The organism is Caballeronia eucalypticola, from assembly GCF_047608185.1.
In the GTDB taxonomy this organism is placed as follows: Bacteria; Pseudomonadota; Gammaproteobacteria; order Burkholderiales; family Burkholderiaceae; genus Caballeronia.
Window position 1 is genome coordinate 1 of sequence record NZ_JBLKRU010000005.1, and the last position, 56,009, is coordinate 56,009.

Sequence of the window (56,009 nt, forward strand, 5' to 3'; positions counted from 1 at the left end):
GTAGCCCAAGGCGTCGTGCGCGGAAGAACGCGTTTACTTTCAATGACGTAGCGCTGCGCTTGTAAACTTTCAGCGGATCGCGTTTACTCTTGCTTTTTGAGTGGACGCATTGGTCACCGAATCGACGCCCTGGACCCAGACGGAATTCAAACAGCTCGAGCTCGGCGATGCGCGCCTGAACAAGCGAGCGAGGCTTTTGATGGAAAGAATGGCGGCCGACCCGATGGCCAGCGTGCCCAAGGCATGCCAGGGCTGGGGCGAGACGATGGCGGCGTACCGCTTCTTCGACAACGACAAGGTCGAATGGCATGCAATTTTGGAGCCGCATTGGCAGCAGACGCAGGAGCGCATGCAGGCCCATCGTGTCGTGCTCTGCGTGCAGGACACATCAGAGCTGGATTTCAATGGACAAGGCGCGATCGGACTCGGGCCGCTGAGCTATGAAGCCCAGCGGGGCATGTATCTGCACCCGACCTACGCGGTTACGCCGCAGCGCGAGCCGTTGGGCATTCTGGATGCGTGGATGTGGGCGCGGGAGAAGAAGGACGAATCCGGCAAGCGTGGCGGACTCAAGGAGAGTGTGCGCTGGATCGAGGGCTATGAGCGCATTGCCGAAATGGCGCCGAGCCTGCCCTCCACGCGTTTGGTGTATGTGGCCGACCGCGAAGCGGATCTGATGTCGCTGATGTTGCGAGCGCAGGAGCTGGGCACGCCGGCCGACTGGCTGGTACGAGCCGCTCATAATCGCTGCCTGCCGGAGGGAGACAAGCTGTGGGAGCGCACGAGCCGTGGGGAAGCTGTCGGGCAAATCGCCTTCACGATGGCTTCGCGCCATGGCGTCAAAGCACGCACGGTGCGCCAGCATCTGTGGGTGCAACGCGTGGAGTTGCCCGCGGGCAAAGGCAAGTGCATCGCTGCGACGTGCCTGGTCGCGCGCGAGTTCGAGGCTCCTGCGGGCGTTAAGCCGATCGAATGGCGTCTGTTGACCAATCGCACGGCCAGCACGGTGGAGGAGGCAGTCGAACTGATCGATTGGTATCGAGCGCGCTGGGAAGTGGAAATCTTGTTCAACATCCTGAAGAACGCGTGCCGTGTCGAGGCGCTTCAGTTGGGCACGATCGAACGGCTCGAGCGCGCGTTAGCGCTGTTTCTGGTGGTGGCTTGGCGTGTGGCTTATTTGATGCGGCTCGGACGAACCTGCCCGGATCTGGACGCGCACCTGTTCTTCGATCCCGATGAAATTCGCTCCGCCTACCTGCTCACGAAAACCCGAGCGCCGGCCCAACCGAAGCTCAACGAAGTATTGCGACTGATCGCGCGCCTGGGAGGTTTCCTTGGCCGCAAGGGCGATGGCGAACCCGGAGCAAAGACCATCTGGCTCGGCCTCCGAGAAGTTCATGTCGCTGCAAAAACATTGCGCCTCTTACGCGACGACGATGGTGACGACACTTCTGTATAAGGGAATGGGCTTAAGCCGGCTTACAAATGGTCGACAGTAATAATTTGAGTAATGTTCCGCGTTTAAACGTGTTCGGTTCGATCCTGACCGGCCGGATGAAATAATGACGTCATACAATCCGGGATGCGATGTTTGTATCGATTCTTCTCTTTTACTCTCCTAACTCCTCGCCCGTGTCTGAATCCGCTCCGCAATCCGCTTCTTCTTCCGCCTCCACGCCACATCCCGAATCCAGATCACCCTTGCCTTTCCGCAACGCACTTCTTGCGATGCTCGGCATTGGCCTCGTCAATATGCTGGTGGCACTTGACCAGACCGTGGTCAGTACGGCGCTGCCGTCCATCGTCGCGGAATTGCATGGTTTCGAGTATTACGCGTGGATTGCGAGCGCGTATTTGCTGGCGTCGGTGGTGACCGTTCCGGTCTTCGGCCGGCTTGGCGATTATTTCGGCCGCAAGAAATTCGTGATTGCCGCAGTGGTCACGTTCACAGCGGCTTCGGTGCTATGCGGCGTCGCCAACGACATGCTGTTCCTCGTGATCGCGCGCGGCTTGCAGGGCGTGGGCGGCGGAATGATGGTCGGCACGGCGTTCGCGTCGATTCCCGATCTCTTTCCCGATCCGCGTTTGCGGGTGCGCTGGCAGGTGGTGATGGCGGCGTCGTACGGGATCGGGACCGCAGCGGGGCCGTCGCTCGGCGGCTGGATGAGCGAGCACTGGGGCTGGCGCTCGACCTTCCTGATCAACCTGCCGGTGGGGATTGCCGCGTTTTATTTCATCTGGGCGCATTTGCCGAATTTCCATCGGCCGCGCGAGGGGGCGGTGAAGATCGACTGGCCGGGCGCGGTGCTGGTTGCCTTGGTGCTCGGCGGCTTGCAGGCATTCATTGAAGCTGTGCCGAAGAGCGGCCTCACTACGGGGAACGTGGTATTGGCGGCGTGCGTGGCGATCGGCGCCGTGGCGTTATTGATATGCGAGCGTCGCGCGACTCATCCGATCATTCCACTCGACCTCTTCAAGGACCCGCAGCTTGTCACGTTATTCACGTTGTCGATGCTGTCGGGTTTCGTGATGTTTTCGCTGATCTTTTTCGCGCCGCTTTTGCTGCAGGGCGGTTTTGGTTTATCGCCTCAGCAAGCCGGATTACTGGCTACGCCAATTGCGATGTTTATTGCCATCGGCAGTTTTATCAATACGCGCATTGTGATTCATTTGCGCAAGCCGACGTTCATCTTGTCGATAGGATTCACGTTGCTGTTATTCGCGTGTATTGCGCTGGCTTTCGCCGATGCTTTCACGCCGCATATCTGGATCGAAATTCCGATGGCGGGCATTGGTATTGGCCTGGGTTTCGTGCTGAATAACCTCAACGTATTCGGGCAGGAAATTGCCGGGCGTGAGCGCTTCGGCATTACCACGGCGTTGCTTCAATCCACTCGAATGGTCGGCGGGATGCTTGGGACGAGCGTGGTGGCGGTGATCGTGCAGCATCATTATCGGGACGTGATTACGCGCACGCTGCGGGTGCTCGGCGAGCCGGTAAGTACGGCGTGGCTGCCACGATTTGCCGATCCGCGAATTCTCATCGATTCCGTGTTGCGTGCGAAGTTGCTGGCGGATCTGGCGCCGGCCGGGCTGGATGGGCCGGCGATGATCGAGAGCGCCCGCGAGGTGCTCGTCCAGTCGATACACATTGGTATCGCGCTGACTGCGGTGGCGGCGTTATCGGCGGTGCTGATGGTGCGGAGGGTGTCGCACATTACGTTTCGGAAGGGGTAGGGGTGGGTTTTACCTCTCGGACGACCCCGGAAAGGCGACTGCAATCGCCGTATAGACATGTCGAAACCTTTTGACAAAGCGTATAGACTTGTCTCAACGTTCACAGGAGGTTGGCATCATGGCCAAAACAGCGACGCTCACGATCCAGCAGTGGGGAAACAGCCTGGCTGTCCGTATTCCCGCCGCCATCGCACGCTCTGCGCATTTCGAGGTTGGTCAGGAAGTCGAGGTGACAACTGACGAGGTCGGCGTGACGGTGAAGCCGGTGGGTCCCCGCAAGCTCACGCTTGCGGAGAAGCTGGCGAAGTTCGATCCCGCAACGCATAGCGGTGAGGTAATGGCCACGAGCCGCATGGGTGTAGAGGCGTTTTGATGGTAGTTGCTTTGTGGGCGCCGGATCGGCGCGACATTATCTGGATTGACTGCAACCCTCAGGTCGATCGCGAGATGAAGGATATGCACCCTATGCTGGTCCTGTCACCGAAGCCATTCAACGAACGGACCGGGATCGTTATCGGACTTCCGATGACAACAGCCGCGTTCAACGACACCAATCCGTTTGCAATCAAGTTCCAGGGGCCGAAAAACGTTACAAGCTACGTGCTTGGACATCAGCCCAAGTCTTTTGATTGGCGGGCGCGGGGAGCGAAGGCCCATCCGTGGAAGCGAGCACCCGATGAGGTGTTTGCAGCTGCATGCGAGCAGTTGAACCAGATTATCGCGATTTGCGACTAGGAAAAGATGAAGCATCGCGAGGCGGCACACGCTCTGCTGACACGTTGCACAGAGCGGTTGAACCGACCATTACTCGTTTTCTGGCTGGGATCGCGGGGTGGACCGGAAGGGACCGCACAAACCCCCGAGTTTCGTCCAGCCCCACACCCACTTCAATGCGCGCCCGCCGCCGCCCCACCGCCGCCACCCTTCGCCCGCTTCGTAATCCAGATAAGCGGAATAATCAGGATGAAGATAACGGCGGAAGCAAAAAAGATATCGTTCAGTCCCATCATCGCGGCTTGGGTATTCACCGTGTAATCGAATAAACCGCGCGCCTGAGCTTCGTTGACATGCAATACCCCCTGCGACGTCTGTATCGACTGCATGAACAACGGGTTATTCACGTTCGCCTGTTCCGTCAGACGTTCGTGATGAAGCGCAATGCGATTGGTCCACGCATTGCCGCACAGCGACGTTCCGACCGCGCCACAAAAAACCCGTGCGAAATTCGATAAACCCGCAGCAGCGGGAATCTTCGACGGCGGCAGTCCCGACAAGATAATCGACGTCAACGGCACGAAGAACAACGCCATCGGAATCCCTTGCAACAGGGTAGGCAGGACCAGATGCCAGGTATCTATCTCGATCACATACTTCGAGCGCATATAAAACACGATTGCGAAACCGATAAACGCCATCGTCGCGACAACACGCGCATCGGTGCGAGGCAAAACGCGGCCCATGACCGGCGCGAGAATCACCGCGAAAATGCCGAGTGGCGCGGTTACCAGCCCCGCATCGACGGAACGGTAATTGAGGTATTGCTGCATCCATTGCGGCAATAACACCAGATTGCCGAAGAACACGCCGTAAGCCACGGAAATGGCGACGGTGCCGCCAAAGAAATTGCGTCCCGCGAAAAGGCGTAAATCCACGACCGGATTCTTCTCGGTCAATTCCCAGACCACGAAGAATGCAAACGCAATCAGCGCAATGATGCCGAGCCAGACGATCACCGGCGATGAAAACCAGTCGAGGTCGCGGCCTTTATCGAGCATGATTTGCAGCGATGCCACCCACGCAATCAGCAGCATGAGTCCAACCGTGTCTATTGGCGCTTTACGCGTGGCCGATTCGCGCGACTTGTAAATAAACCAGGTCACGCTGGCTGCAAAAAGTCCCACTGGAATGTTGATATAGAAAATCCACGACCAGCTATAGCTGTCGGTAATCCAGCCGCCTAACGCCGGTCCGGCGATTGGTCCGACAACGGCGGTCATCGCCCAAAGGGAAAGCGCCATCGACGCTTTCTCCTTAGGATACGAACCCAGCAAGATAGCCTGCGACAGCGGAATCAGCGGCCCGGCAACGGCGCCCTGCAACACGCGCGCGGCGAGCAAAATCGGCAACGTGGGTGCGAGCCCGCAAAGCCAGGAAGAAATCACGAACAACAAAATCGCGCCGACAAACAGCTTGATCTGCCCAATCCGCTGGGTCAGCCAGCCGGTCAGCGGAATCGACACCGCGTTGGCCGCGGCGAATACGGTCACGACCCACGTGCCTTCATCGACGGAAACGCCGAGATTGCCGGAAATAGTCGGGATAGCGACGTTCGCGATCGATGAATCGAGCACGTTCATGAACGTGGCAAGCGCCACGGCAATGGTCGCAAGAACCAGTTGGCCACCTTTCAACGGCGGCGGCGGGGAGGGCGCGGGCGATGCGGCGGGCGCAGTGCTCATGGGATATCCGGAGAAAGCGGCCGCGCCGTGAAACGCGGCGGCCGATTGTGCCAACAACGAAGGCCGCAGTGTGCCAGCGTTCAAAAAACCTCGCTGATCAGGCTGCGGCCTTCATCCGGCCATCAAGCTTGCATCGACTTCGGATATCCCTTGTTTAAAACCACTTTATTTAGCAGAGACGTCGATATCGCCAAGATACTTCTTCGCGAACTTCGCGATTGTCCCATCCGCCTTGAGCTTTGCAATCGCCTTGTTCAGGCGCTGCTTCAACGCGTCATCGTCCTTGCGGATGCCATATGCAATGCCGCTGCCGAGGATCTTGTCGTCGCTGACCGAGCCGCCGGCAAAGCTGTATCCCGCGCCGTCCGGCTTGGACAAGAAGGCCGATTGTCCGGATGCGGCGAGCACAAGCGTACCGTCGAGGCGGCCAGCTTTCAGGTCCGTATAAACCTGGTTCTGATCCTGGTACGGCACGACATTCACGCCCGCGTTCGCCCAATGCGCCTTGGCGAAACTTTCCTGGATCGAACCCTGCAATACGCCAATGTTCTTGCCCTTCAGCGATGCCGCCGTCGGCTCAAGCCCGCTGCCCGTCTTCGCGATCAGTTGCGTGGGCACGCGATACACGACCGTCGTGAAGTCGATAGCCTGGCGGCGTTGATCGGTCGCGTTCATCGCAGAGTTGATTGCATCGAATTTGCGGCCCTGGAGAGCCGGGATCAAGCCGTCGAACGAGGTCTCGACCCACACGCATTTCATCTTCGCCGCGACGCATACCGCATTGCCGACATCGATATCCAGCCCCTGCAGTTCTCCGGACGACGCCTTCGATTCAAACGGCGGATATTGCGCTTCCACGCCGTATCGCAAGGTATCGGACTCGGCCGCGTACACGGCAGCGCTGCACAACGATGAGGCCAGCAGCAGGGCGGCCGACAGAACGCGAGCGGTGTTTTTCATGGAGCGTTTCCCTATGGATGGAAGTTGGATGTTGTTATTGAAAGCAACCATTAAACTGCGCACAAGCGCCGTGCGCCTTCGCGCAGCGTGTCGTCGTCCTTGGCGAAGCTGAGACGGATGATGCGGTTGTCCGTGCCGTCTGTGTAGAACGCCGACAACGGAATGGTCGCGACGCGGGTTTCGCGGATCAGGCGCAGCACGAAGTCGCTGTCCGATTCATCGGAGAACGCGCCGAAGCGCGCCAGCATGAAGAAGCTGCCGGCGCTTGGCAAGAGTTCGAAGCGTGAACCGCCAAGCGCCTCGGCGAGCAGGTCGCGTTTCTTTTGATAGAACTCGCCGAGCCCGAGATAGCTCGATGCGTCTCCGAGTGCTTCGGCGAATGCAATCTGCATGGGGGTATCGGCGGAGAAGGTCATGAACTGATGGACCTTGCGGATCTCGTTGGTCAGTTCAGCCGGGGCGAGCGTGAAGCCGACACGCCAACCTGTCACGTGATACGACTTGCCGAACGACGACACGATCACGCTGCGCTCGGCCAACGCCGGATAACGCGCCATGCTGTGGTGAATGGCGCCGTCGAACACCACGTGTTCATACACCTCATCCGACAACACGATGATCTTCGAATCGCGCGTCAACGCCGTGAGGCGATTGACATCTTCCGCAGTGAACGCGCTGCCGGACGGATTGTGAGGCGAGTTGATAATGATCATCCGCGTGCGCGGCGTGATGGCCGCCGCTACCTCGTCCCAGTCGATATGAAAATCGACCGGCGAAAGTTTGATCGGGATGGGCGTTGCACCCTGCAACTGCACGATGGGACCGTAGCTATCGAATGACGGTTCGAAGTAGATGACTTCGTCGCCGGGATGCACGAGCGCGCTGATCGTGGCGTACAAGCCTTCGCTTGCGCTTGCAACCACGGTGATTTCGCTGCCCGGGTCGTAGGTGCCGCCATACAGCTGCTGCGTTTTCAGCGCGATGGCTTCGCGCAACGCGAGCACGCCGGACATGGGCGCGTACTGGTTATGCCCGGCGCGCATGGCTCGCGCCGCATTATCCACGAGCTTCGGATCACACGCGAAATTCGGTGCGCCTTGCGAGAGATTCAGCGCCTGATGTTCCTCGGCGAGCTGGCCGATCACGGTAAAGATGGTTGTGCCGACATTCGGCAGCTTCGACGCGGGGGTCCAGGCACTTTTCACGACGGTTGTCTCCTGACGGCGCAATTCAAGGTTCCATTGTCATTCGACAGCAGCAATAAAGCGTGGACAATCGAAAGTTTGTCATACTAGCCATGAACCCCGCTCATGGCTTACGAGATCCGACAATGAAACCGCTGCCCTCTCTCGATGTGCTCAAAACCTTTGCGGTCGTGGCGCAGCGACTGAATTTCACCCGCGCCGCCGACGTTTTGAACATCACGCAAGGCGCTGTCAGCCGGCAGATTTCCGGGCTGGAGGCGCATCTGGGTTATGCATTGTTCGTGCGCCAGCCGCGCGGTCTCGCGCTGACGCCGAACGGCGCAATGCTTCTCGCACCGTTGCAGCAGGCGCTGGCGCAGATTACCGAGGCGCTGGAGCGTAGCGGGGCGCAGTCGGGCACGTTGCGGGTGAAATGTCCCACGTGCGCAATGCGCTGGATTTTGCCGCGTGTGATCCGTTTGCAAAATGAACGGCCGGAACTTGTGATTGAAGTCACGGCGGCGGTATCGCACGGGGTGGAGTTCAATGCAGAGCAGTTCGATGCCGCCATTGTGTTCGGGCAGCCGACGTTAAAGGGCGTGAGTTCGCATCATCTATTCGATGAAGTGCTGACGCCGGTGTGTGCGCCGGGCTTGTGGAAAAAGCCGCAGGGCGGCGCTGCAACCGCTACGCCCGATGATCTGGCCGACCAGACCCTGCTGCATCCCACGCGGGACCGGCGCGACTGGCTCAGATGGCTGGAAGCCTATGGATATAAGGGATTGCCGTCGGCGAAAGCGCAGCATTTCGATACGCTCGATCTCGCCATTTCATCGGCCATGCAGGGTTTGGGCGTGACGATCGGGGATTTATCGCTGATCGAAGAGGACTTGCTGGCGCAACGGATCATTACGCCGTTTTCGCTGTGCGTGGCCAGCGGGGCTTCGTATTACCTGATCTATCCGGAGCGGCCGGCGCCTTCGCCGGTCCTGCAGGAATTTGCCCAATGGCTCGAGGAAGAGGCTGCGGTGACGCGGGTAAATCTTCAGGCTTACATGAACAGGTGAGATTCTTTCGCGCTCGAGGGCGGGACTTTAAAGCAGCGGCCCCGTCCCCGAGCGTCCGTTGATTCCTACGTTCCGCTCTTTGTCACGATCGGCACCCAGGCGCCGCCCTTGACCTGATACATCGTCGACGAAGCGTTCTTCAACGCGCCGTTATTGTCGAAGGCGATCGTGCCCGTAATGCCCGGGAACGAAATAGCCTTCAGCGCTGGACGGTACACCTTCGGATCGATGGAATTAGCCTTCTGCATGGCATTGATCGCGGCCCACGCAGCGTCATAACCGAACGGCGCATACGAGAGGATCGCCACCCCGAAATGCTTCTGGAATTTCTCGGCGAACGCCTTGCCCTGCGGCAGCTTTTCAAGCGGGCTGCCATATTCCCACGCCATCGCGCCATCGGCTGCATCGCCGGCGAGCTTCAGGAAATCCGCGTCCATCACGCCGCCGCCGCCCACGAACTGCGCGGTCATACCGAGCTGCCTCATCCGTTTCGCCACCGCCGCCGCTTGCCGGTCGAGGCCGCCAAAGAAGATCAGGTCGGTGCCCGCGCCCTTTAGCGCGGTGAGCTGCGCGCTGAAATCGACGGTCTGGTTGTCACTGTACTGACGCGCGATGATCGAGCCGCCCGCCGCCTTCACCGCTTTCTCGAACTCATCGGCTTCACCCTGGCCGAAGGCCGTCCGGTCGTCGATGATCGAAATCTTCTTCGCTTTCGTTACCGTCACCGCATACGTCCCGGCGGTCCCGGCGTTCTGGGCGTCGCTGGAAATGACGGTGAAGACGTTGTCGAAGCCGCGCTGCGTGATGGTCGGATTCGTTGCCGCAGGATCGATCACGGGAATGCCGGCGTTCTGGTAGACCTGCGACGCCGGAATTGTCGTGCCCGAATTGAAGTGGCCGACAACCACGGCCACGCCGCCATCGACCAGTTTTTGTGCCGCCTGCACGCCGATCCGCGGGTCGGCCTGGTCGTCTTCAGCCTGAATGACGAAGTTGGCCGTCTTGCCGCCAATCTGGATCTTCTTCGCGTTCGCTTCATCCAGCGCCAGTTGCACGCCGTTTTGCAGGTCCTTCCCGTAACCCGCGTTTGCGCCCGTCAGCGGGGCGGCAAAGCCGACCTTGACGTCGAATGTGTCGGCAGCGGCGGATAACGGCAATGCACCCAAGGTGGCGGCAGCGCACGCAAGAATCCAGGCAAGCGGTTTGATATGTGTTCGAAGATGCACTTTTATTCTCCTTCGGGGTTGGACAGGTCCGGCGAGCAAGGCGGTCAGGTTTTGCTTTCGCGTTTTGGTTTTATCTACACATTTTCAACTCCGGGTTTCAACTCGGTTTTTCCCACTGTCCCGATACACGACTGCACCATGGCGGGCACGCTTGGAGCAAGACGGGACTTGCCCGCGTGTGTTGCCATTATCGTGTGGACGAAAAAGGGAGTTAAGCCGGTTGAGCTCGTCGAACTAATTCGCTGGCGACCAGCAGCAGATGCAATTTAGGAAGCCAAATTAGCGGCGTCTTGGCAGTTCGTCGCATCGGCAATGCGGATTTCAGCATAGCGGGTTCAAGCGGATTGCCGAAGCTCGCCAAGCTGGCGCTGGCGTCGGCGTTGATCTACTCCGGCAATACCCTGATGCGGACGTTCAACTATCCGGTTCGACCCTGAAGATTGCGGCACAAGATGAATCGAACGGGAGCAGCGGCCATTCATATCTCATCCTTTATTCATATATATCAAAGACATTACTAAACGGTTTCGAATAGAGGAGTTATGAAGCCGTAAGAAATGGCTTCTTGTAAGGTAGATTTCACCTCTCTGTAATTATAATGAGAATCGTTCTCATTTATATTGACGTTCAAACTTGGCGTGGGTACGATTCGCTTCGCTGGTGCCTTCTGGATGGTGGCCCGGAGGACGTCACTTATGGCGCGTGTCGTAAGAACGTCTTTAGAACAATCAACACGACGCGTTAGCAGCCGTCGCAACAAGAAAGAGGATTTCGATGCAACCCGTCCAGCTCGCTCCGCGCGAATCGCGCGCTGAATCGCGACGCGATTCACGCCCCGACGCGACCCTGCGCGCTGCCCACAAGCGCTTTAGCGCACCTCGCCGTAGTGCGCCCTTCAGCCTTCGCCGGGTGGTGCTCGGTACCAGCGTGGCGCTGTTCGCGCTGGCTTCATCGGCAGCATTCGCCGCGGGCGCGCCTGCCAACCCGGACGCAACCCCTTCAGACGCGCCCGAAGCCGACTTGAACATCCAGGCGCAACAGGCGGGTCAATGGACCGGTGTCTGGTCACGCTCAACCCTGCTTGGCGACATGGGCGGCATCCGCTCATTCCTCGGCCAGTACGGCGTGACTTTGCAAGCGACGGAAGTATCGGAATATCTGGACAACACGCGCGGCGGCCTGAAAACCGGCGGCACGTATGACGGGCTGACCACCGTCACCCTCGGCCTCGATACACAAAAAGCCTTCGGCCTGCCCGGCGGAACGTTCAACGCGAGCGCGCTGCAAATTCATGGCCGTAACCTGAGCGAGTTCAACCTCGGCACGCTGAATACCGCGAGCGGGATTGAAGCGCAGGACACCACCCGGCTGTGGGAGCTTTGGTATCAGCAGTCGTTCCTGAACAAGCGCGTGGACGTGAAGGTCGGCCAGCAAAGTATTGACCAGGAGTTCATGGTCAGCAGCTACGCGGCCACGTTCGTGAACACCATGTTCGGCTGGCCGGGATTGCCGTCGTATGACATGCCTTCGGGTGGACCGGCGTATCCGCTGTCCGGACTCGGCGTGCGCGTACGCGGCCAGATCACGCCCTCATTGACCGCGCTCGCAGGCGTGTTCGACGCAGATCCGCTCGGCAACAACCCGAACAATCTCAGCGGAACGAACTTCAACCTGCATAACGGCGCGATGTATATCGGCGAATTGCAGTACTCGATCAATCAGCCGTCAGACGGCGAAATGGTCGGCGTTCCGCAATCCGGTTTGCCCGGTACGTACAAGATTGGCTTTTGGTACAACAACGAACGCTTCGCTGACCAGAACATTGACAACACCGGCCTGTCGCTCGCCAATCCGCTGAGCAGCGGCACGCCGCAAAACCATAACGGCAACTACAGTTTCTACGCTGTCGCGGATCAGATGATCTGGCGTCCGGACCCTGACGAACCCCGCAGCATTGGCGTGTTTGCGCGCGTGATGGGCGCGCCGGGTGATCGCAACCTGGTGAGCTTCAGCGCCAACGCGGGCATTGTGATGAAAGCCCCGTTCGCCGGCCGTGACAACGACAGCGTGGGCATTGGCCTCGCCTACATCAAGGTCGGCAACCACGTGCATGACCTCGATATCGCCGCGGCAGCCGCAAGCGGCGGCCCATACGGAATTCGTACGCAGGAAACCGCGGTGGAGGCGACCTATCAGTACCAGGTCAACCCGTGGTGGGTCATGCAGGGTGATCTGCAATACACCTTCAACGCGGGCGCGGGCCAGAATCCCAACGATCCCACGCAGCCGTTGCGCAACACGTTCGTCGTCGGCGTGCGCACTACCATCACTTTCTGATCGGCGTGATCTTGAACGCACGCACCCGAGGCTTTTGTATGAAACAACTTATCAAATCCAGAGCGCTTTCGGTCACGCTGTCGACCGTTGCATCGGCTGCGTTGCTGGTGGGCGGCCTTGTCAGCAGCGTGGCGCACGCAGCGCCAATCGGCTTCCTCGAGACACTGCACAAGCACACCACGCTCATCAATACCGTGCCGTCCAACGGCGACCAGAACCCGTATGCAATCGTGGTCGCGCCGGTGTCGTCGGGGACGGTCAAGCAGGGCGACGTACTGGTAGGCAACTTCAATAACGCCGCCAACCTGCAGGGCACCGGCAGCACGATCATCAACTATCATCCCGACACCAAAGAGATGACGGTGTTCGCCACCGTGCCGCGCGACCTGAAGAATTGCCCGGGCGGTATCGGACTTTCCACCGCGATGACCATGCTGAAGTCGGGCTGGGTGATCGTCGGCAGCACGCCAAGCAACGACGGCACGACCGGCACCAAGGGCGCGGGCTGCCTGATCGTGCTGGACAACCAGGGCAAGGTCGCGTCGACTATCGTGAGTGCGAACATCAACGACCCGTGGGGCAACATGGCGGTCGTCGATAACGGCGATCACGCCACGCTGTTCGTGAGTAACGCGGGCTTCGGAGTGGGCGGTGCGGACGGCAATCCGCCGGTCTTCAAGCAGGCAACCATTCTTCGCCTCGACCTGGATATCCCGGAAGGCAAGGTGCCCGTCGTCAAGCAGGAAACGGTGATCGCCAGCGGATTTGGCGCTCAGGCCGACAAGGGCGTGTTCCTCGTTGGACCCACTGGCCTGGCGTTATCGCCGGATCAGAAGCTGCTGTATGCATCCGATGCCATTGGCAACCGCGTGACGGAAATTGACGACCCCATGACGCGCGATACCAGCGCGGGTGTCGGTCGCCAGTTGACCGCCGATGGTTTCCTGCATCGGCCGCTCGCGATGGTGACGGCGCCCAACGGGCACTTGCTGGTGACGAACGCGTTGAACGGCCAGGTTGTGGAGATCGATCCGGCGACGGGCAAGCAACTGTATGCACGCTGGATCGATACCGACAAGGCGCAATCGCCGCCGGGCAATGGCGACTTGTTCGGTATCGCGATGACGCCGGAAGGCGACGGTTTCTACTACGTACAGGACGATGTCAACACGCTGGTCCTGGCGAAGTAAGTGCGTGAAGTAGATACATAAAGTAAGCAAAGCGAAGTAATCAGCACAGCAGGACGACATCATGGCAAACGATCAAGATCCACCGCGCCGGCGCTTTTTGAAAGCAGGCGTTGCCGCAGGCGCGGCGCTGGGCGCAGGTTCAGTCGCGCACGCTGCGGCCAAGGCGCAATTCAAGCAACCTATCGACCCAATGCTCGTGGTCGAGCCGTTTTTCGGCGAGCACCAGGCGGGTATCGTGACGCCGCAGCAGAGCCACACGTACGTGGCGTCGCTCGATCTCACGACCGACAAACGCGACGACGTCATCGGCCTTCTGAAAACGTGGACGGACGCGGCCGCGCGCATGTCGCGCGGCGACACGGCCAAGCCGTTGCCCACCGACGACAAAGCCGCACCCGATTCCGGCGATATCCTCGGCCTCGGGGCAGCGGGCCTCACGATCACGTTCGGTTTCGGCCCGGGGCTTTTCACGCACGACGGCAAGGACCGCTACGGTCTGGAGAAACACCGGCCTGCCGCGCTCGTCGACTTGCCGCGTTTCAACGGCGACCAGTTGCTGCCGCAGAAAACCGGCGGCGACATCCTGATTCAAGCCTGCGCCAACGACGCACAAGTCGCGTTCCATGCAGTGCGTCAACTCGCGCGCATGGGCTACGGCATCGTGGCCATGCGCTGGGGTCAGGCGGGATTTCTCTCCGGTCCGCGTGGACAGACGCCGCGCAACCTGATGGGTTTCAAGGACGGCACCAATAATCCGTCGGTCGCAAAACCGGCGCTGATGAATCAGTTCGTGTGGGCGAAGTCGACCGATGCGCCGTGGATGGATGGCGGCACATACACGGTCGTGCGGCGTATTCGTATCACGCTGGAACACTGGGACACCATGGAGCGCGGTTTCCAGGAACAGGTGATGGGCCGCGAGAAATACAGCGGCGCGCCGATCGGCAAGAAGAATGAATTCGATGCGCTCGACCTCGATGCCGCCGATAAAGACGGCAACCAGGTGATCCCCGAAAACTCCCACGTGCGCTTGTCGAACCAGGCGACGAACAACGGTGCGCAGATCCTGCGCCGTTCGTATTCCTACAACGACGGCACCGATTTTTATATCGAGCGCTGGCCGCCATGGCGCCAGGAAACCGAGTACGACGCGGGGTTGATCTTCGTCGCGCATCAAGCCGATCCGCGCACGGGTTTCATTCCGATCAACGAACGGCTCGCGAAGTTCGACATGATGAACCAGTTCACCACGCACGTTGGCAGCGCGGTGTTCGCGTGCCCGCCGGGCGTGCGGCCGGGTTCGTTTATCGGCGCGGGGCTGTTCGATACCTGATTCAACGTAAGCCAGAAGTCAGAAGCTCAAACCAAGCTCAAGCACTCGCCGGCGCACGCTAACGCACGCCGGCGCACCACAACAAAAGGAATGATTGCAATGAACACCACACGCTCCCTGCCCGTGCTGCGCACGCTTTGCGGCATCGCGGTGCTGGCTGCCGCAGCGGCGTTGCCGCTGAACTCGGAAGCGGCGACGCTGACCTTGTACAACGCGCAACACGAGCAAGTTGTGGCTGCGCTCGCGAAGGATTTCGAAAAGCAAAGCGGCATTTCGGTGAAGGTTCGTAACGGTGAAGGCCCGGCCATGGCGGCGCAACTCGTCGCGGAAGGATCGGCTTCTCCCGCCGATGTCTACTTCACCGAGAACTCGCCCGAACTGATGTTGCTCGACGAGAAAGGCCTGCTCGCCAAAACCGATGCGTCCACGCTCTCGACCATTCCGTCACGCTACAACTCGCCGCAGGGCGACTGGGTCGGCGTGCTCGCGCGCGAGAACGTGCTGGTCTACAACACAAAGAAGATCGATGCCGCGCAACTGCCGGCATCGCTGATGGACCTGGCCAAGCCGGAGTGGAAAGGCAAGGTCGGCATTGCACCGAGCGACGGCGATTTCCTGCCGGTGGTGAGCGCGGTTATCGCGATGAAGGGCGAAGCGCAAGCGCTGGACTGGCTCAAGGGCCTGAAGAAAAACTCGCAGATCTTCGATGACGACGAAGGCGTGGTGGCAGCGGTGAATCGCGGCGGCGTGGCAACGGGCGTAGTGAACAACTACTACTGGGCGCGCTTGCATGTGCAACTCGGTGACAGCGCGACACGTAGCGCGATCTATCACTTCGGTAACGGCGATGTGGGCGCACTCGTGAACGTATCGGGCGCGGCCGTGTTGAAGTCGAGCAAGAACCAGCAGGCGGCGCAGCAGTTCCTCGCGTATCTGGTGAGTGAACGTGCGCAGGACCTGATGGCCAAGGGCAAGATTGCGTTTGAATATCCGCTGCATGCAGGCGTTTCTCCCGACCCGCTGCTCAAGCCTTTTGACCAGTTGAGCCCGCCGTCGTTGACGGTTGAACAACTCGGCGATGACAGCAAGGCCGCGAAGCTGATGCGCCAGGCCGGACTACTGTAAGCGCAGGAGCGTATGAGCGAAGTCGTGAAGGCGGTTGGCGTATCCGCGCTGCCTGAACCCCGCAGCCGCAAACGCGCGCCGCGGGGTTTGCTCGTGGCGGCGGGATTGTGCGCGCTGCTCGTGCTGATGCCGCTCGCCTTCACGGTGTATCGCGCGGTGACGTTCGGCTGGGATGACGCTATCGAGCTGATCTTCCGGCCGCTGGTGGGCGAATTGCTCATCAATACGCTGTCCATTACCGTGAGCGCCACGCTCGTATCAGCGGTGGTGGGGACGGCTGCAGCGTGGTTTATTGAACGAACGCGTTTGCCCGGGCGGCGTCTTTGGGCTGCGCTTACGGTCGCACCGCTCGCGATGCCCGCGTTCATCACGAGTTATGCGTGGGTCTCGCTGAGCCTCGATTTGCAGGACTTCGCGGGCGCGTTGCTCGTGATTTCCACCGCGTATTTTCCCCTTGTCTATCTGCCGGTCGCCGCCGCCTTGCGCGGCATGGATCCGGCGCTCGAAGAAAGCGCGCGCTCGCTCGGTTGCGGACGCGTTGGCGTGTTCATGCGCGTGGTGTTGCCGCAATTGCGGCCCGCGCTGCTCGGCGGAATGCTGCTGGTGGCGCTCGGCGTGCTGTCTGAATTTGGCGCGTTCACGCTGCTGCGCTTTCGGACCTTCACTACCCAGATCTACGCCGAATACAGGACGAGCTTCGACAGCAGCGGCGCGTCGGTATTCGCGTGCATTCTCATCGCGATGTGCCTGTTCTGCCTCGCGCTGGAAATGCGCGTTCGCGGCCGTTCGCGCTATGAACGCGTCGATCGCGGCGTGCGGCGTGCCGCATTGCGTTATGAACTCGGTGCGTGGCGATGGGCGGTGGTCGCCGCGTTCATCGTGCTGGCAATCGTGACGCTGGGCGTGCCTATCGGCATGATCGGTTTCTGGCTGACGCAAAGCGGTGCTGCGGCCATCACGCCCGCGGAAGTGTCGCCGGAACTGCTGATTGAATCGACGTTGTCATCGATCGGATATGGGTGCGCCGCCGCGGTCGTCACCACGCTCGCGTGCGTGCCGCTCGCGTTTCTGCTCGTTCGTTTTCCGAGCCGGATGGCGACGACGTTCGAACGCATCGTATTCCTCGCGCAAGGGTTGCCGAGTCTCGTGGTCGCGCTGGCGATCGTATCGCTGGCCGTGCATGCGTTGAGGCCGCTGTATCAAAGTGCTGAACTACTGGTCGTGGCCTACGCCATCCTGTTCCTGCCGCTCGCGCTCGTCAGCGTGCGCGCGGCGTTCACGCAGGCGCAGCCTCGTCTTGAAGAGACGGCCCGATCGCTTGGGCTTAGCTGGCGCGAAACCGTGCGGCGTGTGCTTTTGCCGCTCGCGGGCCCAGGCCTTGGCGCTGGCGCGACCATGGTCTTCATCTCGGTTGTCACCGAACTCAATTCCACGTTATTGCTGTCGCCCAGCGGTACACGCACGCTTGCCACTCAAGTGTGGATCGATACCTCCACGCTCGCGTTCGCCGCCGCTGCGCCGTATGCCGCGTTGCTCGTGGGTATTTCGCTGGCGGCATCGATTGCGCTCTTCACGTTGCTCGGGCGATCGGCGGTTGGCGGGCGTGCGGCGGTTTTAAAAGAAGGACTGCAGGCCGGTTCGCCGACTGACAAGTAAATCGATATGAGCGAACTTCGCGTTACCAGCCTGACCAAATCCTTCGATGGTCAACCCGTGCTTCATGGCGTCGATTTATCGGTGGAACGGGGCACTCTGCTTGCGTTGCTCGGGCCGTCCGGCAGCGGCAAGACCACGCTGTTGCGCGTGCTCTGCGGCTTCGAACGGGCAGACGGCGGCACCGTTGAAATCGATGGTGTACGCGTGGCCGGGCCGGGCATTCACGTGCCGTCTGAAGCACGGCGAATAGGCTACGTGCCGCAGGAAGGCGCGCTTTTCCCGCATCTTTCGGTCGCCGATAACATCGTCTTCGGCTTGCCGAGGCAGCAGCGTCGGGCGCGGTATCGCGTGGATGAATTGCTGGCGCTCGTTGGTCTGCCCGCCGCGTATGGCGACCGGCCGCCGCAGGCATTGTCCGGCGGACAGCAGCAACGCGTCGCACTCGCACGCGCACTTGCGCCGTCGCCCTCGCTCGTGATGCTCGACGAACCTTTTTCTTCGCTCGATGCCGCGTTGCGGATCGAAACGCGTGAAGCCGTGGCGAATGCGCTTGCGGCCACGGGCGCGACCGCGGTGCTGGTCACGCACGATCAGGCCGAGGCGTTGTCGCTTGGGCACGAGGTCGCGGTGTTGTGGCGCGGCCGTCTTGTGCAGACGGATTCGCCGGAGGCGGTGTATCGGCGGCCCGTGTCGCGTGAGCTGGCGAGTTTTGTCGGCGACGCGGTGATCGTGCCGGGATCGATCGATGCCCGGAATTCAAAGCAGGTGATTTGCGAGTTCGGCACCTTGCCGATCGCACGCGCGATGGCCGCGATCGATGTCGATGTGATGATCCGCCCGGAGCAGATCCGGATTGTGCCGGATCATCAAACGAACGGCGACGGCGTTCAGGCGGTGGTCGAGAAAGTCGTGTTCTATGGTCACGATGCCAGCGTCATGCTGCGCTCCCTCACCGGCGAGCGTGGCGTGCAGATTCGCGTCGCGGGGCATTCGCATCCGCGTGTCGGCGAACGCATTGCGCTGTCGGTCGAAGGCGATGTCGTGGCGTATCCCAAGGGGTAATCGAGGAGGTGGTCCCATGGCCGGCGATTTCCCTCACCTTGACAAAGTGCATATACACAATTATAATGACCGCCATGACTACCCAAGATCTGACCTACCTCGATTGCAACTGCTTCGCCATCCGTCAGGCGGCGCGGTTTGTGTCGCAGCTTTATGAGCGCCACGTTAGCCAAGCAGGGGTGACGGCGGCGCAGTACACGTTGCTTGCGGCAATCCATCGGCGGCCCGGCGTGACCATGGCTGAGCTCGCGGACGCCATGGTGATGGAGCGGACCACGCTGGTCCGAGCATTGAAGCCCTTGCAGCGTGACCGTCTTGTGATTGCTGCCCAGCAAGACGCGAGTACGCGCGCCGTGGCGTTGTCGCTGTCGGACGCGGGCAAGAAGACGCTTGGCGAAGCTTCAGTGCATTGGCGCGAGGCCCAGAACGAATTCGAGGACAAGTTCGGCCGGGAACGCGCTGGAGAACTGAGAAAGTCGCTGCTTGAATTGACATCGACGGAATAATCGGCGGACTGAACAGTCGCCCGGCCCCAAACCGGGCGTTTTTTGTACCCTATTTAGTGCATATGCACAACGGAGATTGGCATGGAAATCAAAGGAAAAGTCGTATTGGTGACGGGTGCAAATCGCGGCCTTGGCGAGCAGTTTGCGAAGGCGCTGCTCGCGGCGGGGGCATCGAAAGTGTATGCATCGGCGCGCGATAAAAGTCAGGTCAAAGTGCCCGGCGTGGAACCGGTCCAACTCGACGTCACGAACGCGCAGAGCATTGCCGCGGCGGCCGAGCGCCTGACCGACGTGCAGGTTGTCATCAACAATGCAGGCGCGATCATCGGCGGTTCGTTGCTGGATAGCGCGTCTGTCGACGCCGTGCGCTCGCAGGTCGAGACCAACGTGATCGGTCCGCTTGCCATCACGCAGGCGTTCGCGCCGATCCTCAAGCGCAACGGCGGCGGCGCGGTTGTCAACATCCTGTCGGTGTTGAGCTGGCTGACGATCGACACCTCGGGTACGTATAGCGCGTCCAAATCCGCCGCGTGGGCGATCACGAACGGCTTGCGCACTGAATTGCGCGGGCAGAACACGTTGGTGGTGGGCGTGCATCCCGCGTTTATCGATACCGATATGACTGCGGGAATCGATGCACCGAAGACATCGCCGGAAGAGGTCGTGCGTCAGGTGCTTGAGGGCATTGAGCAAGGCAAGGAAGAGATTCTCGTCGATGACGTCGGCCGTAACGTGAAGGCGTCGTTGTCGACGGCCACGCCTGCGTATCTCGCGCCGGCGCACTGAGTTTTGGGCTGAACCACGCAAGGAGCGAAGGACCATGACTCAACTACGTGAAATCGTGCTGTGCGAGCCGGTCAGGACTGCGATCGGCGCATTCAACGGCGCGCTGAAAGGCACGCCGGCGACGGACCTTGGAGCCGCCGTTGTCCGTGAAACCTTGCGGCGTGCCGGGGTGGCGGGACAGGACGTGGATTCGGTTACCTTGGGTAACGTGATCCAGGCGGGCAACCGCATGAATCCGGCTCGTCAGGCGGCCTTGAACGGGGGCTTGCCTGTAACAGTCCCTGCGCTGACGGTGAACCGTGTGTGCGGGTCGGGCGCGCAGGCGATTGTATCGGCGGCTAACGAGATCACCGCCGGGTTCGTGCAGCTTGCGGTGGCGGGCGGCATGGAGAACATGGACCGTGCGCCATATCTGCTCGACAACGGTCGCTTCGGGTATCGGATGGGCAATGCGGAAATCCACGACAGCATGTTGCGTGACGGTCTCGACGACGCCTTCTCCGGAAAGCATTCCGGCTGGCACACCGAAGATCTCGTGACGCAAATGGACATCACGCGCGAGGCGCAGGACCGCTTCGCCGAGCGCTCGCAGCAGCGTTTTGCCGCGGCGCAGGCGAAGGGTCTGTTTGCTGCCGAAATTGTTGGCGTGGACGTCAAAGCCGGGAAGCAAAGCGTCGTCTTCGATACCGACGAACAGCCGCGTCCCGACACCACGTTTGCCACGTTGTCCAAACTGCGGCCCGCATTCCGTCCCGATGGAACGATTACCGCGGGCAACGCGCCGGGCCTGAACAGCGGCGCGGCAGCAATGCTCGTAGCCGATCGCGCGTTCGCCGAGCGCAAGGGGATCAGGCCATCGGTGCGGCTGGTCGCGTATGGTATTGCAGCCGTCGAACCGGGCATGTTCGGTCTTGGGCCGGTGCCTGCCGTGCAGCAGGCGCTGGACCGCGCCGGCTGGAAGCTGGGCGATCTCGAACGCATCGAGATCAACGAAGCATTCGCCGCGGTGCCGATTGCGGTGGCGCGCAAGCTCGGTTTGCCCGATGACGTGGTGAATCCCGAAGGCGGTGCGATTGCGCATGGCCATGCTATCGGCGCAACTGGCGCGGTGCTGGTCACGCGTCTCGTTCACGCGATGAAACGCGACGGGCTTAAGAAAGCGATGGTGACGCTGTGTATCGGCGGCGGGCAGGGGATTGCGCTGGCGCTGGAAAGCGTTTGATGTGCTTGGCTATTGAAAAGGAAGGCGTCGTCTGAAATCCCAATGAATGTGGTGCGATGCACAAGGGTTAACTTCGTCTCTCGCGGCACGACTTTCAACGCCGGACTCACTCAGGATCATCAAACAAACGCGGTCTAGCGCGCTAATCAGGCGAATAATGCGGAAGGTTGGCGGATTATGGCGATAGTCTTTCGCATGAGTACGCAATGCGGACAGTAAGGTGAAAGCTCGTTTTGGCGACGCCTCGGAATCAGCCTGATCCGGACGCCGCCATTCCTGTTTCAAGGAGTGCACGCGCTATGAAAATCCCCCTGTCCGCCGGCATTGCCGTGATGTTGCTGAGCACCAGCGCGCTCGCGCAACAACCAGTCGCCATTCCAATGCGCAGCCAAAGCCCGGGGCAAACCAGTATCGACAGAGGCATGTGCTACAGCTACGCCAATCAACACACCGGCGTGGTGATGGCACGCGTGTCTCAGGCGCCTGAGAAACCGAGGACCGTGAAGCCTGGTGCGATTCATCCTGTGCCGGTGGCGACGCCGTTACCATCAGCGATTGCGCCCGGGTCCGACCCGGTCGCGGGATTGGGACTGGCCGCTTCTGCAACGCCCACGCCTGGGGTGGCTTCGGATGCGCGGGCTGCGGCAAATGCGAGTTCTTCAACTTCTGCCGATGCACCCATGCCAGCGTTGCCGCCGCCGGAACCGCCGATGGTTCAGTATTGGCGCTCGTATGGAGAATGTATGACGGGGCGGGGGTATTTGGTGCAGTGAGGTTTTTTGCTCGCGACGAGGGATGGACGGGTGATTGGGTTAGCGGTCGGGGTCAGTGCCGGGTTGCCAGGTTCTTGCGTTAGCGGTCGGGTTCAGTGCCGGGTTGCTGCTTTCCAGGTCTTCGCGGGTTTTATGTTGGCTGTTTTCTTTATCACTATTAGCCACTGCGCGTGGCGGCGCGTCATTTCTTGGTCCTTAGCGACAAAGAAACGAAGCAAAGAAAACGCTTTCACCGCTCTACCCTAAGTGTCCACAGCGTGCAGTTTTCATTCATGGGTGCCCCAAAAGCACGGTGCTCGCCAGAACCACCGATGTTTGAACCCCTCCTTCTCGCGAATCCCGACACGAACACGCTTCGCCCCGTACGCTCTCGGGCAAGCTCCAATTAACCGTCAAGCAACCGCCCGGATCTACCCCCACCATACGCATGGCAAGTCGATATTCATCAAATTACGATATATTTCGTGAAATATAGCGTAATTTGGAATATGGAATGCCTGTAGATCATCCGTAGATCAACCAAATGAATTTTAATGGGCCACGTGTAACCCACTGTGTTCCCTGGACGAACTAGCTTATAGACGCACGGTGAATGTTGCGATTTAAAACACGCCGCATTCAAGACCCGGTTGAAACAGGCCTCAGGTTTCTTAAATTAATCACGGTTTTTTCGGTCGTAAGGGATTAAAGCCGTGATTGACGTGTTTGCCTGTTAGAACCCCAACCAAGGTTCTCCGTAGCAACCCGGAAGGCCGTCCGTACGCAGTACGACTTTCCCCAAAGCGTAAGTCTTGTTCAGGAGCACATCATGCAAACCCGGCGCCGGTTTATTTTTGCAGGCAGCGTCTTCGCAGCAGCAGCGTTCGCCGCATTCAATCAACGTCACGTAATGGGTGCCACCGGAGGCAGCAGCACCGCCGACGAAGCCTTCGAAGTCGTCCACCCCGACGACCAATGGCGTAGCCTGCTCACGCCCGCTCAATACAACGTGCTCCGCCATGAAGGCACGGAACGCCCCTACAGCAGCCCTCTGAACAACGAACATCGCAACGGCACGTTTGCTTGCGCCGGATGTCAGCTAGACGTCTTTTCTTCTCGCACAAAGTTCGACAGCCACACTGGCTGGCCAAGCTTCTGGGCACCGCTCGATCACGCAGTGGCAACGCACGAAGACTTGTCCTTCGGCGTATCACGCACCGAAGTGCACTGCCGACGCTGCGGCGGCCATCTCGGACATGTCTTCGATGACGGCCCCAAACCCACCGGCTTGCGCTATTGCATGAACGGCCTGGCAATGGAGTTCAAACCCGCCGCGGCCTGAACACGCTTCCCGATCCGCTGCACAAGCTCTCGAAACTGCTTTGCGCCGCACCCCGACCACCCGAAGACCTAAGAACTTTCACGCTCATGTTACTCATTGTCCTGGCTTATCTCGGCGGCGCACTCACTATCCTGAGCCCGTGCATCTTGCCCGTGTTGCCCTTCGTGTTCTCGCGTGCAGACCAACCATTCGTGCGCAGCGGCCTGCCTTTGCTGACCGGCATGGCGATCACTTTCGCCGCAGTCGCAACGCTCGCCGCAGTGGGCGGCGGCTGGGTCACGCAGGCGAACCAATACGGCCGTTGGCTCGCCGTCGCATTGCTGGCCATCTTCGGCCTGACGCTGCTGCTGCCAAGCTTCGCCGAGCGCCTCATGCGTCCGTTTGTCAGCGCGGGCAACCGTTTGTCCGAATTCGCTCAAGCCGGCGGACAACAAGTGCGCCCAAGTTCGTCGTTCCTGCTGGGCATTGCGACCGGTTTGCTGTGGGCGCCGTGCGCCGGCCCAATATTAGGCCTCGTACTGACAGGCGCGGCACTGCGCGGCGCGAGTGTGGGCACAACGCTGCTGCTCGTCGCGTATGCGGCAGGAGCGGCGACGTCGCTGGCGGTCGCGTTGCTCATCGGAGGCCGAGTGTTTGCAGCGATGAAACGCTCGCTCGGTGCAGGCGAGTGGATTCGTCGCGGCATTGGCGCCGCGATGCTGCTTGGCGTCGTCGCCATCTCGTTAGGACTCGATACCGGCGTGCTCGCTCGCGTGTCCACAGTTGCAACAGGTGGCATCGAACAGAAACTGGTGGATACATTGTCGGGCGGTTCTACACCGGCCAAAGCTGCCACTAACAACAACGTCGCGTCTGCCCAAACCACCGCGGCAACAGACGCTGCCGCCGGTCCCGCCATGATGAAAGCAGCCGCCACCAACGAGGCGCCGTTGTCGCTGCCGGTGGAGGGCGAATTGCCGTCTTTGTCGGGCGCCGTTCAATGGCTCAATTCGCCGCCGCTGACGGCGCAGGATTTGCGCGGCAAGGTCGTGCTCGTGGATTTCTGGACCTACTCGTGCATCAATTGTTTGCGTTCGCTGCCTTACGTGAAGGCGTGGGCGCAGAAGTATCGCGATCAGGGGCTCGTGGTGATCGGTGTACATGCGCCCGAGTTTGCATTCGAGCGCAACGTGGACAACGTCAAGCGCGCGACACACGATCTGGGTGTCGATTATCCGGTTGCCATCGATAACAACTACGCAATCTGGCGCGCATTCGGGAACCAGTACTGGCCGGCGCATTATTTCATCGATGCCAAGGGGCAGGTTCGCTTCCATCACTTTGGCGAAGGCGACTACGCGCATTCGGAACAGGTGATCCAGCAGTTGCTGGCAGAAGCCGGTCACGCAAATGCAGGCGCGATGGTCAGCGACGACACTGTGGCGAAAGGCGTGCAAATGGCGGCCGATAACGCCGACATGCAGTCGCCGGAAACGTATGTAGGCTACGAGCGCGCAGAGAACTTTGCCGATCGCGGCGGTGCATCGCATGATCGCGTGCACAGCTATACCGCGCCTGCTTTGCTCGGGCTCAATCAATGGGGCTTGGCGGGCGTATGGAACGTGGGTTCGGAGCAAGCGACGCTGGCGGCATCGACAGGCACCATCGTGTATCGATTCCACGCGCGTGACTTGCATCTCGTGCTCGGACCCGGAAAGGGCAACAAGCCGGTGAGGTTTCGCGTGAGCATCGATGGCGCGGCGCCCGGCGATGCGCACGGGTCGGATGTGATGGCCAACGGCACTGGCACGGTCACGGAGCAGCGTTTGTATCAGCTCGTGCGGCAGTCAGGCGATGTGAAGGATCACACCTTCACCATCGAGTTCCTGGATCCGGGCGTCGAGGCATACGCATTCACGTTCGGTTGATCGGCTAGCAACGAGCAACGTATGCACGGCGCGATGTCATGCGTCGCCAAAACGATAGATCAGCAGCCTGCCTTTATAGGCGGCGGTATCGTCGAAAGCGATTTTGTCCAGGCGTTCCTCGCGCATGTGAAAGCCGCGTTCGCCCATTTGGCGGTTGAACGCGGCGCGGTTGCCGCGGTCAGGGTCCACGATCCAGACCTCGGCCGCCGGCGATGCATGCAGCCCGATAAACGCGGCGAGCGTCGCGTTGGCATCGCGTTCATAGAGCAGGTCGCTGCCCATGATCAGGTCGAAGCGGCCATCGACAATACGGCGTCCTGAATCATCTTCCAGCGTATCTTCCAGTTCAGGAATCGACCAGTTGCCGTGCCGGTATTTCATGGGTGGCAAGTGATTCAGGCGCAGGTTTTCTTTCAGGAAGTCGCCGGTTAGCGGATGACAATCGCTGGCGGTGACATCGGCGCCGCGACGGTGTCCGACGAGACTGGCGAGCGCCAGTCCGCAACCGATTTCGAGAATTCTTTCACCCATCAAAACCGGTCGCAGGGCGAGGCGCGCGGCGAGATGCGCGCCGGATGGCCACAGCATGCCGAACAGCGGCCACATGGCGGAAGAGATGCCGATTCGTTCAGCGTCGCCGGCGGGATCGGAGAATTGCTGAAGGTCCAGCAGCGAACGGATGATCAGGTCTTCAACGCCGACAACGGCGATGTTTTGTTGCTTGGTCAGGTAACCGGGCATCAGGGAGGCGCGGAAGTGAAGCCGCGCGGGAGGATGGGCGGCTAGTATGCGCTAGTTTGCGACGTCCGCCGCAGAGCTTGGGTCCTGATGCTCCCCCTTCGTGTTTGTCCCTATCGCGTCCTGGCCCTCTCGCTCCAATAATGTAATCCATTACATCCGCGGACCGCGAGTTGAAACGAATGACCGCTTCATTGCGTTCCGCCGATGAAATCTCGATCTCCGATGTCGCCCAAAAGGCGGGCGTATCGGTCGCGACCGTATCCCGTGTGCTCAACGGTCACACCAACGTACGCGAGCCCACGCGCGACAAAGTGCTCGCAGCGGTTGCCGCCAGCGGGTATCGGATCAACGAACTCGCGCGCAATTTGCGCACCGCGGAAAGCCGCATGCTGCTCACCATGGTCCCCGACTTCGGCAACCCGTTCTACGCGGCCATCGTTCGCGGCATCGACAGCGTCGCGCGTCAAAACGGCTATTTCATGCTGCTTTGCGATACCGGCGCCGATCCCGGCCGCGAGCGCAGTTATTTCGACTTGCTGCGAGGCCGCCGCGCCGACGGTGCCATTTGCCTCGATCCTGCCGCGATCCAGCAGGCGTTGGTCGAAGAGGCGGCCACGCTGCCGTGGGTAGCGTGTTGCGAATTCGATCCGGCCGCAGGCGTGCCGTATGTAGGCATCGACAACTATCAAGCCGCCGGCGATGCAGTACGCCACCTGCTCAGCCAAGGCCACCGGAAGATCGCGCTGATCAATTCGGGCCACGGATACTTATATAGCCGCCAGCGCGCGGAAGGTTATCGCGATGCATTGAGTGCGGCCGGGATCGACGCCGATTCCGCCTGGCAAGTCGACCTCGATACCCTCGATTACGCCGCCGGTGAAAGCGCAGCGCGGAAGCTCACCCGCTTGCGACGCAACCGGCCAACTGCTGTGTTCGCCGTCTCCGACACGCTCGCCATCGGCGTGATCAACGGCTTGCGTGGCGTCGGCTTGCGCGTCCCGGACGACATGGCGGTGATCGGTTTCGACGACATCGCGGTCGCCGCGCAAGTCGATCCACCGCTCACGACGGTCGCCCAACCCATGCGCGAACTGGGCGAAACCGCCGCGCGCCTGCTGCTCAAACGCCTGCGCGAACCCAACGCGCATGTGCCCGGCGTGCTGCTCCCGCACAAGCTGATGATACGAAGGAGCGCGTGATCATGAGCCTGGCCGTCAGCTTCGATAACATTGAAAAACAGTTTGGACCCGTTCGCGTGCTGCATGGCGTGAGCTTCGACCTGGCACCCGGACGCATCTACGGTTTGCTTGGCGAGAACGGCGCCGGCAAGTCGACGTTGATGAAGATCCTCGCGGGATACGAACGCCCTGGCGCGGGGTCGGTTTCCATCGACGGCGTGGTCGTGAACTTCGAGAGCTCGCGCGATGCCGAAGCCACGGGCATCGTGCTGATCCATCAGGAACTGAATCTCGCGGATCATTTGAGCATTGTGCAGAACATGTTTCTGGGTCACGAGAAGAAGCGCGGCCTCTTCCTCGATGAACCCGCCATGCGCGAAGACGCGCGCGCACGTCTCGCCGATGTCGGCCTTCACAAACATCCGGATACACGCGTACGCAACCTGATCGTCGCGGAAAAGCAGCTTGTAGAGATCGCCAAGGCCATGCTGCGCGATGCCCGCCTGTTGATCATGGACGAACCGACCGCCACGCTCACGCCTGCCGAAACGCAACGGCTCTTCGCATTGATGGCGCGGTTGAAGGACGACGGCGTGACCATCATTTATATCTCGCACAAACTCGACGAAGTGGAACGCGTCACCGACGAAGTGATCGTGATGCGCGACGGCCGCTTCGTCAGCCGCGGGTTGACTGCCGAGACCACGCGCCAGCAGATGGCGAACCTGATGGTTGGGCGCGAAGTGTCCGACATGTTCCCCGATAAACCCGTCATTCCCGCCAATGCCCGCATTGCGTTCAAGGTCGATAACGCCTATGTGCCGGGCTGGGCGGAGAACGTGAGCTTCTCGGTGCAGGCGGGCGAAGTGTTCGGCTTCGCGGGACTGGTGGGCGCGGGACGCACGGAACTGTTTGAAGGACTCGTTGGCTTGCGGACACGCGCGGCGGGACACATCACGCTCGAGGGCGAAAGCATCAATCCGCGCAATCCCCGCGCTGCGATGAAACACGGCATCACGTATTTGAGCGAGGACCGCAAGGGCCGCGGCTTGCACGTCGACATGGCGTTGAAGGACAACCTCACCATGATGACGCTGGAACGCTACGCGCATCCGCTGCTCGACGCGCAAGCGGAACGCGATGCGCTTAAAAAGGCGGTCGGCGACTTCGGGATCCGCACGGGCAATCTGGCGAGCCGCGCGCGCATGTTGTCGGGCGGCAATCAGCAGAAGCTTGCACTCGCGAAGTTCCTGCATCCCGACCCACGCGTGATCGTTCTCGACGAACCCACTCGCGGTGTCGATGTCGGCGCGAAACGCGACATCTATTTCCTGATCCACGCGCTCGCCGCCGAAGGCCGTGCGGTGATCGTCATCTCATCCGAACTGATCGAGCTGATCGGTTTATGCCATCGCGTGGCGGTGATGCGCGGCGGGCAGCTTGTCGCCACGCTTGGGCGCGAACATCTGACTGAAGAGAGGTTGATCGCGCATGCGACCGGCACACACTGAAGGCGTTGAAGGATCGAGCCGCCTGGGCAGCTTTGCGCGGCGTCTGCACGGCGTCGGGCCGCTGCTCGGGCTGGTCGCGCTATGCATAGGCGGCACGCTGCTGAACCCGGATTTCGCCACCTTCGACAACGCGATGAACGTCCTCACGCGTACCTCGTTCATCGGCATCATCGCGGTCGGGATGACCTTCGTAATCATCTCGGGCGGTATCGATTTGTCGGTTGGATCGATGGCCGCATTGATCGCCGGCAGCATGATCTGGATCATGAACGCGCTTGCGCACGGGGTGGGCGGACATACGCTCGCGCCGCTCGCCATCATTACTGTCGGAATCGTTCTAGCCCTTGTTTTAGGGGGTCTTTTCGGTTTGGCGCATGGACTGCTCGTGACCAAGGGACGCATTGAACCGTTCATCGTGACACTCGGGACGCTCGGGATTTTCCGCGCAGTGCTGACGTGGCTCGCGGACGGCGGCGCGCTCACGCTCGACAACAATCTGTCCGATCTTTATGGCCCCGTGTATTACGCCAGTCTCTTTGGCATTCCCGTGCCTATCTGGGTGTTCCTGATCGTCGCGGCGGGTGGCGTGATCGTGTTGAACAGAACCGTGTTCGGGCGGCATGTGCAGGCGATCGGCTCGAACGAACAGGTCGCGCGTTATGCAGCCATTCGCGTCGATACCGTGAAGATCGTCACCTACGTGTTGCTTGGGCTGTGCGTAGGCGTGGCGACGGTGCTGTACGTGCCGCGCCTCGGGTCTGCCACGCCGACCACCGGCCTGCTCTGGGAGCTCGAGGCAATTGCGGCGGTGGTCGTCGGCGGCACTGCGCTAAGAGGCGGCGAAGGGCGCGTGATCGGGACGGTGATCGGCGCAATCCTGTTGTCGGTGATCGCGAATATCCTGAATCTCACCAGCATCATCAGTGTGTATCTCAACGCGGCAGTGCAGGGCGCCGTGATTATTTTCGTAGCGTTTTTACAGCGTGGACGTCGTTGAAGTGTGTTCGAACCGTGCCCTGAAATCCTCTCAGGCGCCTGTCAAAACAATGGAGACACAGCATGAAAAACATTCTTCGCGCACTCGGCGCCCCGCTCGTTACGTTGGCGCTGGCGGCGGGCACCGTTTCGGCCAATGCCGCCGATAAAGTCACGCTCGGCGTCGCTATTCCCACTGCGACGCACGGCTTCACCGGCGGCATCGTGTGGTGGGCCAACGAGGCCAAGAAGGAACTGGAAAAGGAGCATCCCGACCTGAAGATCATCATCAAGACAGCGGGCGGCGCGCCGGAACAAGCGAACCAGTTGCAGGACCTGGTGACCGTGAACAAGATCAATGCGCTGGTGATTTTCCCGTTCGAATCGGCGTCGCTGACGCAGCCGGTGGCGCAGGTCAAGAAGAAGGGCGTCTACGTGACCGTGGTGGATCGCGGACTGACCGATACGACTGCTCAGGATGCCTATGTAGCCGGCGACAACACCGCGTTCGGCAAGCTGCCGGCGGAATATCTGGCGAAGACGATGGACGGCAAGGGCGACATCGTCGCGTTGCGCGGTATCCCGACTACGCTGGATAACGAGCGCTGGGCTGCGTTTGAATCGGTGATCAAGCAGCATCCCGACATGAAGATCCTGGATGCCAAATACGCCAACTGGAATCGCGATGATGCGTTCAAGGTCATGCAGGATTACCTGACGCGTTTCAAGCATATCGACGCAGTCTGGGCAGCCGATGACGACATGATGATCGGCGTGCTGAAGGCGATCGATCAGGCAAAGCGCACGGACATCAAAGAGGTGTTTGGCGGCGCGGGATCGAAGGAAGCGGTCAAGCGGATCATGGACGGCGACCAGCTGGTCCAGGCAGATGTGTCGTACTCGCCGAAGTTCATCTACGACGCCATCAAGCTCACTGCAGAAGCACGTTTGAAGGGTGAAAAACTGCCGGCCACGACCATCATTCCTTCGGTGCTGATCACGAAGGACAACGCCAAGCAGTTCTACTATCCGAACTCGCCGTTCTGAACTCGTGACGGCTTGAGGACAGCACCATTTGCGGATCCATGCACATGAAAACCATCAAAGGCCCCGCCATTTTCCTGGCGCAGTTTCTAGGCGACACCTTGCCCTTCGATAACCTCGCGCATCTTGCGGGCTGGGCGAAGGGCCTGGGTTACGAAGGCATTCAGGTGCCGTGCGATCCGCGGCTGATCGATCTGGAGCAGGCGGCAAAGAGCGATGCGTATTGCGACGATCTGCGTCGCGTAGTGGACGACGCGGGCGTGAGCATCACGGAGTTATCGACGCATTTGCAGGGGCAGCTCGTCGCGGTGCATCCGGCCTACGACACCCTCTTCGACGGCTTTGCCGCAACGCATGTTCGCGGCGATCCGGCGGCTCGCGCCGCTTGGGCGATCGAACAGGTCGGGTTCGCGGCGGCGGCGTCGAAGCGCTTGGGATTGAACGCGCACGTGACGTTTTCGGGGGCACTGGCCTGGCCTTATTTGTATCCGTGGCCGCAGCGTCCACAGGGTCTGGTGGAGGCTGCGTTCGAAGAGCTGGCGCGGCGCTGGCGGCCGTTGCTGGATGCCTTCGATCAAGCCGGCGTGGATGTGTGCTACGAGTTGCATCCGGGCGAGGATCTGCACGATGGTGTGACGTTCGACCGTTTTCTTGCCGCCGTGGACGATCATCCGCGAGCGAACATCCTCTTCGATCCCAGTCATTTCTTGCTGCAGCAACTGGACTACCTTCAGTTCATCGATATCTATCACGAACGCATCAAGGCGTTCCACGTGAAGGACGCGGAGTTTCGTCCCAACGGCCGGCAAGGGGTGTACGGCGGGTATTCGGGCTGGGTGGATCGCGCGGGGCGATTCCGTTCGCTGGGCGACGGGCAAATCGACTTTGGAGCGATCTTTTCGAAGATGGCGCAGTACGATTTTCCCGGCTGGGCCGTGCTTGAATGGGAGTGCGCGCTGAAGCACCCGGAGGACGGCGCTCGGGAGGGGGCGGAATTCATCGGCAAGCATATTATTCGCGTAGCAGATCGGGCATTCGACGACTTCGCCGGAAGCGGCGCGGACGGTGAGCAAATACGGGAAGTGTTGGGGTTCGGGTCGTAAGGACACCGTTCCCCAGCCGGTCATTCAAGCCGACCTGATCATTCTTGGCGTGGATTCGAGCCGATCATCGCCATGAGTAACTCGATGAGCGGGAGCTTTATAGACAGGAATTTCGCGACGCGAGATGCTTGCCATGAGTTTCATGAGGCCCGCGCCGTCGAACACCTGATGTTTTGGAATTTTTACGGTGACCCCTGCCGGGTTGTCCGTGGGTGGAGCGCCACGCAGACTGACCCAGTAAGCGCATTTGCGAAGCACGAGTTGCTCGTGGGAATGCGTCAACCAGTCTTCGACTTTGGGCGGCAGGAATAACACCGCAAGTATTCGCGGCGACGCGTGTGTTTCACGACGCAGGTCGTCGTATTGCTGCGTGGCGGAGAGGAAATAGGAGAACGAATCGCCGTCGTCGAATGGCGGCTTGATGCTCGCCTTCAACTGGATCTTGATGTCGACTCGGTCAGGCTTCCGCCATTCGGAAATGGCTCCCAACCGGTGAGCATGGCGTCGGTCCCGGCATTGTCGCCGTGCCGGTTGCTTGTCTTGCAGTTGACGCCCGCATGAGATGCAATGGCGTGGAGGTAAGCGTAGCTCAACTCCGATTCCCGATTTACTGCTGAAAGTGCTGTTGTCATTATCGCCCCGCTGTTCCGTTATCCATCGATAGGACAGCTTAGGCGCAAACACTCACATTCGACTTGTGGAAAAATTCGCTGCGACAAAATTTGACGATAATGTGCAGGACAAGAGAAAACAAAAGAAAACGCCGACGCGAAAGCGTCGGCGTTGAATTACTGGGCTACAAAAACGTCAGCTGACTGCTCGGCACTTACGACCAGTCGGCGTGGAAGCTGCCCTTCTTGTCCACGCGTTCGAACGTATGCGCGCCGAAGAAATCGCGCTGTGCCTGCACCAGATTCGCCGGCAATGTCTCCGACCGGTAACTGTCGTAATACGCCACCGCCGATGAAAACGCCGGCACTGGCACGCCCGCCTTCACCGCGGCTACGACCACGTCGCGCAACGCACCTTGATACTTCGTTGCGATGTCGGTGAAATACGGATCGAGCAGCAGGTTGTGCAAGTCCGGGTTGGTCTTGTACGCGTCCGTGATCTTCTGCAAAAAGCCCGCACGGATAATGCAACCCGCCCGGAAGATCTTCGCGATCTGACCATATTGCAAGTCCCACTTGTACTCTTCAGACGCTGCACGCAACTGCGCAAACCCCTGCGCGTAAGAAACAATCTTGCTCAGGAACAACGCGCGCCGCACGGCTTCGACAAACGCATCGCGATCGCCATCAAACTTCGGCGAGGGTCCTGTCAATTGCTTGCTCGCTTCAACGCGTTGTTCCTTCAGCGAAGACAGCACGCGTGCGAACACGGCTTCCGTGATCAGCGGCAACGGAGCGCCAAGATCGAGCGCATTCTGGCTCGTCCACTTGCCCGTGCCCTTTTGCGCCGCACGGTCGAGAATGACGTCGACCAGAGCCTTGCCCGTTTCGTCGTCCTTCTTCGAGAAAATCTTCGACGTGATCTCGATCAGGTAGCTATCCAGTTCACCCTTGTTCCACTCGACATAAACCTTGCCCAGTTCTTCGTTCGACAAGCCCGCGACGCGCTTGAGCACGTCGTAGCTTTCGGCGATCAACTGCATGTCGCCGTATTCGATCCCGTTGTGCACCATCTTGACGTAATGTCCCGCACCGTCCGGGCCCATGTACGCCACGCACGGTTCGCCGTCCGGTGCCTTGGCGGCGATCTCGGTCAGGATCGGAGCCACCAGGTCATACGCTTCTTTCTGGCCGCCCGGCATGATCGACGGGCCCTTTAGCGCGCCTTCCTCACCGCCCGACACACCCGTGCCGATGAAGTGCAGGCCCGACTTGGCCAGGTCCGTGTTGCGGCGGATGGTATCGGTGAAATGGGTGTTGCCGCCGTCGATCAGGATGTCGCCCTTCTCGAGCAGGGGACGCAGCGAGTCGATGGTGGCGTCGGTGCCCTGGCCGGCCTTGACCATCAGCAGGATGCGGCGCGGTTTTTCAAGCGACTCGACAAATTCTTCCAGCGTGTACGAAGGCACGAGTTTCTTGTCGGGATGCTCGGCTATCAGTTCGTCGGTTTTTTCGCGGCTGCGGTTGTACACGGACACCGCGTGGCCGCGGCTCTCGATATTCAACGCCAGATTGCGTCCCATGACGGCGAGGCCTACAACGCCGATTGCTTGCTTGCTCATGTTTCTCTCCGAATGACCGAAGCGCGGGCGGCTCGTGGCTACACGCGCGACGGATGCGATTTGTCAATTGGGGCGGTGCCCGCGACGGCGTTCCGAACAGGCTTTCGCACCGGGAAACGGGGGCGAAAGCGGCACGGACCGAACGCGTGTCCGTGAGCGCAGGCAGACGGAAACACGCGAACGCCGCGCAGAACGCGCAGACGGAGCGAGATTACCACTTTGACACGACGCTGGCAGACATCGCGCGCGCCCGCACGGCTGGAGGGCACGCGGACGGGGGCCGGGCAACACGCGCGACACCGGTCTAGAATGAGCATCCGCGGCGGGTTTCGGGGCGGTCCAACGCGTTCGAACCAGGCTCGAACCGGGCGGAACAAGCAACGGCAGGGGAACAGCAGGGCATCGGCATGGCGCTTCGGAAAGTGACTAAGCAAAAGACTCAGCAAAAGACCCCAAGGAGTCACCATTACCACGTGTACGTGATCGAACTGGCCGACACCGTCTGGAACGAAGCGCGATTCCGGCGCGCAAATCCGGATTACGTGCTCGGCATGCCCTTTGTCTATGTAGGCATGACGGGCATCGATCCCGATGTTCGTTTTGACAAACACAAAGCCGGTATCCAGTCGAACCGGTATGCGCGGGAATTCGGGCTGCGACTGTTGCCGCGGCTCTATGAACTGTATAACCCGATGCCCTACGAAGGCGCGCGGGAGATGGAAGTGGAATTGGCAATTGGCTTGCGGGAAGCCGGATACGGCGTCTGGCAAGCGTAGAACCAGGCAGCGCCGCCGCACCCGCGGCGGCATTCTGATCAGACTAAATGTAAGGAGCGGGGCATGCGGATTCTGGTGGTGGGTGCGGGCGCAATTGGCGGGTATTTTGGCGGACGGCTGCTCGATGCCGGCCGCGACGTGACGTTTCTGGTGCGCAAGCGGCGCGCTGCGCAACTCGCGCAGACGGGCCTCAACCTACGCAGCCCGAACGGTGATCTGTCGATACCCAATCCGCCCATCGTCTTGGCCAAAGACGTGCGCGAACCGTTCGACCTGATCCTGCTCAGTTGCAAGGCTTACGATCTCGACGGCGCCATCGAGTCGATAAAAACCTCGGTCGGTCCGAACACCGCCATCCTGCCGATGCTCAACGGCATGCATCACCTGGATGTGCTCGAAGCGCAATTTGGCGCGGAGCGCGTGCTCGGCGGCCAGTGCATCGCGGCCGTAACGCTCGACGCCGACGGCACGATCGTTCACTTGAACAAGCTGCATTCCATGGCGTTTGGCGAGCGCGCGGGCGGTTTATCGCCGCGTATCGAGGCGATCTCGGCGCAGTTGTCCGGCGCGCAATTCGACGCCGTAGCCAGCCCCCAGATCATTCAGTCGATGTGGGAAAAGTGGGTGTTCCTCGCGACGCTCGCGGCCGGCACCTGCCTGATGCGCGCACCGGTCGGCGACATCATCGCGGCGCCGGGCGGCCAGAAACTGCTGCTCGATCTCTTCGATGAAGCCCGCGCCATTGCAAGCGCGAACGGATTTCCGCCGGGAGAAGCCGTGGTCACGCGTGCGCGGGCGATGTTCACGGAGGCGGGCTCCACGATCACCGCGTCCATGCTGCGCGATCTGGAGAACGGCGCGCGGATCGAAGCGGACCACGTGGTGGGTGATTTGATCGCGCGTGCTGGAGGAGCTAAAGGCGCGCAAGGTACGGTCAGCACGCCACTATTTTCAACGGCCTACACGCATTTGAAAGCTTACGAATCCCGCCGCGAGCGGGGCGACGTCAAGGCTTCGTAAGCCGCCCGCGCGGATCAAGGCAAGGCGATGCCGGTGATTGCGCCGGCATCGCGTTTCGTCGACTAAAAAATTCGCAGCGCGCTTTAAACAGCCATTTCGTACTTTGAGGCGACGCCTATAACGCGTTACGCTTTGCGCTTCTTAAAAGCCAAAAGTAACGTTCGCCGAACCATGCACGATCATGCCTTGCAAGAGCCGCTCGCCCCGCCGACAGTCGCGGAAATTTTCATCGGCTTCCTGACGCTTGGGCTGACCGCGTTCGGCGGCGCGCTGCCGCTGGCACGACGCGAAATTGTCGAGCGGCGCAAGTGGCTCACTCCCGACGAATTCGTCGATCTGCTGGGCCTTTGCCAGTTCCTGCCGGGCGGCAACGTGATCAACCTGTCGGTCGCGGTCGGCATGAAATTTCGCGGTGTGGCGGGCGCGCTGGCGGGCCTGCTTGGGCTGATCGTCGGGCCTTCATTGATCGTGATCGGACTCGGCGTGCTGTATCAACGCACGCATCAGGACCCGCACATCCGCCATCTGTTTGCGGGACTCGCGGCGGCTGCAGCGGGCTTGCTGGTGTCGATGGCGATCAAGGTAGCGTGGCCGTTGCGGCGCAAATTTTCCATGGCAGCGGTCGCTGCGCTGGCGTTCATCGCGATCGCGCTGCTGCGCTGGCCGTTGTTGCCCGTGATGCTCGTGCTCACACCGGTTTCCATCTTCGTCGCGTCGAGGGTGAATCGCGAAGCGAAGCAAGAAGCGAAGCACGGAGACAGCCGATGAATCACGATCTTGTTTCGCTTGCGGCCATTTTCAGCCAGCTTTCACTGCTGGCCTTCGGCGGCGGCAATACCATCCTGCCCGAGATGCAGCGGCAGGTAGTGGACATACACCAGTGGATGTCGAAGGCGGATTTTTCCGCGCTGTTCGCGCTCGCCCAGGCCGCGCCCGGACCCAACATGATGATCGTGACGCTGATCGGCTGGCATGTGGCAGGCTGGCCGGGCGTGCTGGTGACATCGATTGCAAAATTTGGCCCGTCGTCAATCGTGACGGTCGCGGCCATGCACGCCTGGGAACGTTTCAAGGACCATCCGTGGCGGCGATACGTTCAACTCGGCCTCGTACCGATGACAGCCGGCCTGGTCGCGGCGAGCGCGTCGCTGATTGCCGAAGCGTCGGACACCCGCTTGATACTCACGGCCATCACGGCGCTCATTGCACTGCTGTCGTTCAAGACAAAGCTGCATCCGCTGTGGCTGCTGGCGGCGGGCAGCCTGATCGGGCTGACTGGCTTCGGGCAGTTCTAGGCTTGTATCGACGTTGAGGCAAAAGGCTGCGTCGAGCGCGCCGCGTCGTTGCTGAATAGAATGGCTGGACTTGCGTTCCGAGGAGAAAGACCTGATGGCGATGACCACTGAATTTGCACTTTCCGCGCCGCCGCGCGCTGACGTCGACGCGCTCGACGGGCCGACGGTCATTGAATTCGGCACGTCCTGGTGCGGCTATTGCCGCGCGGCACAGCCGCTAATCGCGGAGGCTTTCCAGGAACACGACAGCGTCCGGCATTTGAAGATCGAGGATGGCAGCGGCCGCCCACTTGGACGCTCGTTCAGGGTCAAACTCTGGCCAACGCTGATTTTCCTCGACAACGGGACCGAGGTCGCGCGGGTCGTGCGCCCGAAAAGTACATCGGAAATCCGCGATGCTTTCGCGCTGATCGACCATCCGGTTGCGCCGTAACGAGGGTTTTTACCGATCATTCCGGGCACGGGGTCCGGGAATATCATCGCGGCGAGGGCGCAGCGAAGGGTAAGGACGGACGATGCGCAAACCGGGCGCGGGAGTTGCGCAGTTCGTCTTGCACGCCGCTTGGGCGTTACCCCTATCCGCAGGAGGTTCATCATGCCGCGTTTCGCCGCCAACCTCTCCATGATGTACAACGAGCACGCGTTTCTCGATCGTTTTGGCGCGGCGGCACGTGATGGTTTCAAGGCGGTGGAATTCCTGTTTCCCTATGATTTCCCGCCATCGGAGATCAAGGCTCAGCTCACGGACAATGGCCTCAAGCAGGTGCTGTTCAACGCGCCCCCGGGCGACTGGACCGGCGGTGAACGCGGCATTGCCTCGCTGCCGGGACGTGAGGAAGAGTTCAAGCGCAGCATGGAGATTGCTCTCGACTATGCCGCTGCGCTCGGCAACGACCGGCTTCATGTAATGGCCGGGTTGCTTGAATCGACACAGCCAACGCAGCAGTTGCGCGAGCAGCATCGCGACGTCTATATCAGGAACCTGACACTCGCTGCCAGCATGGCGCAAACGGCGCGCGTGACCATTGTGATCGAGCCGATCAATACGCGTGACATGCCCGGCTATTTCCTGAACCGGCAGGATCAAGCGCAAGCAATTTGCGAAGAGATTGGCTTGCCGAACCTGCAAGTCCAGTTTGACTGTTATCACTGCCAGATCGTGGAAGGCGACCTGGCGGTCAAGCTTCGCCGCGACATGAAACGGCCCAACGCGGGCATCGGCCATATTCAGGTTGCGGGCGTTCCCTACCGTAATGAGCCGGATACGGGCGAAGTCAACTATCCGTACCTTTTCGATCTCATCGATTCACTCGGCTATGGCGGGTGGATCGGCTGCGAATATCGGCCGCGCGCAGGCACGTCCGACGGTTTGAGCTGGCTCACGCCCTATCGTCACTCAGGTCCATCAGGTCACGCATCATGACCGTGCCCTGAAACTTTCCTCGCGGCGTGGCAGTCCACGCCAACAAGCAAGCTTGCTTGCGCATCATGTCAGCGAATTTTTTTATCACTCACGGCGACCATCGCGGTCCGCGATCGGCGCTGCTTTCAGGAGAGTTCACATGCAGATCACCGGAGAAATGCTGATCGGTGCCACGGCGGTGCGCGGAAAAGACGCCACGCTGCATGCCTTCGATCCGGCGCGCGGCGTCGACTTGCAGCCGGCGTTCGGCGGCGGTGGAGCAAAGGAAGTCGCGCGCGCGGCCGAGCTTGCCGAGCAGGCATTCGATACCTACCGGCTCGCGCCGCTCGAAACGCGTGCGCAATTCCTGGAAGCGATTGCGGACAACATCGTCGAGCTCGGGGACACGCTGATCGAACGCGCGCAAGCCGAATCCGCGTTGCCCAAAGCACGTCTGGAAGGCGAACGTGCTCGCACGATCGGGCAACTCAAACTGTTTGCGTCGCTCGTGCGTGAAGGCCGCTGGCTAGCTGCCACGCTTGATTCGGCGCAACCAGAACGCAAGCCGTTGCCGCGTCCCGACTTGCGTTTGCAGAAGATTCCGCTTGGTCCGGTTGCCGTGTTCGGCGCCAGTAATTTTCCGCTGGCGTTTTCGGTAGCAGGCGGCGATACCGCCGCCGCGCTCGCCGCGGGTTGTCCGGTGGTCGTGAAGTCGCACCCGGCGCATCTGGGCACCTCGGAACTGGTCGGGCGCGCGATCCAGAAAGCGGTGGCGGATTCCGGTTTGCCCGAAGGCGTGTTCTCGCTGGTGGTCGGGGCGGGTAACGCGATAGGCGAAGCGCTGGTCGCGCATCCGGCTATCAAGTCGGTCGGGTTTACGGGCTCGCGGCGAGGTGGTTTGGCGCTGATCGAGATTGCATCGAAGAGGCGCGAGCCCATTCCCGTGTTTGCCGAGATGAGCAGCATCAACCCGTTCTTCGTGTTGCCGGGCGCGCTGGCCGCGCGTGCTGAATCGCTGGCGACGGGTTTTGTCGATTCAGTCACGCTCGGCGTCGGCCAGTTCTGCACGAACCCGGGTCTGGTGCTGGCGCTGGAAGGACCGCATTTGCAGGCGTTTATCGATTATTCGGTGAGTGCGTTTGAAAAGAAGGGCGCTCAGACGATGCTGACCGCAGGCATCGCGGCCGCGTATGAGGAAGGCATTGCGCGGCGCGATAAGTCCGGTGTGGAGCGCGTTGCAACCGGCGCTGAATCCGATGCATCCTGTCCGGCGTTGCCGGCGCTTTATACCGTGAGCGCCGAGAAATTCATCTCCACGCCGCAACTCGAGGATGAGATATTCGGACCCACGTCGTTGATCGTGATTTGCCGCAACGAGGACGAGATGCTGGATTTGGCGCGCCGTATTGAAGGCCAGTTGACGGCGACGCTGCAGATGGAAAACGACGACGTGCCGCTCGCGCGCCGTCTCCTGCCGATCCTCGAACGCAAGGCCGGCCGGATTCTGGCGAACGGCTTTCCGACCGGCGTTGAAGTATCGTATGCCATGGTGCATGGTGGGCCGTATCCCGCTACGTCTGATAGCCGCGCGACCTCGGTTGGCGCGATGGCGATCGAACGTTTCCTGCGGCCGGTGTGTTACCAGGACTTGCCGCAGGCTTTGCTGCCGCTTTCGCTTCAGGACGACAACCCGTTAAGCCTGTGGCGCCTGCGCGATGGCGAACTCGGCCCCAACTAAATACACGAAGCAAGCGACTCAAACGAATCAATCAACCCGGAGATGAAAACAGATGGAGCGCCGTTATCCCGATCCCGCCGTCCGAGTACTCGATCCGCGCTTCAACGCGCTGCGTGTCGGCATGGCGTCGGTCGAATGTTTGTATCAGGGGGCTCGCTGGTCAGAGGGGCCGGTCTGGTTTGGCGACAGCCGCACGCTGGTGTGGAGCGACATTCCGAACAATCGCATGCTGCGCTGGGACGAAGAAACGGGCGAGGTCCGCACGTTCCGCAAGCCCTCGAACAATGCCAACGGCAACACGCGCGACCGCGAAGGACGGCTGGTCACGTGCGAGCATCTTACGCGCCGCGTAACACGCACAGAGTACGACGGTTCGGTCACCGTGCTTGCCGATCAATACAACGGCAAGCCGCTCAATTCACCGAACGACGTGATCGTGAAATCCGATGGCTCGATCTGGTTCAGCGACCCGACCTTCGGCATTGACGGCTTTTATGAAGGCGAGCGCAAGGAGCCGGAGTTGACGCCGGCGGTGTATCGCGTCGATGGCAAGAGCGGCGAGATCACCATGATGGTGGACACGCTGATTGGCCCGAACGGACTCGCATTTTCGCCGGATGAGTCGGTGATTTATATCGTCGATTCGCGTGCGTCGCCGCGCAAGATCCTCGCCTTCGATATGTCCAGCGATGGCCTCAAGCTGACGAACCAGCGCGAAGTGATCGATGCCGGGCAGGGCACGCCCGACGGTTTTCGCGTCGATGTCCACGGCAACCTGTGGTGCGGCTGGGGTATGGGCAGCGACGAACTGGACGGCGTCAGGATCTTCACGCCGCAAGGTGAGGCGATTGGACATATCGCGTTGCCCGAACGCTGCGCCAACGTGTGTTTTGGCGGCCGTTATCGCAACCGCTTGTTCATGGCGGCGAGTCACGGCCTGTACTCGCTTTACGTCAATACGCAAGGCGTGATCGGCGGCTGAAACATGATCGCGATATCACGCCGGCGCGCGTTTTTCCATCAGCTTTTCCGGTTCGGCGGGCACGGCAAAACCGAAGCGGGCGTACAGCGTGTGAGCGCTTGAAGTTGTCAGCATCACCTTGCGCAAGCCCTGCAAATCCGGATGCGCCAGCACGCATTCCACCAGCCATGTGCCCAGGCCGTCGCGTTGACGGCCTGGTAGCACGAATACATCGGCGAGATACGCGAAGCTCACGGTGTCCGTGATTGCGCGGGCATAACCAATTTGTGCATCGCCGTGAAACAGGCCGAACGCGAGCGAATGCGCGGCAGCGCGCTCGACCTTCTCGCGCGAGATGCCGGGCGACCAGTAAGCCACCTCGCTCAAGTACCTATGGACGACGTCGAAGTCGAACGTATCGACGTCCGTGGTGACCCGATAATCGTCCCTCGACCATTCGCTAACCATTCAACGCACCTTGTAAATGCGGCCGGTTTCAAGGCCCTCCACGCTGCGGCTGTACGCCAGCGCGACACGCGCACCGGACGCCGCTTCGAAGCCGCGAAAATACGGGCCGAACGATTCACGCGCTTCTTCCAGCATGGTCGCGTTGACCACGTTGATGCGCAGACCGCGCGGCAGTTCAATCGCGGCGCCTCGCACGAACCCTTCGATAGCCCCGTTGACCGCAGCTGCACTTGCGCCATATTTGATCGGTTCATCGCCCACGATTCCGCTGGTCAGCGTGAACGAGCCGCCGTCGTTCAAATATTGTTGAGCGACTAGCACGAGGTTGACCTGGCCCATGAGTTTGTCGTCGAGGCCAATGCGGAATTGCTCGGGGGTCATCTGCGTGAGTTCGCCGAAGTGAACATGTCCGGCAGTAGCCACAATGGCATCGACCTGACCGATCGATTTGAACAACGCATGAATGCTGTCGATCTTCATCAGGTCGACGCGGTGCGCACCGCGCGTGGCGCCAATTTCGACGACTTCGTGACGTGGCTGGAATTCGGAGAAGACGGCGCGGCCGACTGTGCCGGTTGCACCAATGACAGCAATTTTCATGGGAGGCTCATCGAAGAAGAATCGGGCTCTTATTGTGCGTTTTACAGGCCGCCTGGACAAGCGGCCCGCGCCGGTTCTCTTAGATGAACTTGAACTTCAATGGGTCCCGTGCGACGCGTTCGGCGAGAGCAGGAAGATCGAGGCCGCCAGCTTGAACACCAGCACGATGCCGGTCACGAGCGCGGCGACCGGGATGACGTGCCATTCGGCGGCCAGCATGGGACCGACCAGCACGACCGACGCAAAGCCGAGCACCACGGTAATCCAGCGTGCCCATTGCAACCGGAACGCCACGCATAAGTACAAGCCGCCAATCAACGCTCGCGATGCAATCAGCGCGGCAATGGGCTCGCCCGGACCCGTCATCAGCGCCAGCCCCATTTCGGCCCATGAGAGGGCGTATGCGAGTCCGAGGCACACCAGCGCGGTGGAGAGCGCTTGCCCACGCCACTGGGCGCGCACGCCATGCGTATGCGGTGTCTGCTCCAACGGCTGTAACGCGTCGTTCGAGTAAATATTGGTTGTGTTCATGCTGGCCCCCGCCGCTTGGTTTTCCGATGCATCGTGCTGCATTCGTCTGATTCGCGGGAGTCTTAATGCACGGGTCGTGCCAGATCAGCCAAAAGTTGGGAACATCGCTTGCTTTCAACTACTTAGGCTTATGTGCAGAGCCCGCGTGGCGGCACGTGCAGCGGTGATTTGCCTGAGGAATGCTCAAATTTCCTCTTGAGGTTTCAGTCGAAAACAAGGCAGAAAAGCGGCCGCACGACACCACGCGATTGCAACGATGCCGCATCTCGTTAGCAGTCTTTACACGCACCACCGACCAGGAGTCAGGCATGACCACGACGAAACCGAAGGAACAGCATCCGCATTCGCATCGAGAGGAAGAAGACGTCGATCGTGCCGTGGAAGATACTTTTCCCGCCAGCGATCCGCCCTCGACAGGCGGCGTGACCCGGATTGAATCCGACGATGAGAAGGGCAAGAAGGAAAAGAAATGAACCGGAGATGAACTGAAAGAAGGACCGAAAACCGCCAAGGCTTTCGGTCCTTCTTTCTTCTTGGGCAGCTAACGCCGGCTTATTTCTCGCGCCGCTGAATTTCAATCAGCCGCGATGGCCTGACATGATTGATGGCGAAATGCCTGCGTCCGCGCAAGTTGTAACCGTGGGGATCGCGTTCGACGAATTCGTACTGGCGTTCCACCTCTTCCACGTCCGGCGCAATCATGCCTTTATCGACGACGCTGAAGCCTTCCTCCAGCGCGAGCGCCAGCCCATTGCGAGCGGGACGGCTATCGAAACCGCCCAGGCCATCGCCTTGTTCATAGTGCGAATTCACCAGCGTTGCATCCACGCCGACAAACGCATTGGGGTTGTTTTCGATCATGCTCACGTCGCGCGAAGCGTCGCGATTTTTTCCGTCAGCGTCGACGGTATCGTCCAGCGTGTCGTCATTCAGAACATCCATTGCCTGATGCGTGACGTTGGTGTCGCCGAGCGGCCCCGCATTCTCCAGCGATGAATCAGGCACGGCGCCACCCGTCTGTCCATGCCCCGCTTCGAGCCCGTTCTTGCGTCCCTCCGCTGCCGCCGCCACGTCAGCCGGCTTGGCTTTTGCGGTTTCGGTTTCCGGCTTCTTCAACGGGCTGTCAGCCGCGCGCTGCGCTTGCTTGTCCTGCGATTCACTATTCTGTGGGTCGTTCATGATTCGCTCCGCTAGGGTTCTGGTCAACAAAGAAACACCACGCAAGAAACATTCCGGGGTTTCCGCCGTACAAGGCCGGGTCGGGGCCGGGGCTAACTCACATATAGAAATAAACCACGGGATAAAACATCAGTAAATGTTCTAAGCCAAATTGATTTTTTTCAACCCAACGAGGGTTTTCGCAAGAGTATGATTTGTTGTTCGCCAAGCCTGCATGCGCCACCGGACGGCCTCGTGCCGCTTGCCGGATTCGCGCGTTTAAAGCGAGCGGGAGACGACCATCGCGAATCCAGCGGGGCACTTAAAATCAGGGTGACTCATGCAATTTGACGCGGCATTTTCACATCGCGGCTATTTACTCAATTGTGCACCGGCGCGTCAGGGCGACGGCTGCTTCCAGCCGTATGTGGTCATCTCGCGATCGAGCGACGGTGAACTGGTCGCCAATCGTTTTTTCCCTGCCGACCTGCGCTTTGGCAACGCCGACGAAGCCATTGCGCATGCCCGCGACTGGGCGGTTCGATGGATCGATGCCAGTCACGTGAAGGTCGAGCCTAAGTCCTAGCGTGCACCTGAAACGGGTTTTGCGTACAAGCGGCAGTCTTGCAGAAAAACGGTTAATCTCGGGGCATCGTTTAGATTGTGCCGTTCGACGCGGCGTCATCCGCCCAAGCTCCCGACATGCCCAAGACTGCTTCCGTAGAAGATCAATTCCCCTCCCACGAATGGGGCCTCGACAAGATCGTGGCTGACTTGCGCGCGTCGCGCGAACAGTTGCACCGCACTCGCCATCCGCTTGGAATCCGTGAATTGCCATCGCGTGAAGCGATTGTGAAGATCGTCAATGGATTGCGTTCCGCGCTGTTTCCCACCCATTACGGCGACGCGGACCTGACCGCCGAAAGCGTGGATTATTACGTCGGCCACACGCTCGAAAGCACCTTGCGCCTGCTCTCCGAACAGATTCGCCGCGCCTTGCGTTTCTTGCCTGAGAACCACGACCTGAGCGATGCCGATCTCGGCATGCACGCGTTCGGTCTCGCGCGCGAATTCGGCACGCAGTTGCCGGCCATCCGCGCGCTGCTGGTCAGCGACATCCAGGCCGCATTCGCGGGCGACCCTGCTGCGCAGCACATCACGGAGATCCTGCTTTGCTATCCCGGCATCTGGGCCATGACGCATCATCGCCTGGCCCATGCGCTGCATAAGCTCGGCGTGCCCTTGCTCGCGCGCTTCATCAACGAGATCGCGCACTCGGCTACGGGTATCGACATTCACCCGGGCGCGACAATCGGCCCCAGTTTTTTCATCGATCACGGGACGGGCGTGGTGATCGGCGAGACCGCGGTGATCGGCCAGCATGTCAGGGTCTATCAGGCGGTGACGCTGGGTGCAAAGAGCTTTCCGGCGGGCAACGACGGCGTGCTCGTGAAGGGCAACGCGCGCCATCCGGTGGTGGAAGACGAGGTGGTGATCTATGCCGGCGCGACCATTCTCGGGCGCGTGACCATTGGACGCGGTTCGGTGATCGGCGGCAACGTCTGGCTCACGCATAGCGTGCCGCCGGGCAGCAACGTCTCGCAAGGCAAGGTCCGCGAAGGCGGCGCAGGCGACGCGCCGGACGATGGCCGCGGCGCTTAAACCCTAGCGTCTTTTTTAGCTGTTCGACACGCTGAACGCGCTCGAATGTCCGACGATGGACAAGAATTCGCGGCGTGTGGAAGGGTCGTCGCGGAAGGTGCCCAGCATCCGCGATGTCACCATCGACGCACCGGCCTTATGCACGCCGCGCGTGGACATGCATTGATGATTCGCTTCCAGGATCACGCCAACGCCTAGCGGTTGCAGGACTTCTTCCAGCGTATCGGCGATCTGCGCCGTCATCTTTTCCTGGATCTGCAGGCGCTTGGCGAACGCATCGACCAGGCGCGCCAGCTTCGATATACCCACCACTCGCTCACGCGGCAGATATGCCACGTGCGCGCGGCCAATGATCGGCACCATGTGATGTTCGCAGTAACTTTCGAAGCGGATGTCCTTGAGCACGATCATCTCGTCGTAGCCCTGCACTTCGGAAAAAGTGCGGGCCAGGATCTCGCGAGGATCTTGCGCATAACCCGCGAAGAACTCTTCGTAAGAGCGAATGACGCGCGATGGGGTATCGATCAGTCCCTCGCGCGCGGGGTCGTCTCCAGCCCAGCGGATCAGAACCCGGACGGCGGCTTCAGCTTCTTCGCGGCTCGGACGATCGGCGTGACCAGTTTGATCGTGGATGTCCGAAGACGCGTTGGGGGAGTTGCGCGTGGCGCTCATCGAGGGCTCCAGATGCCTGTAGCAAAGTCATTAAGCCCTCATTGTTCCACGTTTTACCGAATGGAAGACCCCTGCGCGATGTCAGGTTTATCGGCTCTTGCCGCCGCCATCGATTCCCGAACCGGTTTGCCAGACCTTTTTTCCTTCCTCGGATAGTTGTCCCGAGCTGTGATGCTTGTCCGGTTCCGTGCCTTCCTGCGCCAGATGACCGCCGGGTTGTTCCTGCGCGCGCTGCTTCTCGCCCTTGCGTTGCGCCCGCCGTTCTTCCTGCGACCGCCCTGCGTAGTTGGTGTCTGTCTGCTTGTCCGTCATGTCGTTCTCCTTGAGTGAGTGACATGGAGAGGGGCGCAAGAGCCGTTCCATCCGGGATGGCTGCCCGATGCACGGGCAGCGGCGGATCGAAGAGACCTGTGGCAATGCAATCCGCGCGGTCCCTTCGGCATAACGCTGCTTTACGTGCGCGTGATGGACGCGCCGCCGTCCACGAGCGATGCGGTGCCGGTGACAAACGACGAGTCATCGGAGGCCAGGTAAAGGACCGAGCGGGCCAGTTCTTCCGGCGTTGCAACGCGCTTTAATGCGTGCAGGTTGGTGATGAACGCTTGCGATTCGGCGGTATCGTTCATGTCCCGATACATCGGGGTGTCGACGGCGCCGGGCAGCACGGCGTTCACGCGGATACCTTGCGCGCCATACTCGGCCGCCAGCGCTTGCGTGAGTCCAATGAGGCCGGCCTTGCCGGCCGCATACGAAGCCGTGCCGGGGAACGCAAATGAATAACCCACGAACGTCGATGTAAAGATGATCGACCCGCCGCCGTGTTCGAGCATGGCCGGGATCTGGTGTTTCGCGCCGATGAATGCGCTCGTCAGATTAGTGGCGAGTGCGTTGTTGAACCCCTCCACCGAAACGGAGGTGCTCGGCCCCATTTCGCCTGGCGTGCCGGCGTTGTTCAAAGCGACGTCGAGCCGGCCGAATTTCTCGATCGCCAGCGCCACGACTGCCTTCGCGTAGTCTTCCGATTGCACGTCGCCCGCGAGATAAACGGCTTCACCGCCGTCCGCGTTGATCTCTGCCACGAGCGTTTCCAGCTCGGCCGCGCGACGGGCGGCAACCACTACTTTTGCCCCTTCCGCCGCAAACAATTTGGCCGTGGCGCGGCCGATTCCGGCGCTTGCGCCCGTGACAATAGCTACCTTTCCTGTCAGTCGATTCACGATGATTCTCCGTTCTGTTCAGCTTGGCCCTTGGCGATGACCTGCGAGCAGGCCGTCTGGTCGCGCTGATGCCAGCTTTCCACATGGCGGATACCGATGTACTCGCGATGTACCCGAGCCGAAGGCACTTGAGCTCACGCGTGAGGGTGATGATCGATTACCTGGTTGAAGTCCTGGGAGGCGTGGCGCCGTGGGATAGAACGTGAAGGGCGCACATATAATCAGGCTCGGTGCTGACTTGCGTGGTCTGTCGCAGGCTGCCCAAACTCGGCATTCGAAATGTAACGAGACACTAGCGACCTGGCTGGCAGCCGTCGGCCAAGTTCGAATGGGCGCAACTCGACCGTCTGCCCGTGCAATGACTGGCCTCAGCAATTACGTTGAGCCGTCTGGGCATCTGCGGCCAGTGAGCCAGCTTGCGCTCGCTTGACTCAGAACTTGTGGCGCAAGCCAACCGTCGCCGCGACCTGAGTATTCGACGATGACGGTGTGAGCCCGAAGACGGCAGCGACCGCGTTGCCGCCGGTCGAATCCCGCCCTTTTGCGTGCTGTCCAAACACGACGGCGTAAACGCCCGTCCGTTTCGAGAGGAAGTATTCGGCCCCGACATTGAGCTGTTGGTAAGTGACGCCGCCCGCGGCACCGCTCGTTACCTGCGAACCGCGCGTGTAAGCATACGATGCGCCGACCATGATGGCCGGTGTCGGCAAAATCCTGAGATTGGCTTCCAGCGTATTGAACACGGCTTCACCGCTCAAAGCTCGGGGGTTGAGGGCAGGGTTTGATCCCAGGCCGCTGAATTGAGCGTTGGTATAGACGAGTCCGGCCGTCGCATTGCCGAACGTGTACGCCGCGGCGGCGCCGGCGGTTTGTTGCGTCTGAGCCGACGCGTAGCCTGAATAGATCGGGGTCAACGCCATGTTCGAGCCCGTGACGCTCGACGCCGGGTTGTTGCCGTAGTAAGAAAAATTCGGATTGCGTGCGACGAGGTAAGCGGCACCAACTGAGAGCGGCCCCTGTTTATAGCCCACTCCCAAGGAATAAATCCGGTTCCGCTGTGAATCTCCTGCAATGCCACCAGGACTGAAAACACCGCCAAATGTGATGCCTCGATAGTCAGGGCTCGTGAATTTGATCGCGTTGTTGACCCGATAGCTATTTCCCGTGTTGTCCAGGTCTCCGGGGTGACTAGCGTAACCGCCCACAGTATCGCCGCCCGCCTTCATCACACCGACGTAATCGACGATCGAATCATACTGCCGCCCGAGAGTGATCGTACCGGCCGGACCACTCAAACCGGCGTAAGCCTGCCTGCCGAACTCGGCGCCACCTTGTGCGAGAGCGCCGTTCGCCGCCGAAAAGCCATTTTCAAGCAGGAACACTGCTTTGTAGCCACCGCCCAGATCCTCCTTGCCGAGTAAGCCCCAGCGATTGCCTTTAAGCGAGCCAGCGACCATCGAATACTGTTTCGCGCCATGCGCATTGTTGTTGTACACAAATCCGACATCGGTAACGCCATACAGTGAAACGGTGCTCTGTGCATGGCCAACGCAACTATAGGAAGCGAGACAGACGCCAGCGGTTATAAGTCCTTTCATGCGAATACTCTCGAAAAAATGGTTGTTAATTCCGAAGTTTCACCGCTTTTAATTAATCCATCTTTTTATAAGTTAGATAAACTAAGTAATTGAATGTGATGTCGTGTTTCGGTCGGTCTTGTTCAACTGCTAGCACACCGGAAAACCTCATTTGGTGCGTTCAATCCTTCAAGCCTGCCGCATTTGAAGGACCGGCTTGAACGTCGGTCGCGCGCTGTTCTGATTTGCGGATAACCGCCTGCATCACAAAAGTCATCATCGCGCCGAACGCGAGACAAGCAGACAGGAACAGCATCGGAGCGATGACGCTGCCGGTGCGATCCTTGATCATTGGCACTACGTTCTGCGCAATGAATCCGCCCAGGTTGCCGATTGAATTGATCGCTGCGAGGCCCGCTGCGGCGTTGACGCCCGTCAGGAAACGGCCCGGCAACGACCACAGCACCGGTTGCCCGGCGAATATGCCGGCGGCCGCGAAGCACAGGCAAATAAACTGCAGCGTATTGCCGGGAACGAAGACGCTCAGTAGCAGGAAAAACGAACCCAGCAATGCCGGCACGACAATGTGCCATGTCTGCTCGTTCCTCGCGACGGAATGACGCGGCACCCACCACAGTGCAAATCCGACCATCAACCAGGGAATGACATTTAATAAACCATTGACGGTATAACTGACGCCGAATCCCTTGACGACCGTCGGCAGCCAGTAGCTCAGACCATAGGCCGACAATGGGAAGAACAGAAAATAAAACGACATTAGCAACACGCGCCGGTCCAGCAGCACTGCAAACGGATTGGTGTGGCCGGTCGGCGCAATGCGCGCCGCTTCGGCTTGCAAGGTCTTGAGCAGCCAGCTCTTCTCGGGCTCGGTGAGAAAGCGTGCGGTTTGCGGCGACTCGGGCAACACTTTCCAGACCACCGGACTCATGAGCACCGCCATCATGCCCGAGACGATAAACACCCATTGCCAGCCGCGCAAGCCGAGCAGACCGTTGAAGTCCAGCAGAATGCCGCCGATTGGTGCGGCCACTGCATTGGCGAGCGCGCTGCCGATCATGAAATAGCCGATCAGCCTCGCGCGGCGGCGCACGGGAAACCAAAGCGTCAAGTAGTAAAGCACGCCGGGATAAAACCCTGCCTCACAGGCGCCGAGCAGAAAGCGCAGGATGTAAAGCATGGCGGTGTTGTGCGTGAAGCCAAGTGCGACCGTAACCGCGCCCCATGACAGCATGATCCTCGCGAACCATCGGCGTGCGCCAACTCTGTCGAGCATGATGTTGCTCGGTATCTCGAACAGCAGGTAGCCGATGAAGAACAGTGATGCGCCCAATCCATAGGCTGCTTCGCTCACACCGAGATCGGCCACCATCTGCAGTTTCGCGAAACCTATGTTTTGCCGATCGAGATAAGCGATCAAATAGAGCAAGCCAAGCAACGGCATGAGTTTTAAGGTGGCGCGTCTAATAACTCGTTCGCCATCGACGGCCGATGATTGGACCTGCATTTTGTCTCCCTCTGGTTTTCTCGACGCTGTTTCAGCGCTGCGGTCTTTCTCGCAGCGTTGATGTTTGCAATCTGTTTGTGATCGCTTAATGCGTTGCTATCGATTGACTCTATGGGTGGCTGCGAGTCCGGTCAACTTGCGAATGAGCATCCCATATACAAGGTCGCTTTCGATCGATCGTTAAATTAGCTTTACTGATTATTCAACGATCATCTCAAAATAATTTTGCTTCAGGCGTTACGCCGTGTGGGTAGGGCCCAGTTGCGGAGAGCTTCGGCCCATCGCCCGTTGATTTGCAAAGTGGGCTTCGTCCGCGGTTTGGATCGCTGTCAATGCGGTCGCCGTCTCCCGATGCAGACCGTTTGAAATTTCCTTACACTGCTCCTGGAAAAACAGACCGTGTAAGCTCAAACTTTCAAGGAGATCAATGCATGAACCTCTCGTGGCGCAACATGGACCGCGCGACCCTCGACGCCGCCTACAGCAATGGCGATCCCCCGGCCGACTTTACGACCCGCAGCGCGGCGTTCTACGCATCGCATTCCGGCGATCTCGACGTCAGGTACGGAACCGCGCCCCGCGAGCGCTTCGACTTCTTCCCGGCATCGAGTGACAAACAATCCCCCGCGCCCACTTTCGTCTTTGTCCACGGCGGTTACTGGCAAAGCTGCGACAAGGAACTCTGCGCGTTCGTCGCTCAAGGACCGCTTGCCCGCGGCATGAACGTGGTTGTGGCCGAATACACGCTGGCACCGACCGCTTCGATAACGCAAATCGTGAGCGAGATCGGACGGCTGCTCGACTTCCTCGTCGAGCAAGGTCATACAACGCTCGTACTCGGCGGCCATTCCGCGGGCGGGCATTTGACAGCAATGCATCGTCATCATCCGGCGGTCAGATACGCGCTGCCCGTGAGTGGTCTCTTCGATCTCGAACCTATCAGTGCAGGCCGGCTGAACGATAAACTCGGGTTATCGGCGGAGGAAATCGCGCGCTTCAGCCCAATGCGGCATATCGGCCACGGTGCGCCAATGGTTATCTCCGTCGGCGACGCAGAGCGGCCCGAACTCATCCGCCATTCGCATGACTATGCCCACGCGTGTGCCGATGCAGGCGAGAGCGTGACCTACGTGCCGTTGCCTGCAGCAGATCACTTCTCCATTCTTTACGACCTCGCCGACCCGGATGGTTTGCAACTCACGGCGTTAGCGAAATTAATGCAGCGTTGAAAGTACTTCGCAACCCTGACGAGATTCAATGATTGCCTAGCAGCCCGAACACCGCCACGCCGTTCGTCGTTCCCACATACACTTTCCCGTTCGCGATCATCGGCGTGATGAACTTGTTTCCGGCACCGAACTGGTCGCGCGCACCCGCCTGATTGCTGTTGTACAACTCGTTCGCCAGATTGGTCGCGTCATACGCATGCAGTACCCCGACGGTGCCGTTTTCCGCTGCCCACACAATGCCATTCGATGTCCCGTTGGCCGAGACGCTGGGCGTCGCGCCGGGCGCGCCGAAAGTGGTCGGCGAGTGGCTGACCGGCGTCGCCGACAGCCGCGCCCCGCTGATCGAAAAAGCCTTGATGGTGTCGCCGACCGCGCCAAAGTACACGGTGTTGTTGAAGTACGCCGGCATGCTGAACACCCGCCCGGAGATTTGTCCGGCCAACTCCTGATAAATGGCGTCTGCGACCGGGTTGTACTTGCCCATCGAATCGCGGTTGACCACGTAGATGATCGCATCCTTGCCCGCGCCCAGCGCAAGGTGATGCACCGTGCCGGCGGCATCGGTGAGGTCGGGCAGCACGAGCGCACCGCCCGAACCCAGGTCTTCGTCGTCGGCTGATTCCTGGATCGTATTCGATGCCTCGAAATAGTCGGCCACGGTCAAGCCGGTCGTCGTTCCGAGCTTCAAAAACGCATTGCCATAGTCGCCCGAAACCTGCACGCCCGCCGCGTTGACCGTGGCGTCGAAGCTGCCGTTGGCATCGAGCAGATAGATCGAGGTTCCATCCGACGCCATGCCCGCGCCGCTCATCCAGATCGCTCCGCCGGACCCGTTCGGCGTGAGATTCAGTACGCTGGTCTGCTGCAGTGTGTCCGCGCTATAAGCAATCACCCAGCCGGTGTATGGCTGGACATCGCAATGTGAAGTCCACGCCGTGTAGATCGTGCCGTTCAGCAACAATAGCGACGTACGCTCGGCATATTGTTTCGGATCGAAGATCACGTTGCCGTTCGAACTGTTCGCGCCGGTGCCCGGATACGACGCCGTGATTTCCGTCGGGCCGCCGAACAATTCAGCACCGGTGGTGACATCGAGTGCGTGGATTCTCTGGTGATACGCGCCGGCTGCGGTCTTCGACATGCCGACTACATACATTGCGCCATTCGGGCCGCGCGAGCGATCGATAACTGGCGTCGCGGTTACGCCTATTGTCGGAGAAATCTGGAAACAGCTGAGGGTGTCGCTGGGCGTTTCGCCGCTGGCGAGGGTCGTCGTTTTCCACAATGTTGCGCCCGTATCGGCATCGAATGCGTAGACGCTCGCATTTTCTGTCGCGACGTACAGCACGTTGTGCGTGCCGCCGGCAATCGTCATGTTCGACAGATAAAGCGGCTCGGCATCGACCGGACCATCCACGCTGTATAAACCGAGTTTGCCGAACGTCGCTGAGTTCACCGTGGCAGGGGTCAGCGCGGTTTCGTTGAGGTGCTGGCCGGTTCGCGCGACGTCATTGTGATAGGTCGCGACGTCAGCGGCGTTCACCACGGGTGTGACGGGTGCGGAACCTGATGGCAAGCCAGCGCCCGCGCCGGATGCTGCGGGTGGGCTGGAAGCGGTGACCGGACTGGAGGCCCCGCCCGATGCTGCGGATGCGGGAGTCGCCTCGCTGGCGTTGGACGCGGGCGAGGGAGCGCCCCCGCTGGCACCGGGCGCGGGAGAAGAGCTACTGCTGTTCGAATCTCCGCCGCCCCCGCTGCATCCGGCAATTACAACCGCAAACAGCACTTCGATAAACCGATGTGGAAGATGCGAGCGTTTCATGTGCATTCCCCTTTATCGAACAGTTGGGGCCGGCGGTCGGATTGTGTCTGGCAAACAGAGTTCCGTGGAGCAATAAAGGTGCCGCGGGAGCGGCCGTTGATAGCTTTTGGCGGCGCAAACGCCTCGGTGTTTAATCAGACTTTTGGGAACGGCTTGCTGAGGAATTTCGATCCTGCAAGTCCGAAGCGCCAAGGTACATCCACGGCCTTGGTGATGCCGATGCGCGGTCCGGTCGCGAGGGGATATTCCTCGTCAGGCGCTTCAATGTGAAACGGAGGTTCGAGCAGGGACATGCCGTTGTTGCCGTGCGTGATGCCCAGCGCTTGCGCGACACGTCCTGGTCCCGAGCACAACAGCCTGGCTGGTTCGAGGCCGCGCCGTTGGCGCATGGCATCGAGACCAGTGAGCGGTTCGATCGCGCGGATCAACACGCCCGCGCCGTGGCCTTCTTCGCGGCAAACAAAGTTCAGGCACCAGTGAATGCCGTACGAGCGATACACATAGACGTGCGCAGACGGACCAAACATGACGGCGTTACGCGGGGTCGGCCCGGGAAACGTATGTGACGCCGGATCTTCACGATCGTAGGCTTCGGTTTCGACGATCCTCCCGCCCACGCCATCGACGGTGAAGATCGCGCCGATCAGGCGACGCCCGACTTGCTCGGACGGCGCGTCGAAGTCGATAGGTGCTGCGGTGCGGGATGATTTGAGCATTGTTGGAAGAGAGGTACAGCCGCGTGTATCGTGCGGGTCCGTCGCGGCGGCCAAGGTTGTTCGTTTGCAATGGATGTTCAGCGGTTCGATTCTGCCGTCGTCAGCTTTTTCCGTCCACCCGCATGCTTTCACGCTCGTCCAACCTGTCAAACCGCCTGACCGATCCGCACCCTCGGCATCGCTTTCGATGCCAGCCACCAGACCAACGCCGCCGTCAGCGAAATGGCCGCAGCCAACAACATTGCCGTATGCATGCCGCGCTCAAACTGGTCCGGTGCGTCAAGCATCGCGCCAAAAACCGCGACGCCCAGCGCCGCGCCCGTCTGCCGCGCGGAATTCAGCACACCCGCCGCGATGCCGGCGCGGTTCTTATCGACGGTATCCATCAGCGAACGTGTGGCCATCGGCGTGATCAGGCCTGCGGAAAAGCCGATTGCCGGCATGGGAAGCGCGATGAGCCAGTAAGGCGAAGTGTCCGTGGACATCAGCAGCGCGAGAAAGCCGATCGTATAGATACCCAGTGCAACGCAGATCGGCCTGCGCGGTCCGGCCATCCTGACGAAGCGCGCCGCCGACATGCTGCCCGCCATCACCAGCGCGGTCAGCGGCAAGAAAGCGAGGCCCGTCAGCAACGGCGAATACGCTCGCACCTGCTGGAAATACAGGCTCAGCGTGAAGATCAGGCCGTAGAAAGTCATCGCGGAAACCATCGAGACAAACGCAGCACTGGAAAAAATCCGGTTGCTGAACAAGGACAGGGGCAGCATCGGTTGTGATCGCCTTGATTCGATCTTGAAGAAACTGCCTGTGGCAAGCACGCCCAGCGTAATCCCGCCCACGATCCACGGCGAGCGCCAGCCGAGCGAGCGCCCTTCGATCAGCACGGCGATCAACACGCCCAGTGCCACGATTGCCGTCGCCTGACCGGCGAGATCGAGATGGCGCTTCACGCGAGCGTCATCGGCAGGTTCCGTGCTTGCAACCCGCGATGTCAGCCACAAGCCAATCAACCCTATCGGCAAATTCGCGAGGAAGATGCTGCGCCAGCCGAACGCGTGGATCAGGATGCCGCCGATCGATGGACCGCCGGCCATCGCCGCGCCGCCGCACGCGGCCCAAAGGCCGATCGCGCGGCCGCGCTCGCCCGGTTCGGCGTACGCGCGGTTGATGAGCATCAGCGAGCAGGGCACCAGCATCGATGCACCGATTCCCTGCAGCACGCGGGCGCCGGTCAGCGCGGCAAGATTGGCCGCCACGCCGCAGAGCGCGGACGCCAGCGTGAACACCGCGAGGCCGGCGAAGTAAACGTGCTTCGCGCCGAACCGGTCGCCCAGCGTGCCGCCCGTCAACAGCAGGCTCGCAAAGGTCAGCGTGTACGCGTTGACGACCCATTGCAGGCCCGCCGTGTTGGTCGCGAGCGCATCGGCAATGCTGCCCAATGCAACATTGACGATGGATGTATCGAGGATCACGACGATATAGCTGATGCTGGTCGCAGCGAGGA

The 56,009-nt window shown here is 60.4% G+C and carries 55 protein-coding genes (1 of these 55 running past the window's edge); 36 read left to right on the forward strand and 19 right to left on the reverse strand.

The annotated features are described in order from the left end of the window. The first annotated feature begins 100 nt into the window (after window positions 1-100). The 4 genes from ACMX25_RS07880 (at window position 101) to ACMX25_RS07895 (ending at window position 3,972) form a co-directional block, all read left to right on the forward strand. Window positions 101-1,459, forward strand: a complete 1,359-nt coding sequence (locus ACMX25_RS07880) for an IS4 family transposase (RefSeq protein ID WP_436231370.1) — start codon at window positions 101-103, stop codon at window positions 1,457-1,459. 269 nt (window positions 1,460-1,728) lie between these two features. Further along, the gene (locus ACMX25_RS07885; protein WP_414949383.1) at window positions 1,729-3,237 is read left to right on the forward strand and encodes an MFS transporter; all 1,509 of its coding nucleotides are present in this window, start codon (window positions 1,729-1,731) and stop codon (window positions 3,235-3,237) included. Window positions 3,238-3,355: 118 nt separating this feature from the next. Continuing rightward, a complete protein-coding gene (locus ACMX25_RS07890) occupies window positions 3,356-3,610 on the forward strand; it encodes an AbrB/MazE/SpoVT family DNA-binding domain-containing protein (protein ID WP_414949081.1) in 255 nt (84 codons plus the stop codon). Continuing rightward, window positions 3,610-3,972, forward strand: coding sequence for a type II toxin-antitoxin system PemK/MazF family toxin (locus ACMX25_RS07895; protein WP_414949082.1), 363 nt, complete (start codon window positions 3,610-3,612; stop codon window positions 3,970-3,972). Before ACMX25_RS07890 ends, ACMX25_RS07895 begins: the two co-directional genes overlap by 1 nt. A gap of 152 nt (window positions 3,973-4,124) precedes the next feature. Here the strand turns inward: ACMX25_RS07895 and ACMX25_RS07900 are convergent, their stop codons facing one another. From ACMX25_RS07900 to ACMX25_RS07910, 3 genes are all read right to left on the reverse strand, one after another. Continuing rightward, window positions 4,125-5,696, reverse strand: coding sequence for a DHA2 family efflux MFS transporter permease subunit (locus ACMX25_RS07900; protein ID WP_414949083.1), 1,572 nt, complete (start codon window positions 5,694-5,696; stop codon window positions 4,125-4,127). A 165-nt stretch (window positions 5,697-5,861) separates the two neighbouring features. After that, complete coding sequence (locus tag ACMX25_RS07905) at window positions 5,862-6,656, reverse strand: ABC transporter substrate-binding protein (protein WP_414949085.1); 795 nt, start codon at window positions 6,654-6,656, stop codon at window positions 5,862-5,864. Between the two features lie 50 nt (window positions 6,657-6,706). Next, window positions 6,707-7,861 (reverse strand): methionine aminotransferase, encoded by a 1,155-nt coding sequence (locus ACMX25_RS07910; RefSeq protein WP_414949086.1) that lies wholly within the window; start codon window positions 7,859-7,861, stop codon window positions 6,707-6,709. A 125-nt stretch (window positions 7,862-7,986) separates the two neighbouring features. Here ACMX25_RS07910 and ACMX25_RS07915 point away from each other — a divergent pair, with 125 nt between their 5' ends. Then, complete coding sequence (locus tag ACMX25_RS07915) at window positions 7,987-8,907, forward strand: LysR substrate-binding domain-containing protein (RefSeq protein WP_414949087.1); 921 nt, start codon at window positions 7,987-7,989, stop codon at window positions 8,905-8,907. A 65-nt stretch (window positions 8,908-8,972) separates the two neighbouring features. On the opposite strand, the gene ACMX25_RS07920 is transcribed toward ACMX25_RS07915, so the two are convergent. Further along, window positions 8,973-10,133: a branched-chain amino acid ABC transporter substrate-binding protein gene (locus ACMX25_RS07920; RefSeq protein WP_414949089.1), complete on the reverse strand. Its 1,161-nt coding sequence runs from the start codon at window positions 10,131-10,133 to the stop codon at window positions 8,973-8,975. A 290-nt stretch (window positions 10,134-10,423) separates the two neighbouring features. On the opposite strand from ACMX25_RS07920, the gene ACMX25_RS07925 reads away from it, so the two are divergent. The 13 genes from ACMX25_RS07925 to ACMX25_RS07985 all read left to right on the forward strand — a co-directional run bounded on the left by ACMX25_RS07925 (window position 10,424) and on the right by ACMX25_RS07985 (window position 25,351). Beyond that, window positions 10,424-10,570, forward strand: coding sequence for a hypothetical protein (locus tag ACMX25_RS07925; protein WP_414949090.1), 147 nt, complete (start codon window positions 10,424-10,426; stop codon window positions 10,568-10,570). Window positions 10,571-10,907: 337 nt separating this feature from the next. Beyond that, window positions 10,908-12,470 (forward strand): carbohydrate porin, encoded by a 1,563-nt coding sequence (locus tag ACMX25_RS07930; protein WP_414949092.1) that lies wholly within the window; start codon window positions 10,908-10,910, stop codon window positions 12,468-12,470. 38 nt (window positions 12,471-12,508) lie between these two features. Continuing rightward, entirely contained in the window at window positions 12,509-13,660 is a 1,152-nt protein-coding gene (locus ACMX25_RS07935) for a hypothetical protein (protein WP_414949093.1), read from the forward strand. A gap of 61 nt (window positions 13,661-13,721) precedes the next feature. Next, the gene (gene efeB / locus ACMX25_RS07940) at window positions 13,722-14,993 is read left to right on the forward strand and encodes an iron uptake transporter deferrochelatase/peroxidase subunit (RefSeq protein WP_414949095.1); all 1,272 of its coding nucleotides are present in this window, start codon (window positions 13,722-13,724) and stop codon (window positions 14,991-14,993) included. 99 nt (window positions 14,994-15,092) lie between these two features. Continuing rightward, the gene (locus ACMX25_RS07945; protein WP_414949097.1) at window positions 15,093-16,118 is read left to right on the forward strand and encodes an iron ABC transporter substrate-binding protein; all 1,026 of its coding nucleotides are present in this window, start codon (window positions 15,093-15,095) and stop codon (window positions 16,116-16,118) included. 12 nt (window positions 16,119-16,130) lie between these two features. Continuing rightward, window positions 16,131-17,774: an ABC transporter permease gene (locus ACMX25_RS07950; RefSeq protein ID WP_414949098.1), complete on the forward strand. Its 1,644-nt coding sequence runs from the start codon at window positions 16,131-16,133 to the stop codon at window positions 17,772-17,774. Between the two features lie 6 nt (window positions 17,775-17,780). Next, entirely contained in the window at window positions 17,781-18,836 is a 1,056-nt protein-coding gene (locus ACMX25_RS07955; RefSeq protein ID WP_414949099.1) for an ABC transporter ATP-binding protein, read from the forward strand. A 74-nt stretch (window positions 18,837-18,910) separates the two neighbouring features. After that, the gene (locus ACMX25_RS07960; protein WP_414949100.1) at window positions 18,911-19,342 is read left to right on the forward strand and encodes a MarR family winged helix-turn-helix transcriptional regulator; all 432 of its coding nucleotides are present in this window, start codon (window positions 18,911-18,913) and stop codon (window positions 19,340-19,342) included. An 81-nt stretch (window positions 19,343-19,423) separates the two neighbouring features. Next, complete coding sequence (locus ACMX25_RS07965) at window positions 19,424-20,128, forward strand: SDR family oxidoreductase (protein WP_414949101.1); 705 nt, start codon at window positions 19,424-19,426, stop codon at window positions 20,126-20,128. A gap of 34 nt (window positions 20,129-20,162) precedes the next feature. Then, window positions 20,163-21,350, forward strand: a complete 1,188-nt coding sequence (locus tag ACMX25_RS07970; RefSeq protein ID WP_414949102.1) for a thiolase family protein — start codon at window positions 20,163-20,165, stop codon at window positions 21,348-21,350. A 299-nt stretch (window positions 21,351-21,649) separates the two neighbouring features. Continuing rightward, the gene (locus ACMX25_RS07975; protein WP_414949104.1) at window positions 21,650-22,123 is read left to right on the forward strand and encodes a hypothetical protein; all 474 of its coding nucleotides are present in this window, start codon (window positions 21,650-21,652) and stop codon (window positions 22,121-22,123) included. Window positions 22,124-22,931: 808 nt separating this feature from the next. Continuing rightward, a complete protein-coding gene (gene msrB, locus ACMX25_RS07980; protein ID WP_414949106.1) occupies window positions 22,932-23,444 on the forward strand; it encodes a peptide-methionine (R)-S-oxide reductase MsrB in 513 nt (170 codons plus the stop codon). An 86-nt stretch (window positions 23,445-23,530) separates the two neighbouring features. Further along, entirely contained in the window at window positions 23,531-25,351 is a 1,821-nt protein-coding gene (locus tag ACMX25_RS07985; protein WP_414949107.1) for a cytochrome c biogenesis protein DipZ, read from the forward strand. 36 nt (window positions 25,352-25,387) lie between these two features. Here ACMX25_RS07985 and ACMX25_RS07990 read toward each other — a convergent pair whose 3' ends face one another. Further along, window positions 25,388-26,092, reverse strand: coding sequence for a class I SAM-dependent methyltransferase (locus ACMX25_RS07990; RefSeq protein WP_414949108.1), 705 nt, complete (start codon window positions 26,090-26,092; stop codon window positions 25,388-25,390). Window positions 26,093-26,271: 179 nt separating this feature from the next. Between ACMX25_RS07990 and ACMX25_RS07995 the strand changes: the two genes are divergently transcribed. The 5 genes from ACMX25_RS07995 to ACMX25_RS08015 all read left to right on the forward strand — a co-directional run bounded on the left by ACMX25_RS07995 (window position 26,272) and on the right by ACMX25_RS08015 (window position 31,903). Beyond that, a complete protein-coding gene (locus ACMX25_RS07995; protein WP_414949109.1) occupies window positions 26,272-27,291 on the forward strand; it encodes a LacI family DNA-binding transcriptional regulator in 1,020 nt (339 codons plus the stop codon). A 2-nt stretch (window positions 27,292-27,293) separates the two neighbouring features. Beyond that, window positions 27,294-28,781, forward strand: coding sequence for a sugar ABC transporter ATP-binding protein (locus ACMX25_RS08000; protein ID WP_414949111.1), 1,488 nt, complete (start codon window positions 27,294-27,296; stop codon window positions 28,779-28,781). Beyond that, window positions 28,762-29,778, forward strand: a complete 1,017-nt coding sequence (locus tag ACMX25_RS08005; RefSeq protein ID WP_414949112.1) for an ABC transporter permease — start codon at window positions 28,762-28,764, stop codon at window positions 29,776-29,778. The genes ACMX25_RS08000 and ACMX25_RS08005 overlap by 20 nt, the downstream gene beginning before the upstream one ends. Window positions 29,779-29,840: 62 nt before the next feature. Next, window positions 29,841-30,803, forward strand: coding sequence for a substrate-binding domain-containing protein (locus ACMX25_RS08010; RefSeq protein ID WP_414949113.1), 963 nt, complete (start codon window positions 29,841-29,843; stop codon window positions 30,801-30,803). Window positions 30,804-30,847: 44 nt separating this feature from the next. Continuing rightward, window positions 30,848-31,903, forward strand: coding sequence for a sugar phosphate isomerase/epimerase family protein (locus ACMX25_RS08015; protein ID WP_414949115.1), 1,056 nt, complete (start codon window positions 30,848-30,850; stop codon window positions 31,901-31,903). Between the two features lie 24 nt (window positions 31,904-31,927). Here the strand turns inward: ACMX25_RS08015 and ACMX25_RS08020 are convergent, their stop codons facing one another. After that, window positions 31,928-32,392, reverse strand: coding sequence for a DUF4365 domain-containing protein (locus ACMX25_RS08020; RefSeq protein ID WP_414949116.1), 465 nt, complete (start codon window positions 32,390-32,392; stop codon window positions 31,928-31,930). 337 nt (window positions 32,393-32,729) lie between these two features. Beyond that, on the reverse strand, window positions 32,730-34,136 hold the full coding sequence (gene gndA, locus ACMX25_RS08025) for an NADP-dependent phosphogluconate dehydrogenase (RefSeq protein ID WP_414949118.1): 1,407 nt from the start codon (window positions 34,134-34,136) through the stop codon (window positions 32,730-32,732). Between the two features lie 422 nt (window positions 34,137-34,558). On the opposite strand from gndA, the gene ACMX25_RS08030 reads away from it, so the two are divergent. The 8 genes from ACMX25_RS08030 (at window position 34,559) to ACMX25_RS08065 (ending at window position 41,349) form a co-directional block, all read left to right on the forward strand. Further along, a complete protein-coding gene (locus ACMX25_RS08030; protein ID WP_414949120.1) occupies window positions 34,559-34,912 on the forward strand; it encodes a hypothetical protein in 354 nt (117 codons plus the stop codon). 63 nt (window positions 34,913-34,975) lie between these two features. Continuing rightward, a complete protein-coding gene (panE, locus tag ACMX25_RS08035) occupies window positions 34,976-35,932 on the forward strand; it encodes a 2-dehydropantoate 2-reductase (protein ID WP_414949121.1) in 957 nt (318 codons plus the stop codon). A gap of 171 nt (window positions 35,933-36,103) precedes the next feature. After that, window positions 36,104-36,700 (forward strand): chromate transporter, encoded by a 597-nt coding sequence (locus ACMX25_RS08040; RefSeq protein ID WP_414949122.1) that lies wholly within the window; start codon window positions 36,104-36,106, stop codon window positions 36,698-36,700. Beyond that, window positions 36,697-37,227, forward strand: coding sequence for a chromate transporter (locus tag ACMX25_RS08045; protein ID WP_414949124.1), 531 nt, complete (start codon window positions 36,697-36,699; stop codon window positions 37,225-37,227). The genes ACMX25_RS08040 and ACMX25_RS08045 overlap by 4 nt, the downstream gene beginning before the upstream one ends. A 94-nt stretch (window positions 37,228-37,321) precedes the next feature. Further along, window positions 37,322-37,660 carry a thioredoxin family protein gene (locus tag ACMX25_RS08050; RefSeq protein ID WP_414949126.1) on the forward strand — a complete coding sequence of 113 codons (339 nt, stop codon included), beginning with the start codon at window positions 37,322-37,324 and terminating at the stop codon, window positions 37,658-37,660. Between the two features lie 162 nt (window positions 37,661-37,822). Continuing rightward, window positions 37,823-38,650, forward strand: a complete 828-nt coding sequence (gene otnI, locus ACMX25_RS08055) for a 2-oxo-tetronate isomerase (RefSeq protein WP_414949127.1) — start codon at window positions 37,823-37,825, stop codon at window positions 38,648-38,650. Between the two features lie 139 nt (window positions 38,651-38,789). Further along, window positions 38,790-40,367 (forward strand): aldehyde dehydrogenase (NADP(+)), encoded by a 1,578-nt coding sequence (locus tag ACMX25_RS08060; RefSeq protein ID WP_414949129.1) that lies wholly within the window; start codon window positions 38,790-38,792, stop codon window positions 40,365-40,367. Between the two features lie 52 nt (window positions 40,368-40,419). Then, window positions 40,420-41,349 (forward strand): SMP-30/gluconolactonase/LRE family protein, encoded by a 930-nt coding sequence (locus tag ACMX25_RS08065; RefSeq protein ID WP_414949130.1) that lies wholly within the window; start codon window positions 40,420-40,422, stop codon window positions 41,347-41,349. Between the two features lie 15 nt (window positions 41,350-41,364). On the opposite strand, the gene ACMX25_RS08070 is transcribed toward ACMX25_RS08065, so the two are convergent. From ACMX25_RS08070 to ACMX25_RS08080, 3 genes are all read right to left on the reverse strand, one after another. Then, on the reverse strand, window positions 41,365-41,796 hold the full coding sequence (locus ACMX25_RS08070; RefSeq protein WP_414949131.1) for a GNAT family N-acetyltransferase: 432 nt from the start codon (window positions 41,794-41,796) through the stop codon (window positions 41,365-41,367). Further along, window positions 41,797-42,396 (reverse strand): short chain dehydrogenase, encoded by a 600-nt coding sequence (locus ACMX25_RS08075; RefSeq protein ID WP_414949133.1) that lies wholly within the window; start codon window positions 42,394-42,396, stop codon window positions 41,797-41,799. Window positions 42,397-42,492: 96 nt separating this feature from the next. After that, complete coding sequence (locus tag ACMX25_RS08080; RefSeq protein WP_414949134.1) at window positions 42,493-42,927, reverse strand: hypothetical protein; 435 nt, start codon at window positions 42,925-42,927, stop codon at window positions 42,493-42,495. Between the two features lie 308 nt (window positions 42,928-43,235). Between ACMX25_RS08080 and ACMX25_RS08085 the strand changes: the two genes are divergently transcribed. Beyond that, window positions 43,236-43,400 (forward strand): hypothetical protein, encoded by a 165-nt coding sequence (locus tag ACMX25_RS08085; RefSeq protein ID WP_414949136.1) that lies wholly within the window; start codon window positions 43,236-43,238, stop codon window positions 43,398-43,400. A gap of 79 nt (window positions 43,401-43,479) precedes the next feature. On the opposite strand, the gene ACMX25_RS08090 is transcribed toward ACMX25_RS08085, so the two are convergent. Then, window positions 43,480-44,106 carry a DUF3005 domain-containing protein gene (locus ACMX25_RS08090; RefSeq protein WP_414949138.1) on the reverse strand — a complete coding sequence of 209 codons (627 nt, stop codon included), beginning with the start codon at window positions 44,104-44,106 and terminating at the stop codon, window positions 43,480-43,482. 319 nt (window positions 44,107-44,425) lie between these two features. Here ACMX25_RS08090 and ACMX25_RS08095 point away from each other — a divergent pair, with 319 nt between their 5' ends. Continuing rightward, entirely contained in the window at window positions 44,426-44,671 is a 246-nt protein-coding gene (locus ACMX25_RS08095) for a hypothetical protein (protein WP_414949139.1), read from the forward strand. A 116-nt stretch (window positions 44,672-44,787) separates the two neighbouring features. Further along, entirely contained in the window at window positions 44,788-45,747 is a 960-nt protein-coding gene (gene epsC / locus ACMX25_RS08100; RefSeq protein ID WP_414949140.1) for a serine O-acetyltransferase EpsC, read from the forward strand. Between the two features lie 15 nt (window positions 45,748-45,762). Here epsC and folE read toward each other — a convergent pair whose 3' ends face one another. The 3 genes from folE to ACMX25_RS08115 all read right to left on the reverse strand — a co-directional run bounded on the left by folE (window position 45,763) and on the right by ACMX25_RS08115 (window position 47,636). Beyond that, a complete protein-coding gene (folE, locus tag ACMX25_RS08105; protein WP_414949141.1) occupies window positions 45,763-46,419 on the reverse strand; it encodes a GTP cyclohydrolase I FolE in 657 nt (218 codons plus the stop codon). Between the two features lie 87 nt (window positions 46,420-46,506). Continuing rightward, the gene (locus tag ACMX25_RS08110) at window positions 46,507-46,731 is read right to left on the reverse strand and encodes a hypothetical protein (protein WP_299712989.1); all 225 of its coding nucleotides are present in this window, start codon (window positions 46,729-46,731) and stop codon (window positions 46,507-46,509) included. A 140-nt stretch (window positions 46,732-46,871) separates the two neighbouring features. Continuing rightward, window positions 46,872-47,636: an SDR family oxidoreductase gene (locus ACMX25_RS08115; RefSeq protein WP_414949142.1), complete on the reverse strand. Its 765-nt coding sequence runs from the start codon at window positions 47,634-47,636 to the stop codon at window positions 46,872-46,874. 68 nt (window positions 47,637-47,704) lie between these two features. Here ACMX25_RS08115 and ACMX25_RS08120 point away from each other — a divergent pair, with 68 nt between their 5' ends. After that, window positions 47,705-47,842 (forward strand): hypothetical protein, encoded by a 138-nt coding sequence (locus ACMX25_RS08120; RefSeq protein ID WP_414949143.1) that lies wholly within the window; start codon window positions 47,705-47,707, stop codon window positions 47,840-47,842. Between the two features lie 225 nt (window positions 47,843-48,067). On the opposite strand, the gene ACMX25_RS08125 is transcribed toward ACMX25_RS08120, so the two are convergent. Next, entirely contained in the window at window positions 48,068-49,234 is a 1,167-nt protein-coding gene (locus ACMX25_RS08125; RefSeq protein ID WP_414949144.1) for a porin, read from the reverse strand. Window positions 49,235-49,394: 160 nt separating this feature from the next. Beyond that, window positions 49,395-50,738, reverse strand: coding sequence for an MFS transporter (locus tag ACMX25_RS08130; protein ID WP_414949145.1), 1,344 nt, complete (start codon window positions 50,736-50,738; stop codon window positions 49,395-49,397). Window positions 50,739-51,169: 431 nt separating this feature from the next. Here ACMX25_RS08130 and ACMX25_RS08135 point away from each other — a divergent pair, with 431 nt between their 5' ends. Further along, complete coding sequence (locus tag ACMX25_RS08135; protein ID WP_414949146.1) at window positions 51,170-51,967, forward strand: alpha/beta hydrolase; 798 nt, start codon at window positions 51,170-51,172, stop codon at window positions 51,965-51,967. Window positions 51,968-51,992: 25 nt separating this feature from the next. Here the strand turns inward: ACMX25_RS08135 and ACMX25_RS08140 are convergent, their stop codons facing one another. The 3 genes from ACMX25_RS08140 to ACMX25_RS08150 all read right to left on the reverse strand — a co-directional run. Beyond that, the gene (locus ACMX25_RS08140) at window positions 51,993-53,789 is read right to left on the reverse strand and encodes a PQQ-binding-like beta-propeller repeat protein (protein ID WP_414949147.1); all 1,797 of its coding nucleotides are present in this window, start codon (window positions 53,787-53,789) and stop codon (window positions 51,993-51,995) included. Between the two features lie 134 nt (window positions 53,790-53,923). Further along, window positions 53,924-54,505 (reverse strand): DNA-3-methyladenine glycosylase, encoded by a 582-nt coding sequence (locus ACMX25_RS08145; protein WP_414949148.1) that lies wholly within the window; start codon window positions 54,503-54,505, stop codon window positions 53,924-53,926. Between the two features lie 146 nt (window positions 54,506-54,651). Then, on the reverse strand, window positions 54,652-56,009 hold the 3' portion of the coding sequence (locus ACMX25_RS08150; protein ID WP_414949150.1) for an MFS transporter. The gene runs 31 nt beyond the window's last position; the window shows 1,358 of its 1,389 coding nt (coding positions 32-1,389); the start codon falls outside the window, past its right edge; it ends in the stop codon at window positions 54,652-54,654.

Excerpts from the sequence above, each read along its gene's own strand:
- ACMX25_RS07885 (WP_414949383.1), top strand. The coding sequence starts at position 1,729 with ATGCTCGGCATTGGCCTCGTCAATATGCTGGTGGCACTTGACCAGACC.
- ACMX25_RS07890 (WP_414949081.1), top strand. The coding sequence starts at position 3,356 with ATGGCCAAAACAGCGACGCTCACGATCCAGCAGTGGGGAAACAGCCTG.
- ACMX25_RS07895 (WP_414949082.1), top strand. The coding sequence starts at position 3,610 with ATGGTAGTTGCTTTGTGGGCGCCGGATCGGCGCGACATTATCTGGATT.
- ACMX25_RS07900 (WP_414949083.1), bottom strand. The coding sequence starts at position 5,696 with ATGAGCACTGCGCCCGCCGCATCGCCCGCGCCCTCCCCGCCGCCGCCG.
- ACMX25_RS07905 (WP_414949085.1), bottom strand. The coding sequence starts at position 6,656 with ATGAAAAACACCGCTCGCGTTCTGTCGGCCGCCCTGCTGCTGGCCTCA.
- ACMX25_RS07915 (WP_414949087.1), top strand. The coding sequence starts at position 7,987 with ATGAAACCGCTGCCCTCTCTCGATGTGCTCAAAACCTTTGCGGTCGTG.
- ACMX25_RS07930 (WP_414949092.1), top strand. The coding sequence starts at position 10,908 with ATGCAACCCGTCCAGCTCGCTCCGCGCGAATCGCGCGCTGAATCGCGA.
- ACMX25_RS07935 (WP_414949093.1), top strand. The coding sequence starts at position 12,509 with ATGAAACAACTTATCAAATCCAGAGCGCTTTCGGTCACGCTGTCGACC.
- efeB (WP_414949095.1), top strand. The coding sequence starts at position 13,722 with ATGGCAAACGATCAAGATCCACCGCGCCGGCGCTTTTTGAAAGCAGGC.
- ACMX25_RS07945 (WP_414949097.1), top strand. The coding sequence starts at position 15,093 with ATGAACACCACACGCTCCCTGCCCGTGCTGCGCACGCTTTGCGGCATC.
- ACMX25_RS07950 (WP_414949098.1), top strand. The coding sequence starts at position 16,131 with ATGAGCGAAGTCGTGAAGGCGGTTGGCGTATCCGCGCTGCCTGAACCC.
- ACMX25_RS07955 (WP_414949099.1), top strand. The coding sequence starts at position 17,781 with ATGAGCGAACTTCGCGTTACCAGCCTGACCAAATCCTTCGATGGTCAA.
- ACMX25_RS07960 (WP_414949100.1), top strand. The coding sequence starts at position 18,911 with ATGACTACCCAAGATCTGACCTACCTCGATTGCAACTGCTTCGCCATC.
- ACMX25_RS07965 (WP_414949101.1), top strand. The coding sequence starts at position 19,424 with ATGGAAATCAAAGGAAAAGTCGTATTGGTGACGGGTGCAAATCGCGGC.
- ACMX25_RS07970 (WP_414949102.1), top strand. The coding sequence starts at position 20,163 with ATGACTCAACTACGTGAAATCGTGCTGTGCGAGCCGGTCAGGACTGCG.
- ACMX25_RS07975 (WP_414949104.1), top strand. The coding sequence starts at position 21,650 with ATGAAAATCCCCCTGTCCGCCGGCATTGCCGTGATGTTGCTGAGCACC.
- msrB (WP_414949106.1), top strand. The coding sequence starts at position 22,932 with ATGCAAACCCGGCGCCGGTTTATTTTTGCAGGCAGCGTCTTCGCAGCA.
- ACMX25_RS07985 (WP_414949107.1), top strand. The coding sequence starts at position 23,531 with ATGTTACTCATTGTCCTGGCTTATCTCGGCGGCGCACTCACTATCCTG.
- ACMX25_RS07990 (WP_414949108.1), bottom strand. The coding sequence starts at position 26,092 with ATGCCCGGTTACCTGACCAAGCAACAAAACATCGCCGTTGTCGGCGTT.
- ACMX25_RS07995 (WP_414949109.1), top strand. The coding sequence starts at position 26,272 with ATGACCGCTTCATTGCGTTCCGCCGATGAAATCTCGATCTCCGATGTC.
- ACMX25_RS08000 (WP_414949111.1), top strand. The coding sequence starts at position 27,294 with ATGAGCCTGGCCGTCAGCTTCGATAACATTGAAAAACAGTTTGGACCC.
- ACMX25_RS08005 (WP_414949112.1), top strand. The coding sequence starts at position 28,762 with ATGCGACCGGCACACACTGAAGGCGTTGAAGGATCGAGCCGCCTGGGC.
- ACMX25_RS08010 (WP_414949113.1), top strand. The coding sequence starts at position 29,841 with ATGAAAAACATTCTTCGCGCACTCGGCGCCCCGCTCGTTACGTTGGCG.
- ACMX25_RS08015 (WP_414949115.1), top strand. The coding sequence starts at position 30,848 with ATGAAAACCATCAAAGGCCCCGCCATTTTCCTGGCGCAGTTTCTAGGC.
- gndA (WP_414949118.1), bottom strand. The coding sequence starts at position 34,136 with ATGAGCAAGCAAGCAATCGGCGTTGTAGGCCTCGCCGTCATGGGACGC.
- panE (WP_414949121.1), top strand. The coding sequence starts at position 34,976 with ATGCGGATTCTGGTGGTGGGTGCGGGCGCAATTGGCGGGTATTTTGGC.
- ACMX25_RS08040 (WP_414949122.1), top strand. The coding sequence starts at position 36,104 with ATGCACGATCATGCCTTGCAAGAGCCGCTCGCCCCGCCGACAGTCGCG.
- ACMX25_RS08045 (WP_414949124.1), top strand. The coding sequence starts at position 36,697 with ATGAATCACGATCTTGTTTCGCTTGCGGCCATTTTCAGCCAGCTTTCA.
- ACMX25_RS08050 (WP_414949126.1), top strand. The coding sequence starts at position 37,322 with ATGGCGATGACCACTGAATTTGCACTTTCCGCGCCGCCGCGCGCTGAC.
- otnI (WP_414949127.1), top strand. The coding sequence starts at position 37,823 with ATGCCGCGTTTCGCCGCCAACCTCTCCATGATGTACAACGAGCACGCG.
- ACMX25_RS08060 (WP_414949129.1), top strand. The coding sequence starts at position 38,790 with ATGCAGATCACCGGAGAAATGCTGATCGGTGCCACGGCGGTGCGCGGA.
- ACMX25_RS08065 (WP_414949130.1), top strand. The coding sequence starts at position 40,420 with ATGGAGCGCCGTTATCCCGATCCCGCCGTCCGAGTACTCGATCCGCGC.
- ACMX25_RS08070 (WP_414949131.1), bottom strand. The coding sequence starts at position 41,796 with ATGGTTAGCGAATGGTCGAGGGACGATTATCGGGTCACCACGGACGTC.
- ACMX25_RS08075 (WP_414949133.1), bottom strand. The coding sequence starts at position 42,396 with ATGAAAATTGCTGTCATTGGTGCAACCGGCACAGTCGGCCGCGCCGTC.
- ACMX25_RS08080 (WP_414949134.1), bottom strand. The coding sequence starts at position 42,927 with ATGAACACAACCAATATTTACTCGAACGACGCGTTACAGCCGTTGGAG.
- ACMX25_RS08085 (WP_414949136.1), top strand. The coding sequence starts at position 43,236 with ATGACCACGACGAAACCGAAGGAACAGCATCCGCATTCGCATCGAGAG.
- ACMX25_RS08090 (WP_414949138.1), bottom strand. The coding sequence starts at position 44,106 with ATGAACGACCCACAGAATAGTGAATCGCAGGACAAGCAAGCGCAGCGC.
- ACMX25_RS08095 (WP_414949139.1), top strand. The coding sequence starts at position 44,426 with ATGCAATTTGACGCGGCATTTTCACATCGCGGCTATTTACTCAATTGT.
- epsC (WP_414949140.1), top strand. The coding sequence starts at position 44,788 with ATGCCCAAGACTGCTTCCGTAGAAGATCAATTCCCCTCCCACGAATGG.
- folE (WP_414949141.1), bottom strand. The coding sequence starts at position 46,419 with ATGAGCGCCACGCGCAACTCCCCCAACGCGTCTTCGGACATCCACGAT.
- ACMX25_RS08110 (WP_299712989.1), bottom strand. The coding sequence starts at position 46,731 with ATGACGGACAAGCAGACAGACACCAACTACGCAGGGCGGTCGCAGGAA.
- ACMX25_RS08120 (WP_414949143.1), top strand. The coding sequence starts at position 47,705 with ATGCCAGCTTTCCACATGGCGGATACCGATGTACTCGCGATGTACCCG.
- ACMX25_RS08125 (WP_414949144.1), bottom strand. The coding sequence starts at position 49,234 with ATGAAAGGACTTATAACCGCTGGCGTCTGTCTCGCTTCCTATAGTTGC.
- ACMX25_RS08130 (WP_414949145.1), bottom strand. The coding sequence starts at position 50,738 with ATGCAGGTCCAATCATCGGCCGTCGATGGCGAACGAGTTATTAGACGC.
- ACMX25_RS08135 (WP_414949146.1), top strand. The coding sequence starts at position 51,170 with ATGAACCTCTCGTGGCGCAACATGGACCGCGCGACCCTCGACGCCGCC.
- ACMX25_RS08140 (WP_414949147.1), bottom strand. The coding sequence starts at position 53,789 with ATGAAACGCTCGCATCTTCCACATCGGTTTATCGAAGTGCTGTTTGCG.
- ACMX25_RS08145 (WP_414949148.1), bottom strand. The coding sequence starts at position 54,505 with ATGCTCAAATCATCCCGCACCGCAGCACCTATCGACTTCGACGCGCCG.